The 57671-nt window shown below is 69.2% G+C and carries 50 protein-coding genes and 1 pseudogene (1 of these 51 running past the window's edge); 35 read left to right on the top strand and 16 right to left on the bottom strand.

The genetic code is table 11. From position 1 onward, the window contains the following. Window positions 1–276: 276 nt before the first annotated feature. The 6 genes and pseudogenes from FM051_RS43805 to FM051_RS43825 all read left to right on the top strand — a co-directional run bounded on the left by FM051_RS43805 (window position 277) and on the right by FM051_RS43825 (window position 7346). Window positions 277–681 (top strand): hypothetical protein, encoded by a 405-nt coding sequence (locus FM051_RS43805; RefSeq protein ID WP_158853013.1) that lies wholly within the window; start codon window positions 277–279, stop codon window positions 679–681. Window positions 682–1004: 323 nt separating this feature from the next. Then, window positions 1005–1652: a TnsA-like heteromeric transposase endonuclease subunit gene (locus FM051_RS43810; RefSeq protein ID WP_202919358.1), complete on the top strand. Its 648-nt coding sequence runs from the start codon at window positions 1005–1007 to the stop codon at window positions 1650–1652. Then, window positions 1649–3826, top strand: coding sequence for a Mu transposase C-terminal domain-containing protein (locus FM051_RS43815; RefSeq protein ID WP_158853014.1), 2178 nt, complete (start codon window positions 1649–1651; stop codon window positions 3824–3826). Before FM051_RS43810 ends, FM051_RS43815 begins: the two co-directional genes overlap by 4 nt. Then, window positions 3823–4980, top strand: a complete 1158-nt coding sequence (locus FM051_RS43820) for a TniB family NTP-binding protein (RefSeq protein ID WP_202919359.1) — start codon at window positions 3823–3825, stop codon at window positions 4978–4980. Before FM051_RS43815 ends, FM051_RS43820 begins: the two co-directional genes overlap by 4 nt. Continuing rightward, window positions 4977–5417 (top strand): annotated as a pseudogene (locus FM051_RS54215) (TniQ family protein); the annotation flags it as partial. The gene FM051_RS43820 and the pseudogene FM051_RS54215, both read left to right, overlap by 4 nt. 186 nt (window positions 5418–5603) lie before the next feature. Next, window positions 5604–7346, top strand: a complete 1743-nt coding sequence (locus tag FM051_RS43825; RefSeq protein WP_238413095.1) for a hypothetical protein — start codon at window positions 5604–5606, stop codon at window positions 7344–7346. 188 nt (window positions 7347–7534) lie between these two features. Here the strand turns inward: FM051_RS43825 and FM051_RS43830 are convergent, their stop codons facing one another. Beyond that, entirely contained in the window at window positions 7535–7864 is a 330-nt protein-coding gene (locus tag FM051_RS43830; RefSeq protein WP_158853016.1) for a hypothetical protein, read from the bottom strand. 57 nt (window positions 7865–7921) lie between these two features. Between FM051_RS43830 and FM051_RS43835 the strand changes: the two genes are divergently transcribed. The 12 genes from FM051_RS43835 to FM051_RS43890 all read left to right on the top strand — a co-directional run bounded on the left by FM051_RS43835 (window position 7922) and on the right by FM051_RS43890 (window position 17724). Beyond that, on the top strand, window positions 7922–9013 hold the full coding sequence (locus FM051_RS43835; protein ID WP_158853017.1) for a nucleotide kinase domain-containing protein: 1092 nt from the start codon (window positions 7922–7924) through the stop codon (window positions 9011–9013). 145 nt (window positions 9014–9158) lie between these two features. Beyond that, a complete protein-coding gene (locus FM051_RS43840; protein WP_158853018.1) occupies window positions 9159–9725 on the top strand; it encodes a dTMP kinase in 567 nt (188 codons plus the stop codon). Window positions 9726–9810: 85 nt separating this feature from the next. Further along, on the top strand, window positions 9811–10260 hold the full coding sequence (locus FM051_RS43845; protein ID WP_158853019.1) for a hypothetical protein: 450 nt from the start codon (window positions 9811–9813) through the stop codon (window positions 10258–10260). Then, window positions 10257–11135, top strand: coding sequence for a hypothetical protein (locus FM051_RS43850; RefSeq protein ID WP_158853020.1), 879 nt, complete (start codon window positions 10257–10259; stop codon window positions 11133–11135). The genes FM051_RS43845 and FM051_RS43850 overlap by 4 nt, the downstream gene beginning before the upstream one ends. Beyond that, window positions 11132–11518, top strand: a complete 387-nt coding sequence (gene acpS, locus FM051_RS43855) for a holo-ACP synthase (protein WP_158853021.1) — start codon at window positions 11132–11134, stop codon at window positions 11516–11518. The genes FM051_RS43850 and acpS overlap by 4 nt, the downstream gene beginning before the upstream one ends. Then, complete coding sequence (locus FM051_RS43860; protein WP_158853022.1) at window positions 11505–11981, top strand: helix-turn-helix domain-containing protein; 477 nt, start codon at window positions 11505–11507, stop codon at window positions 11979–11981. The genes acpS and FM051_RS43860 overlap by 14 nt, the downstream gene beginning before the upstream one ends. After that, on the top strand, window positions 11981–13342 hold the full coding sequence (locus FM051_RS43865) for an ImmA/IrrE family metallo-endopeptidase (RefSeq protein ID WP_158853023.1): 1362 nt from the start codon (window positions 11981–11983) through the stop codon (window positions 13340–13342). Before FM051_RS43860 ends, FM051_RS43865 begins: the two co-directional genes overlap by 1 nt. Continuing rightward, on the top strand, window positions 13342–14106 hold the full coding sequence (locus tag FM051_RS53790) for a C1 family peptidase (protein WP_338019528.1): 765 nt from the start codon (window positions 13342–13344) through the stop codon (window positions 14104–14106). The genes FM051_RS43865 and FM051_RS53790 overlap by 1 nt, the downstream gene beginning before the upstream one ends. Window positions 14107–14120: 14 nt before the next feature. Next, complete coding sequence (locus tag FM051_RS43875; RefSeq protein WP_158853025.1) at window positions 14121–15014, top strand: nucleoside triphosphate pyrophosphohydrolase family protein; 894 nt, start codon at window positions 14121–14123, stop codon at window positions 15012–15014. 377 nt (window positions 15015–15391) lie between these two features. Then, on the top strand, window positions 15392–15949 hold the full coding sequence (locus FM051_RS43880) for a TetR/AcrR family transcriptional regulator (protein WP_158853026.1): 558 nt from the start codon (window positions 15392–15394) through the stop codon (window positions 15947–15949). 25 nt (window positions 15950–15974) lie between these two features. Beyond that, the gene (locus tag FM051_RS43885; protein ID WP_158853027.1) at window positions 15975–16859 is read left to right on the top strand and encodes an exonuclease domain-containing protein; all 885 of its coding nucleotides are present in this window, start codon (window positions 15975–15977) and stop codon (window positions 16857–16859) included. Window positions 16860–16926: 67 nt separating this feature from the next. Beyond that, window positions 16927–17724 (top strand): GGDEF domain-containing protein, encoded by a 798-nt coding sequence (locus tag FM051_RS43890; protein WP_158853028.1) that lies wholly within the window; start codon window positions 16927–16929, stop codon window positions 17722–17724. 83 nt (window positions 17725–17807) lie between these two features. On the opposite strand, the gene FM051_RS43895 is transcribed toward FM051_RS43890, so the two are convergent. The 3 genes from FM051_RS43895 to FM051_RS43905 form a co-directional block, all read right to left on the bottom strand. Continuing rightward, complete coding sequence (locus tag FM051_RS43895) at window positions 17808–21161, bottom strand: beta strand repeat-containing protein (RefSeq protein ID WP_158853029.1); 3354 nt, start codon at window positions 21159–21161, stop codon at window positions 17808–17810. Window positions 21162–21357: 196 nt separating this feature from the next. Continuing rightward, on the bottom strand, window positions 21358–22176 hold the full coding sequence (locus FM051_RS43900) for a hypothetical protein (RefSeq protein ID WP_158853030.1): 819 nt from the start codon (window positions 22174–22176) through the stop codon (window positions 21358–21360). A gap of 168 nt (window positions 22177–22344) precedes the next feature. Continuing rightward, window positions 22345–24540 (bottom strand): translocation/assembly module TamB domain-containing protein, encoded by a 2196-nt coding sequence (locus FM051_RS43905; protein ID WP_238413096.1) that lies wholly within the window; start codon window positions 24538–24540, stop codon window positions 22345–22347. A gap of 132 nt (window positions 24541–24672) precedes the next feature. Between FM051_RS43905 and FM051_RS43910 the strand changes: the two genes are divergently transcribed. After that, on the top strand, window positions 24673–25875 hold the full coding sequence (locus FM051_RS43910; RefSeq protein ID WP_420803662.1) for an AI-2E family transporter: 1203 nt from the start codon (window positions 24673–24675) through the stop codon (window positions 25873–25875). Window position 25876: 1 nt separating this feature from the next. Here the strand turns inward: FM051_RS43910 and FM051_RS43915 are convergent, their stop codons facing one another. Continuing rightward, window positions 25877–27073, bottom strand: coding sequence for a GGDEF domain-containing protein (locus tag FM051_RS43915; RefSeq protein WP_158853032.1), 1197 nt, complete (start codon window positions 27071–27073; stop codon window positions 25877–25879). Between the two features lie 266 nt (window positions 27074–27339). Here FM051_RS43915 and macS point away from each other — a divergent pair, with 266 nt between their 5' ends. The 5 genes from macS (at window position 27340) to FM051_RS43940 (ending at window position 31978) form a co-directional block, all read left to right on the top strand. Then, entirely contained in the window at window positions 27340–28446 is a 1107-nt protein-coding gene (macS, locus tag FM051_RS43920) for a MacS family sensor histidine kinase (RefSeq protein WP_162470802.1), read from the top strand. After that, a complete protein-coding gene (locus FM051_RS43925; RefSeq protein WP_158853034.1) occupies window positions 28443–29093 on the top strand; it encodes a response regulator in 651 nt (216 codons plus the stop codon). The genes macS and FM051_RS43925 overlap by 4 nt, the downstream gene beginning before the upstream one ends. A 3-nt stretch (window positions 29094–29096) precedes the next feature. Beyond that, the gene (locus FM051_RS43930) at window positions 29097–29666 is read left to right on the top strand and encodes a DUF1707 SHOCT-like domain-containing protein (protein WP_158853035.1); all 570 of its coding nucleotides are present in this window, start codon (window positions 29097–29099) and stop codon (window positions 29664–29666) included. 96 nt (window positions 29667–29762) lie between these two features. Then, window positions 29763–30797: an L-threonine 3-dehydrogenase gene (tdh, locus tag FM051_RS43935; protein WP_158853036.1), complete on the top strand. Its 1035-nt coding sequence runs from the start codon at window positions 29763–29765 to the stop codon at window positions 30795–30797. After that, window positions 30797–31978: a glycine C-acetyltransferase gene (locus FM051_RS43940; protein ID WP_158853037.1), complete on the top strand. Its 1182-nt coding sequence runs from the start codon at window positions 30797–30799 to the stop codon at window positions 31976–31978. The genes tdh and FM051_RS43940 overlap by 1 nt, the downstream gene beginning before the upstream one ends. A gap of 21 nt (window positions 31979–31999) precedes the next feature. On the opposite strand, the gene FM051_RS43945 is transcribed toward FM051_RS43940, so the two are convergent. Then, entirely contained in the window at window positions 32000–32179 is a 180-nt protein-coding gene (locus FM051_RS43945) for a hypothetical protein (protein WP_158853038.1), read from the bottom strand. A 40-nt stretch (window positions 32180–32219) separates the two neighbouring features. Beyond that, a complete protein-coding gene (locus tag FM051_RS43950; RefSeq protein WP_158853039.1) occupies window positions 32220–32381 on the bottom strand; it encodes a hypothetical protein in 162 nt (53 codons plus the stop codon). Window positions 32382–32498: 117 nt separating this feature from the next. Between FM051_RS43950 and FM051_RS43955 the strand changes: the two genes are divergently transcribed. Next, complete coding sequence (locus FM051_RS43955; RefSeq protein WP_158853040.1) at window positions 32499–33368, top strand: LysR family transcriptional regulator; 870 nt, start codon at window positions 32499–32501, stop codon at window positions 33366–33368. 148 nt (window positions 33369–33516) lie between these two features. Here FM051_RS43955 and ptsP read toward each other — a convergent pair whose 3' ends face one another. Together ptsP and FM051_RS43965 are read right to left on the bottom strand one after the other, a co-directional pair. Next, the gene (ptsP, locus tag FM051_RS43960; protein WP_158853041.1) at window positions 33517–35148 is read right to left on the bottom strand and encodes a phosphoenolpyruvate--protein phosphotransferase; all 1632 of its coding nucleotides are present in this window, start codon (window positions 35146–35148) and stop codon (window positions 33517–33519) included. A gap of 3 nt (window positions 35149–35151) precedes the next feature. Continuing rightward, window positions 35152–35868 (bottom strand): phosphotransferase, encoded by a 717-nt coding sequence (locus tag FM051_RS43965; RefSeq protein WP_158853042.1) that lies wholly within the window; start codon window positions 35866–35868, stop codon window positions 35152–35154. A gap of 791 nt (window positions 35869–36659) precedes the next feature. Between FM051_RS43965 and FM051_RS43970 the strand changes: the two genes are divergently transcribed. Together FM051_RS43970 and FM051_RS43975 are read left to right on the top strand one after the other, a co-directional pair. Continuing rightward, window positions 36660–38324 (top strand): DUF2339 domain-containing protein, encoded by a 1665-nt coding sequence (locus FM051_RS43970; RefSeq protein WP_238413097.1) that lies wholly within the window; start codon window positions 36660–36662, stop codon window positions 38322–38324. A 278-nt stretch (window positions 38325–38602) separates the two neighbouring features. Further along, on the top strand, window positions 38603–39616 hold the full coding sequence (locus FM051_RS43975) for a beta-propeller fold lactonase family protein (RefSeq protein ID WP_158853044.1): 1014 nt from the start codon (window positions 38603–38605) through the stop codon (window positions 39614–39616). Here the strand turns inward: FM051_RS43975 and FM051_RS43980 are convergent. Beyond that, window positions 39613–41535: an MMPL family transporter gene (locus FM051_RS43980; RefSeq protein WP_238413098.1), complete on the bottom strand. Its 1923-nt coding sequence runs from the start codon at window positions 41533–41535 to the stop codon at window positions 39613–39615. The two genes, FM051_RS43975 and FM051_RS43980, sit on opposite strands and share 4 nt — an antisense overlap. A 328-nt stretch (window positions 41536–41863) precedes the next feature. Here FM051_RS43980 and FM051_RS43985 point away from each other — a divergent pair, with 328 nt between their 5' ends. Next, window positions 41864–42607, top strand: coding sequence for a TetR/AcrR family transcriptional regulator (locus tag FM051_RS43985; protein WP_158853045.1), 744 nt, complete (start codon window positions 41864–41866; stop codon window positions 42605–42607). A gap of 169 nt (window positions 42608–42776) precedes the next feature. Beyond that, window positions 42777–43379: a hypothetical protein gene (locus tag FM051_RS43990; RefSeq protein WP_158853046.1), complete on the top strand. Its 603-nt coding sequence runs from the start codon at window positions 42777–42779 to the stop codon at window positions 43377–43379. 15 nt (window positions 43380–43394) lie between these two features. Here FM051_RS43990 and leuS read toward each other — a convergent pair whose 3' ends face one another. The 3 genes from leuS to FM051_RS53460 all read right to left on the bottom strand — a co-directional run bounded on the left by leuS (window position 43395) and on the right by FM051_RS53460 (window position 47518). Further along, window positions 43395–46208 carry a leucine--tRNA ligase gene (gene leuS / locus FM051_RS43995; protein WP_158853047.1) on the bottom strand — a complete coding sequence of 938 codons (2814 nt, stop codon included), beginning with the start codon at window positions 46206–46208 and terminating at the stop codon, window positions 43395–43397. A gap of 201 nt (window positions 46209–46409) precedes the next feature. After that, window positions 46410–47351 carry a hypothetical protein gene (locus tag FM051_RS44000; protein ID WP_158853048.1) on the bottom strand — a complete coding sequence of 314 codons (942 nt, stop codon included), beginning with the start codon at window positions 47349–47351 and terminating at the stop codon, window positions 46410–46412. A gap of 32 nt (window positions 47352–47383) precedes the next feature. Next, entirely contained in the window at window positions 47384–47518 is a 135-nt protein-coding gene (locus tag FM051_RS53460; RefSeq protein ID WP_274383882.1) for a hypothetical protein, read from the bottom strand. 287 nt (window positions 47519–47805) lie between these two features. On the opposite strand from FM051_RS53460, the gene FM051_RS44005 reads away from it, so the two are divergent. Beyond that, entirely contained in the window at window positions 47806–48213 is a 408-nt protein-coding gene (locus tag FM051_RS44005; RefSeq protein WP_238413099.1) for an SdpI family protein, read from the top strand. 150 nt (window positions 48214–48363) lie between these two features. Here the strand turns inward: FM051_RS44005 and FM051_RS44010 are convergent, their stop codons facing one another. Further along, a complete protein-coding gene (locus FM051_RS44010) occupies window positions 48364–48945 on the bottom strand; it encodes a YqgE/AlgH family protein (protein ID WP_158853050.1) in 582 nt (193 codons plus the stop codon). 239 nt (window positions 48946–49184) lie between these two features. Here FM051_RS44010 and FM051_RS44015 point away from each other — a divergent pair, with 239 nt between their 5' ends. Continuing rightward, on the top strand, window positions 49185–50495 hold the full coding sequence (locus FM051_RS44015) for an MFS transporter (protein ID WP_158853051.1): 1311 nt from the start codon (window positions 49185–49187) through the stop codon (window positions 50493–50495). Here FM051_RS44015 and FM051_RS44020 read toward each other — a convergent pair. Together FM051_RS44020 and FM051_RS44025 are read right to left on the bottom strand one after the other, a co-directional pair. Further along, on the bottom strand, window positions 50484–50741 hold the full coding sequence (locus tag FM051_RS44020; RefSeq protein ID WP_083752330.1) for a response regulator transcription factor: 258 nt from the start codon (window positions 50739–50741) through the stop codon (window positions 50484–50486). The two genes, FM051_RS44015 and FM051_RS44020, sit on opposite strands and share 12 nt — an antisense overlap. A 96-nt stretch (window positions 50742–50837) precedes the next feature. Continuing rightward, window positions 50838–52289 carry a CCA tRNA nucleotidyltransferase gene (locus FM051_RS44025; protein ID WP_158853052.1) on the bottom strand — a complete coding sequence of 484 codons (1452 nt, stop codon included), beginning with the start codon at window positions 52287–52289 and terminating at the stop codon, window positions 50838–50840. A gap of 393 nt (window positions 52290–52682) precedes the next feature. Here FM051_RS44025 and FM051_RS44030 point away from each other — a divergent pair, with 393 nt between their 5' ends. The 4 genes in view from FM051_RS44030 to FM051_RS44045 are tightly spaced (at most 52 nt apart) and all read left to right on the top strand, a layout consistent with a single transcriptional unit that may run on beyond the window. Beyond that, complete coding sequence (locus FM051_RS44030; RefSeq protein ID WP_158853053.1) at window positions 52683–53201, top strand: NUDIX hydrolase; 519 nt, start codon at window positions 52683–52685, stop codon at window positions 53199–53201. Then, entirely contained in the window at window positions 53198–55462 is a 2265-nt protein-coding gene (locus tag FM051_RS44035) for a DUF6049 family protein (RefSeq protein WP_158853054.1), read from the top strand. Before FM051_RS44030 ends, FM051_RS44035 begins: the two co-directional genes overlap by 4 nt. Continuing rightward, window positions 55459–57090 (top strand): murein biosynthesis integral membrane protein MurJ, encoded by a 1632-nt coding sequence (gene murJ / locus FM051_RS44040; protein WP_238413100.1) that lies wholly within the window; start codon window positions 55459–55461, stop codon window positions 57088–57090. The genes FM051_RS44035 and murJ overlap by 4 nt, the downstream gene beginning before the upstream one ends. Before the next feature lie 52 nt (window positions 57091–57142). Next, a protein-coding gene (locus FM051_RS44045; RefSeq protein ID WP_158853059.1) for a protein kinase family protein crosses the window boundary here: on the top strand, window positions 57143–57671 show its beginning. Its footprint extends 986 nt past the window's final position; 529 of the gene's 1515 nt are visible here — the first part of the coding sequence; its start codon is at window positions 57143–57145; its stop codon lies off the right edge, out of view.

The raw sequence follows: 57671 nt of genomic DNA on the forward strand, positions 1-57671 counted from the left end.
TCACATGTTCACTCCGCTTGACGTGCGAGCCTGGGTGATCACGGCCTCGTGACCGAGGTCCGGTCATGCACAGAGGAAACGACACGAGTTTGAGACTGATCATGGTGACATCGCTGTGAGACAACGGGGAAACCCCACGTCACACAAGATCGATATGTCATGCACGGTGAGACCCTACATTTTGTGTAGGGCCTCAAATTCGACTTCATTTTCTCAGGGCTGGCTTCATCTGTACTTCATAACTGAAGTGGCGATGAGACTCGAAGGAGCACCCTCATGCCTGTTCCAACCCCCTCTGGCCACATCTTCGACTCCACCAGCACCTTCACCACCGGCAAGGCAAACTCTCCTGGTGATGCCGACGCTCATCGGGAGCAGATGGCGAAGGGCGCCGATGTGGCAGCCCAGGAGGCAACAGCCTGGACGACGTTCGGCAACGAGCTCGCTGAGTTGGTCGGCAAGCTTCAGTCGGTCCTGGGCGACCTGGGCGGCCTCACCAACCTGCCCACAGTTGAGCTCGAATACTTCGGCATGGGCACCGAAGTACCTCGCCACGGCGTCAACGGCAAGGAAATGATCGGTCACCTCACAGCGCTGATGCGAGACTCTAGGGCCATCGGCGCCGCCTACGAGGCCGCATGCCTCCGACTCGCGGCCGCCGTGACGGACCACGCCGAATAGGCACGACGCCCACCACGGCGTCTGGCGCGACGTCATGATCGACGCTGCAGCCACGAGCCGAGCTCTGAGCTTGCCGTTCCGCTGTACGGGTGTATTTCTTGTGGGCTATCCAGGTGGTTGTCCTCGACACGCCGGAGTAGCTCGGTCCTCGGTGTAGGGCCGATGTAAGGGTGCCCCCGACTGATGGCCGCCCGTGGCCGTGTCGGTGGGGAGAAGCAGTGGCCGTAGATATCCCGACGTCGATGACGGTCAGCTTCCGGTGCGCGAACTCGGTGCCTGGCAAAGCGTCGGAGGGCACGCCGGACAGGACCGAGCCGTGGGCGTTGGCCGGTCTGGACTCGATGGTGTCGGCATCGCCGTGGCGGACCTTCCGCTGGCACCGGGGGCAGCGGCACTATTCGGGCAGCTTTTGGTCGGCGACCGAGCGCGATCTGGTGATCTACGAGTCCCGGCTAGAGCTGGCGCGGTTGCTATTCGCGGACTTCGACAGGTCCGTGCAGCGCATCCTGGCCCAGCCGTTCCTGCTGCGCGCCGAAGTCGCCGGTGCGCTGCGCAAACACGTCCCGGACTACCTGCTGTTGACCAGTACCGGGCCGCTGGTGGTGGATGTGAAGCCGCGGCAGCGCGCCATGAACCCGGACAACGTGTTCGTCTTCGGCTGGACACGGCAGGCGGTGGAGTCACGCGGCTGGCGGTATGAGGTGTGGAGCGAGCCACCGCATGCCGAGTTGGAGAACGTGCGATTCCTGGCCGGTTATCGCCGGGGCTGGTTGTTCGACGAGGAGCTTCTCGGGCAACTTCACGCGGCGAATCTCGACGGCGCCACGCTGGCAGCGGCGTGCCGTTCCCGTCCAGACCGGCCAGCACCCCAGGTGCGGGCAGCAGTGCTGCATCTGCTGTGGCGGCAGCACTTCACCGTCGACCTGACGCGCCCGCTGGCCGGTGCCCACGTGCTGAGGATGTCCACATGAACGCCGCTGCGAACTCTGGGGCGAACCGCGCAGCGGTGCGAGTGGGTGTCGGCACGCGGTTTCAGTACGACGGCGAGGTCATCGAGGTGGTAGAGCTGCTCGTCACCACGGCCAGCAACGAGGTCTTACTCAAGAACGCCACCGGCCAGCGGGTCATCCGCGTATCCATGCGGGAGTTGCTGACTTCAGACCGTGCTCAGATTATCCCAGCACGTCCCGGGCCCTCCGCTGATGACCCGCAGGAGCTGGCGAGCGTGCTGCTGGCCGAGCTGACCGATGCCGAGCGGCAGCAGTTGCGGGAACGGACAGCGCACGTACAGGAGGTCCTGACCGGTTACTGCTCGGGCACGGCCGAGCTCGCCGCTGAGGGAGAACCCCGCCCGGAGTTCGACCCCAGCCTTCCGCTGACGACGCGATACCAGTCCAAGGCAACCGAGCTGAACGTCACGATGCGCACCGTTCAACAGTGGGTGTCTGACTTTCACAACAACGGCGAAGCTGGTCTGATCCCGAAGAAGAGTCTCGCGAGAAACGGCCCTGCTGGCCGTGTTGACCAGCGGTGGATAGAGACCGCGTCGGAGGTGATGGTCGAGCACACCGAGGAGTCGAAGCCGTCCCGGACGATGGTGATCGACCGAACCAACGCCAGGGTCGAGGCGCGATTCGGGTCCGGCGTGGTGAAGCTGCCGAGTCGGGCGACGGCGTTTCGGGTGCTGGAGAAGTTGGAACGGAAGCATCCGACATTCCGGTTGAGCACGAAGCGGAATCGGGATATCGCCGAGCGCCCGGATGAGGTGTACGGGAAGCTACGGCCGGTCCGGCCAGGTGAGTACGTGCTGATGGACACCACTCGGTTAGACGTGTTCGCGTTGGACCCGGTCACGTTGCGGTGGATCAACTCGGAACTCACCGTCGCGATGGACTGGTACGACCGATGCATCGTCGGGCTACGCCTCACCCCAGTATCGACCAAGTCAGTGGACGCAGCATCGGTGCTTTACCAGGCATTCCGGCCGCGCCCTGCCGGTCGGGACTGGCCTGCGCATGCGGTCTGGCCCGAGCACGGTATTCCTCGATCGGTGCTGTTGGACGCCACCGCGATCGAGCGACCGGGGGTGGCCTCGCCGGCGTTGGTGCCAGAGACGATTGTGGTCGATCACGGCAAGATCTACTTGTCGGAGCACTTGACGAGTGTGTGTCGCCGGATGGGGATCTCGATCCAGCCGGCGCGGCTGCGCACCGGTCGGGACAAAGGTCCGGTGGAGCGATTCTTCCGCACCCTGCGCGAGGACTTGCTGCAGGCGCTGCCCGGTTACAAGGGGCCGGATGTCCACTCCCGGGGCCTGAGTCCCGAAGCGGACGCGTTCTTCTTCCTCGACGAGTTGGAAGCGATCATCCGCGAGTGGGTTGCGATGGTCTATCACCACAAACCGCATTCCAGCTTGATTGATCCGCACCTGCCGAAGCTACGCATGTCACCGGCCGTGATGTTCGAGCATGGTATTGCCCGAGCCGGCTACATCGAGGTCCCGCGCGACCCGGAGTTGGGCTACGAGTTCCTCCAGACCAAGTGGCGCACGATCCAGCACTACGGGGTGGAGATCGACGGGCGCCGCTACCAGGGCCGGGTGCTCAAGGACTACGAGAACGAGACCAGCCCTTACGCCGGGAAAGGCGATGGGCGGTGGCCAATCCAGGTCAACCCGGACGACATCACCCGCGTCTACTTTCGCGACCTGAACTCTCCGCGTAAGTGGCACACGCTGCCGTGGGAACACGCTCCGTCGCTGGAGATGCCGTTGAGCGAGGACGCGCTGGAGTTCGCACGCAAACTGGCCGCGGCCAAATACACCTATCCCGACGACAAGATCGCGGTCGCCGACTTGTTCGAGCGGTGGAACGTCGGCTTGGGGCAAACGCTGCCGGAGCGGCGGATGGCTTTGCGGCTGTCCCGCGAGCGGGCCGCGATCGATCTGCCCGAGGATGCACCCGAGCAAACCATGTCGGCATTGCCATCGGTGGCCCGTGTGCTGGCGGCTACTGCATCCTCGGGCGAAGGGCCGGTGGACGCGGCTGGCGAGCCGGTAGCGGATATGGGTGATGACGATGCCGATGACCTCGAAGCCTTGGACGCCGAGGACGACTTCTACGCCGATGCCCTGGAGGACGCGTGAGCCGCACGCTGCGCCGTGAACAGTCCTCGAAAGGCGCAGAGCAGCAGCCATCGGAGGGCAACGCCCGGCTCGACAACCTGACTCTGGCGCGCAAGGAAGGTTGGCGCAGCTTCGTCAAAGCCCCGACCCGCGCCCAGCCCGAGCCGTTGAGCACCGCGGATCTGCGGCGACTCGGTGAGGACGCGCTGGCCGACTACAACAGGCAGCGGCGGGTCTGGCATGCCAACCTGGGGCCGATCAAAACTCCCCAACTGGCCGAGTTGCACGAGGACTTGTGGGACATCGTCGACAGCAACGCCCAGGACGGGGACAAGGCCAAGGGTGCGATCGCGATCGACGCGTTTCCGGGGTTGGGCAAGACCACCTCGGTGCTGTCGTTCGCCAAGCAGTTCCACCTCCGAGAGATCGCCGAAGAGGGCGAGTTCACCGAGGAGGGACATGAGCGGTGGCCGGTCTGCCGGGTCGGGATGACCGGCAATACGGGCATGAAGGACTTCAACCGCGCCATGCTGGAGTACTTCGCTCACCCAGGACGGACCACTGGGACGACCGCCCAGTTCGCGCACCGCGCCTTGGACTGCATGCTGTCCTGTGCGGCCCGCGTCTTGATCGTGGACGAACTGCACTTCCTCCGATGGCGGGCGAAGTCCGGGGTGGAGATCAGCAACCACTTCAAGTACATCGCCAACGAGTTCCCGGTGACGCTAGTGTTCATTGGCGTCGGCCTGGCCGAACGCGGCCTGTTCTCCGAAGGAGACTCCTACACCAATGCGGTCCTGGCCCAGACCGGGCGCCGCACCACACGCCTGGACATGCGGCCTTTCACCATCGACGCCGACAAGGGGCGACGAGAATGGCGGCAGATGCTGTTGGCCATCGAGCAGCGCCTGGTGTTGGCGGAGAAGGTTCCCGGGATGCTCGCCGATGAACTGTCCGACTATCTGTTCGCCCGCAGCACCGGTCACATAGGGTCGCTGATGACGTTGATCAACCGCGGCTGCCAACGAGCTGTCCGGACCAGAACCGAATACCTCAGCCAAGACCTGCTGGACAAGGTGAAGAACGACGACGCCGCCGAAACTGCTCGGCGCGAGTTGGAGGCTGCGCTGGCCTCCCGCCGCATCACCACCCGGTCACAGCGCAAGTCCGGATGAGCCAGCCACGCACGCTGCCCATCCGCGTTGACCCGATCCCGGGCGAATCCCTGGATTCCTGGCTCGCTGCCCTCGCTTACCGACTCCACACTCCCGTCGGCGACCTACTTCCCGAACTCGGGTTACCCCGTCGAAGCCGTGGCCGCACCAGTAAGTCTGACGACATTCCACCTGATTGGACTGTGCTACTCCGACCGTCCGAGATCGATATCCTTGCCCAGGCCACCGGTGTTAGCCCCAGCACCATCCAGTCGCTGACCCTGAGTCGCTACGACGGCCACGCCCTAATCATCGATCACGCCACACGGCAGGTTCTCCGATGGCGGATTTGGGGGCGCAACACGGGTTCCCGTTACTGCCCCGACTGCCTCGCCGAAACCGGTGGACGCTGGCAGTTGTCCTGGCGGTTGGGATGGTCGTTTGCCTGCACTGTCCACCGACGTCTACTCGCCGACGTCTGCCCCCACTGCTCACGAGTGCCCTATCGCCGTCTGCTGACCAACCTGTTCGCACCGGACCGTTGTGTTCAGCCCTCCGGCACCGGAACGGTCGGCCGTTCCGCACGACGTTGTGGAACGCACTTAACCACCGCAATCACAAGCACATTCCCTGAAAATCATCCCGTGCTCCAAGCCCAAGACCTGGTTCTCGATGTCATCAACGAAGAAAAAGCCCAGTTCGGCATCTACGCCACCAATCCGTTGCCTGCATCGACAGCGCTGTCCGACTTACGCGCTCTCGCAGGCAGGATCCTCAGCCACGCTGAGCGAGGCGACTTGAACAGCATGCCGCGCGATCTACTGGCTGACTACGACCACGCCATGGCGCAACCCGCCGGCCACAACAAACCTGCACATGCCATCGCACGCCCAGGCGCAATGGCCCCAGCCCACGCCGCGATCACCGCACTCGGTGTCACTGCTGCTGTCACGGTTCTGAACTCGAACACGGTGCGCGACGCTGGAACAGCCATACGCTGGCTGATCGAAACGTCGCGTCAGCGCGGAAGCACAGTCACCCCGTCCAACATCGGATCTTGGGGGCGAGGATCGAGCACAACCCTGAAAGCCGTCCAACTCTCAGCTCTCGGCCCGTTCCTGAAGCCCAGTGACCAACTGCGTTACCGCACGGCCGCTGACACTCCCAGCCACCGACTTCCCGCCGATCGAGCCTTATCCAGGCACCACCGCATTCCAGCAAGGCTCTGGACAACCTGGGCACTACGGCTACAACCAGGCACATGGCCCAGCCTGCGCATCCTACGGCCAGCCCTGTCAGCAGCGTTGTTGCTCGCAGGAACCCGCCGCACTCTGTCCGACGCGACGGAGACCTTGGGCGCAATCATCGACTCACATGACGTCTCGCGTTCGCTCATGGCGTTGGAAGCCAGTCCTCACTGGTCCCACATTCTGATCGCCCTGACTCGGCTCGTCGATCACCTCGACGCAGGCGACATCCCGATCGACTATCACCGCCGACGCGAACTCAACTACGACGACCTCCTCCCCGCTGACCAGTGGATTATATTTTGCCGTCAAACTGGATTTCTGACCGGACAGCAACGCCGCCTACAGCTCGCCCGCTGCCTGCTTTTCGAAAAGATCAGCAATATGCCCGCAGAGAAGGCACCAGACTCGTTCAGGATCGACCGTTCCTTTAACCGAGAACAGCTCCATCAGTTCGCCGCACGCATCACGCCCGACCTCGCCGAGCACCTGAACGCAGCAGCTCAGGACTTCCTCGCACACCAGGGCATCGCGGGTGAACCAGTCGAGTGGCAGCCACCAGTGACGCTCCTCGACGACCTCCAGTTACCCGGAGATACCCCGACTGCGGTCGACATCAACACACTGCATCGCCTCGTTCGCGACGGTCGAACTTCACTCAGCGCCGCAGCGCAGCAGCTCGGAACTACTCTCGACGTTGTCCGGCACCTACTGGACCAACATCCGGCGCCCGCGCTGCCCCCTACCACCAGCGAACAAGCCCGAGCTACCGGGCAACTCAGGTTCGCCGCCCGCACCGCACTGCCCCGAGAACTTCTCACTCGCCTCTATTGCGATCAACAGCACACACTGCGCGAAATCGGCCGACGAATCGGTGTCAGCCGTAACATCGTTTCCGCCCTTCTTGACGAGTACGCCATCCCCCGCCGTCAACACAACGGTCCCCGCCCCACCATCATGATCAGCCGCGACTGGCTGTATGACCAATACATCAACCACCGACGCACCTTGCCCGACTTGGCCAGGGAAACCGGGATGAGCCCGTCGAACATGACGCGATGGGCCAAACGACACAACATCCCGCTCCGCTCACGCGGAGGCACCAGTCATAGCCGAGCGCAGCGACCAGACCCTACTTAGACACTCACGCTTCTACACAACGTAGATGTCAAGAGGCACGGCCGGTGTGATGTCTGAGGAACCGAGCTGTTCTCGATGAGCCCCGATCCCTCAGCACATCATGTTGTGCTCGCGGCCCTACGAATCCAGGCAAGAAAGACCACCGTGGCAGGAGTGTCGTGACTGCATTACCTGCCCGCAGTGTCAAGTTACATCTCGCCATCAGAGTCGTCAGCGAGGCGTCGACAGAGGTCCACCAATGCCTGCCATCTTCCGCCTGATCGCTGAACCTCGTGATACGCGGCGGCGCGAGGACGGTCTTGAGGCAGCCGTTGGAGAAGCTCTGCGTTCACAAGGCGCTTGGTCACAAGCTGCACGAGGCTGTCGTTCAACCGCGCCCGTGAGGCGATCATGCGCACGGTGACCCGCGAACCCGCTCCAGCGGTCTCCTCCGCGATCGCAGTCACCACTTCAGCGACGTACCGATTACCGAAGATCGCGTAGGAGCGATCCCGGAGCGCCTCCTTACCCCTGGCCACGTGCGGTAGTGTACCGTGTTACATGAGTCATGTGACACGGTACATGGGAGAAGGCTGATGAGTTCGTTGGCGGTGGCAAGCGGACAGATCGAACTCGACCTCGCACCGCTGTCGAAACCGGCCACTCCGCCTGGCAGCCGGACCGCCCCACCACCAGCTCCAATCCGAGTAGCTGGCCGGACGCTGAACCCGACGCCAGTGTTCGACACCTACTGGTGGTTCGCAGCCGAACGGCAGGCCGTGTACGAGGCGCGAGTCGCAGGCCAGCCACGTCCGTGGACCGACGATCCGGTGATAACGCGACACCGGTTCACCAACTGCTTCCGAGCCGCAGACCGCGTCAGTCAGTTCCTGATCCGCGAAGTCTCCTACCGCGGATCACAGCAACCGGACGAGGTCGTCTTCCGAACCCTGCTGTTCAAGCTGTTCAACCGGATCTCGACCTGGCACCTGTTGACCGATGCGATGGGAGAAATCTCCTGGACGCACTTCGATCTCGATGCCTACGATCAGGTGCTCACGGCAGCGTTCAGCCGCGGTGTCAAGTTGTACTCGGCCGCTTATGTGGTACCGCCACCTCGGCTGGGCGCACAGCGCAAACACACCAATCACTTGCGGCTGATCGAGATGATGATGACCACCGGCCTCGCTGAGCGGGTGACGACCGCCGGTTCGCTGAAGTCAGTGTTCGAAGCGCTGCTTGCCTACCCAGCGATGGGAGACTTCCTCGCCTACCAGTTCGCCATCGACCTGAACTACTCCACGGTGCTTAATTGCGACGAGATGGAGTTCGTCGTTCCAGGTCCAGGCGCTCGCGACGGCATCCGAAAGTGCTTCGGACCGGCAGCAGACGGCATCGAAGCCGAAGTGATTAGCTACATGGCCGCGAGCCAACATGAGCACTTCGCCCGACTCGGCCTGCGGTTCGACGGCTTGCGCGGTCGACCGCTCCAGCTGATCGACTGCCAGAACCTGTTCTGCGAGGTCGACAAGTATGCCCGCGTAGCCCACCCTGATATCACCGGACACAGCGGACGCACCCGAATCAAACAACGGTTCACCCCTATCGCCGAACCAGTGCTCGCTTGGTTCCCGCCCCGATGGGGCATCAACGTTGACCAACCAGTTCGAGAGTCCGGGAACGTATAGCCACAGTACGACCACTCCAAACTAGAGCGCGGCAAGCGAACGCCGGTCAGGCCACCGCACAGATTCACTAGCCATCTCACCAGGACCGTGGGAAGGTGGCAGCATGCCACCGTCCGGACGGCTTCGGTTGACCCCTGGTGCTCTGGTGGTCCTCGAGGGCCTGGACCGCAGCGGCAAATCAACTCAGGTCCAACGGCTACAGGAACTTCCCTGGGACGAGCCACGACCGGTCTTCAGCCACATGCCATCAGGGCTGACCACCCTTACGCGCGAGATCTACCGGTTGACCGAGAACGAGCCGATCTCCTCGGCGCTGGCACGTCAGCTACTTCATCTGGCCTGCCATGCCGAGAACGTAACCGCCCTCCAGGAGGCGCGACACACCAGCGGACTGATACTGGACCGCTGGTGGTGGTCGACCGTGGCATACGGGTGGTACGGCGCCGACTTGGCCGCCCACGGCGTGGACGAGTCCGCGTTCTTCACACTGATCAACTCAGTGTGGGCGAGGCTCTCGGCTGACCTGGTGTTCCTTTTCATGACTCCATTCGAGCGCGACGCACTCAATCGTGACGCGGTGCGGCGAGGCTACGCCGAGCTCGCTTCGCGCCACGCGAAGATCACGATCAACGTTCCCGCCGATGCTCCTCGCGCGACCACCGACTTCCTCGCCAGTCAACTCGCCGCACGTGGGCTGCTCGTCAAACACTGACTGAAGCACTGGCTACAGGCGTCCAGTGACCCCAGGGGCCACGATGACACTTGACAGGCATGTCGGATTATCCGACACTCACGTCATGGATGAGAACATAGCCGGGTCGGGAGGACCACCCCTGTTCTTCCCATCGCTGCCCGCGCAAGCCGAGCGGACGGCGCCACCCACAAACGAACAGGCATCCGATCACGGCTCGCAGGAGCCAGGACGTGGTCCATCCGCGATCACCCTCGACCCGGCGGCGATCCAGGCCATGACTGAGGCCGAACTTCGACACGAGGTGCTGGGGATGCTGGCGCATCTGAAGAGGCAGTCGCTGGCCGAGGTTGCGGCTGGTCCGGCGCACACGGACGGCACGCTGGCCATTAAGAGCATGACCGCCGTGTGGATCTTGTCCACGGTGGGCAAAGCGTTTGGCCGCAAGCTCGTCCGACTCTCCGACGTCGCCGCTGACGCGCTGCGCAGCGTGGGAGGCGTGGCGACCCTGATCAAGCAATCCTTGTCCGAGCAACCGGCGATCGGGGCGGCATGAGCGACTACGTCGAACCCGCGGATGACCTGAGCCACGCCTGGTTGCGCACCCTGGACCTCGTGCACGACCACGGGGGACGCCGCACAAACGTCATGACCACTGTGCGCGATCCGCTGGCTTCTGAGGACCCAATCATCCGGGCAGCCATTGATAGTGTTCTGGCGCCCGGTAAACGCGCCGGCGTGACCATCCAGGAGGTGGACACTGTCGCCGGCACAATCTTTCCGCAGGATCTATATATCTCACCCGACTTCGCTTGGTCTCCAGACCTTGACCCTGATCGCGAAGCCGAGCTCGACACCGCCGCTAACGACCTCTACGGTGCCTACTCAGACATGCTCCCGCTGCTGTGCACAGCGTCCGGAAACCAACGTGGTACATATTTCGGCCGCATGATCAGTTGGCCGGGCAAGAAGCCCGGTGGACTAAATCAACTGGCTCTTCGGGTTCAGTACCTGCGCGCCGCGCACCGAGCGGGCTACTCAAGTCACAACACGTCCGATATCACCATTGGCGGCCAGGCCGAGACCGCTAGCATGGTGGAAGGCGATCTCGGCGTCCAAATCTATGCCTCCACTGATCGCCGACTGCGTGGCTTCCCCTGTCTGGTTCACATAGACCTCACTCTGCTCGATGGCGAGCTGAGCATGCTAGCGGTCTACCGCCACCAATACTTGGTCACCAAAGCCTACGGAAACCTCCTTGGCCTTGCTCGGCTGCTCGCGTTCTTGGCGCAGCAGACCGGGTTCGCAATCGGGGAGCTGGCTGTGCAGGCAACCCTGGCTGACACCGAGACGGCCACCTACGGGGGCAGGCGCGGCATCGATGAGCTGATCGAGCTCGCCCAGCAGTCCGCCCCAGTGGACGCCCCGTGATCCTGCAGACCGGAGTGGACATGGTGGACGTAACTGAGCTCGCTCGGATGGTCGAGCTCAGCGGCGACGCCTTCCTCGAGAGTTCGTGGACCTCCACCGAGCGGCTGTACTGCGCGGGCCGCACAGATCGGCTCGCTTCCCGCTGGGCGGCCAAAGAGGCCACGATGAAGGCACTAGGCCAGGGTGTCGGACAGATCAGCCCTCTCGAGATCGAGATCGCGGCCGTAGAGGGTGAGAGACCGGTACTGGTCCTGCGCGGCAACGCCGCTGCTCGCGCGCACCAACTCGGACTCGACACCTGGTCGGTATCTCTGACCCACGAGGATCGGTGGGCACTCGCATTCGTCGTTGGAGTAGGAAGTACGGACGATGAACACCGATAATCCAGACACCCCGAGCCGCGACCAGGACTCCCCCCGAGCCAAGGCACAGCGGCCTGACCTGTCGTCGGAACGGCAGGTTGTCGGGCACAGATTGCGCACAGCCCGAGAGACGCTAGGGCTCACCCAAGACGACGTCGCCGGTGCTCTCGGCATACCGCGGACGAGCGTAATCGCGATGGAATCCGGCCGCCGCAACGTCACCGCGCTGGAGCTGCGGCGGTTGGCGCGCCTGTATCGCCGCAACGTGCAGTGGTTGCTAGGCGAAGAAGAGGAAACCGCTGCGGTCGACCACGCACTATACCGCGCGACCAACGCGCTATCGGAGGATGATAAGGAGCAGGTGTTGCGCTTCGCCCAGTTCCTCGCGTCCGCCGGGCCTCCGCCTGGTTCAGTTGGCCTCCGCACGGCACCTCCCGCGTTTGGGTCACCACCACAGCGCAGCGCCGACCCGCAGGATCAGTGATGACTACCTCGCCGTTCATCGCCCGCCGTCGCCGTGCCCTGCAGGCGGCCGCCGACCTTCTCGACGAACTCGATGTCGATCAAGAGCAGCCCGTGGACGTATTCGAGGCCATCGGACGCCTGGGCATGTGGCTGGTCTTTCAACCACTCACGTCGCTACTCGGTGCCGCGATCCAGCAGGGCCCAGGTGGTGTCCTGATCACCACCGAACGGGAGCCGACGATCCAGCGGTACACCGCAGCCCACGAGATTGGCCACTGGCGATTGGACCACAACCCAACCGCATTCGACACCGAAACTGACATCCTCAGTCCGGGTGCGGACGAACGTGAACGTTTGGCCCAGTGGTTCGCCTCGTACTTTCTAATGCCCCCGCCGCTGGTCCACAGCATGGTCGCCCGGCACCGTTCGACAGGCGAGGCCATCTCACCGGCCAAGGCTTACCTCATCGCACGAGACATGTGCGTCAGCTACGAAGCAGCTCTACGGCAGATGGCCAACCTCGACATCATCAGCGATCGTGACCGCGACGACCTGCTCACGGTTCCGCGCCTCACCGCGATGCAGGCAGCAGCCCACGGACACCGCCCCGAAGATGGGCGCGCCAATGTGTGGGTGCTGGACGAGCGATCCCTCGGACATCCTTCTGAGCACATCGACATTGTGGTCAACGACGAAATCGTCATAGCGCTCCCGGAAAACCGGACCACCGGCTACCAGTGGCTGGACGAAGCCGCCAATGTCGAACGAGGCAACCTGCAAGCACGCGCCGCGCCTCCACCGTTCGCAGCGCCATCCTTGCCAGCCCGAATTCCCGTACAAGCTCCACACACAGAACCACCGCACCAGACAACGGCGGACATCAACGCTGCGCTCGCCCTACTACCACGGGCCACCCGGCCCCTCGACGCCAGCACCTCTCCACCCTCATCACGCACCGCGTCGACAACCGTTGAGCAGTCCACCGAGGTGCTGTCGATGGTGGCCGACGAATATCGGCCCGGATGGGCGCGGGTTCAAGGACGAGACCCAGGAGTGCTCCGGCAGCACATCGCTGGCCGGCCGGGCAACGCCAGCGCCCTCTTCGCGCCTGCAGCTCTGCCCCCAGATCTGACCAAGCCTGGCGTGGGTGCTACCGGACAGCGACTGCTCGCGCTTCAGGCTCGCGCTGAGGGCCGATTCACCACTGTGCTGTATTACGCCCCGATCCACGATCCGCACGCCGCCCCCGCTGCAGCCTTCACCATCAGCGCGTACGTGTCTCCGCCGCCGGAGATTCTGCACCGCAGAGCCCTCCTCAACATCAACCTCGACGTTGATGAGGACGACACCGCCACACCGACCATCGAAAACGACCAGTGATGCCGAAATCGACCACGCCGTCACAGTCCGCAAGGTCGAGCCGACGCGCCGCACGCCGGGCAGCCGCCCTCGCTCGCGCCGACGTGGATCTGCGCGGCTTGTTGGACCCGCAGCTCATCTCGCAGGGCCCACGCCCGCTCTGCGTACCATTCACACTGGCGCTCGGCAACGAGGCATCACGAACGATCGCCGGGTCGACACCACAGTCGCTCGCACCAGAGCCGATCTGGCGATATTGCACCCAACGCGGGCAAACCGGGGCGGGAGGGATGCTGATCGACGACGCCGCCGTCGCGCTCGCCGACGAAGGCCAACCGCCGCTGCAGGTATGGCCCTATAATGCATCACTCGGGATAGGCACTGAAAATCCGCCCAATGGGATCGGCAGTCCGCCGTGGCACACCGCAGCCGTGCATGAACTCCACCTCGCCCACGACGGCATCGAGGACGAACTCGAGGACTACCTGGCGGCCGCAGTTCCCATTGTGCTGATCGTCGAGGTCACCCCGGAGTTCGCATATCCCGATGGCAATGGCTACGTGCGCTTGCCTAACCTTCGGACAGCCGCCGGTGACTACCACGCCGTTTTCTGCGTCGGCGCAGCCACCGACCCAACCCGTGGACGACATCTGCTCATCCGCAATAGTTGGGGGTCGTTCTGGGGCAGTGGCGGCTACTGCTGGCTGCCCACCGAGTACCTCATCGCCTTTACTCCTTACGCGGCCATCGTGCTACCTAGCGCCTCCCCACCCGCAACCACATAGCCGGAGGACGTCTCATGGATCTCGCGGAGTTCGAGCACGCAGTAGCCGACACCGACATCCTCGACCCGGATGACTTGGTGCTGCCCATGCTCGGCCTCGCCGGCGAAATCGGCGGCTTGGTTGCGCAGTACAAAAAGATCCAACGTGACCACACTGGCTATCGCGCCTTCTCCGACGAGGTCCGCGAAGAGCTTGGGGACCTATTCTGGTACGCGACTGCGCTGGCCCGCAGATGCGGCCTAAGTCTGGAAGAGATCCTCGTCGACAATGTCCGTAAGACCCGCGAACGTTTCCTGCGGCCGACGACCCCTCCGCCGCATCCGCTGTTCGACGACGACGCTCACCCCGGCGAGCAACTACCCCGTAGCCTGGACATCACCTTCAACGAAACGGTGGCGCACGATCGAGGGGCCAAAGCCGTGCCGGTGGTATCGATCTTCCGAGGTACTGAAGCTGTCGGTGACCCACTGGACGACAACAGCGGAGAGAACGATGACTACCGCTATCACGATGCCTTCCACTTGGCCCACATGGCGATCCTGGGCTGGTCTCCGGTGATGCGCAGCCTTCTACGGGTGAAGCGCGGCACTGACCGTGACACCGACCGTATCCAAGACGGTGGCAGGGCAATCGCCATCGAAGAAGGCCTGAGCGCTTATGTATTTGCTGCGGCCCGTGATCACAGCTACTTCCGCACGAGCACTAGCGTCCCCTCCGAGATCATCAAGGCATGCCGAGCGATGACCGCTCATCTTGAAGTGTCTCGACGCACCGCCCAGGACTGGGAGTACGCAATCCTCGCTGGTTATCGCGCGTTCGTGGAACTCACAGAGAACCGCGGAGGGACCGTACACGCCGACCTGAATCGCCGGATCTTGACCTACACCTCCACACCTAATAGCCAGTGATCAGGACCGTCGAGTGCCGGACGCCGATGAAGATATGCAGCGATCATGAGATTGATCTTCATAGCATCCGTGTGAGACGACCGGAGAAAGCCCAGGTCAACCAAGATCGACATGTCGTGTGCGGCGAGACCCTACATTTTGCCGGGTCTCAGGATCGATCTCGCTGAGCTCGGTCGGTCGGTCGGTCCACATGCTCCGCTCAGCAGGGATGCTCGGCACCGAACTTGAGACTGATCTTGGTGACGTCCCCGTGGACAACAAGTGAACCCGCGGTTGCTGAAGATCAACACGGCCAAGTCGCGCACGAGAGCGGTTTGGTGGGGTATGTCCGGTTGTGATGCGTTCCCGCGCCCCGGAAGTGCGCATACGATCAAGGGATGCCACCCGATGCGGCGCGGCGCAGCGACCGTTCGAGGCGGGCGATCCTCGTGGCCGCGTTGGAGTTGGTCGAGGCGCTCGGCTACTCGAGGTTGACCGTCGAGGCGGTGGCGGCTCGGGCCGGGGTGGGCAAGCAGACGATCTACCGGTGGTGGCCGTCCAAGGGGCCGTTGTTGTTCGACGCGTTCGTGGAGCTCGGGCCGGCCGAGCGGGATGTGCTGCACACGGGTGATCTGGCGGTCGATCTCAAGCGCGAGTTGCGGATCGCGGTCGAGGAGTTGCCCGAGCGGCGGTTCGACCAGGTGTGCCGGTTGTTGGTGCACGAGGAGCGCACGGATCTGGTGACGTTGCTGCTCATGCCGCGGCGGATGGCGTTGGAAGAGCGGTTGCGGGTCGCACAGGCGTTGGGGGAAGTGCGGGCCGATGTCGACGTGTCGGCGGCGGCGGAGTTGTTGCTCAGCCCGGTCTACGAGCGGTGGTTGTTGCGGACCGCTCCGTTGACCGGGGACTTCGCCGACGCGGTGGTGGATCTCGTGCTCCGCGCGTTGAGGGCGTGACCTTGATCGGTAGGGTTCGTCGATCATGGGGTACGCCGTGGTCGACGTGGAGACGACCGGGTTCGCCGCGCGTGGTTCGGATCGGATCGTCGAAGTGGCCGTGGTCCGGTTGGACTCCGCGGGACGGGTGACCGACGAGTGGTGCACCCTGCTCAACCCCGGACGTGACCTCGGGCCGCAGCACGTGCACCGGATCCGCGCGGCCGACGTGTGGCACGCGCCGACGTTCGCGCAGGCCGCGGGCGCGTTGGCCTCCCGGCTGGCCGGACGGGTGGTCGTCGCGCACAACCTGTCGTTCGACGCCCGGTTCCTGACCGCCGAGTTCGCCCGCATGGGGGTGGACCTGCCGGTGACCGGCCTCTGCACGATGCGGCTGGCCGACCGGTACCTGCCGCACCGGGTCGGGCGGTCGTTGCGGGCCTGCTGCGAGGCGGCCGGGGTGGTGCTCGAATCGGCGCACTCCGCGTTGTACGACGCCCGCGCCACTGCCCGGTTGTTCGCCCACTACCTGGGCTTCGGCGCACCTGAGGCCGAGGCCGTGCCGCACGTGTCGCTGGACGGCGAAGTGGTCGAGGTGCGGCGTGGGGCGGCTGCGGAGGTGTCGCGGCGGCCGGAACCGGTGACGTTGGTGCGCGGCGACCGGGTCGTCTTCACCGGTCAGATGCACTCGCCGCGTGACGTGTGGATCGACCGGGCGGCCTCGTTCGGGCTGGTCAGCCAGGGGTACGTGACCAAGGCGACCCGCGTGCTCGTGGCCGCCGACCCGTTCACCCTGTCGACCAAGGCGCAACGGGCGCGGGCGTACCGGGTGCCGATCGTGTCCGAGGATGACTTCGCCGGGATGCTCGACCGGTTGGGCGTTACACCGGTGGCCAAAGATCACCGGACCGGGTGGCGTCGGGCCTATTGAAAAGCCCGCTACCCACGGGGAGGCTCTTCACGGACAGGCCCTGCGCTCGGCGGAAGGCACGAGTCCTATGAGTACCGTGCAGATAACGGCTTCCCGTGCGGTGTGGGACGAGTTCGTCTCGGAACTGCCGGTCGGGGTGCTGCTCCAGGACGAGAACGGTGTGGTGCTCGCGGCGAACCCGCTGGCGTCGTCGCTGCTCGGTGACGCCCCCGCCGGCGACGACCCCGCCCGTGACGACTCGGGGGCGCCGCTGCCCAGCCGCGCCGAACTGGCCGCGCAGGTGCTGCGCACCGGATGTCCGCTGACGATCCCGATGGTCCTGCCGCACGCCCAGGTCTGGGCCGAGTACCACCCGATCGTGATGCGGGGGCAGGTGTTGGTGCTGCTGAGACCGGTGCAGTCGGACGTGCCGCACAGCGCCGGCCTGCTCGACGCGCTGACCGGGCTGCCGGGCCGGGCGCTGCTGCTCGACCGGCTGGACCAGGCGCTGATCCGGGCGCGGACGCAGGGCACGTTGGCGTCGCTGGTGCTGGCGGACGTGCACCGGATGGCCTCGGTGAACGCGATGTACGGCTTTGAGCGCGGTGACGAGCTGCTGACCGTGCTCGCCCGGCGACTGCGGCACGGCTTACGGGCGGACTACACGGTGGCGCGGTACGGCGGCGACTCGTTCGCCGTGGTCGCGGAGCACCCGAACGGCAACGGTGAGGCGTTGGCGGAACTGGTGCGCGAGCTGGCCGGGCAGGCGGTGCGGCTCGGTGGCGAGCGCGTCCGGCCCGGGGTGCGGGTGTGCTGGGTGACCAGTGACGGTGAGGTGCCGCTGCACTCGGTGATCGCGAACGTGGAGGAACGCCTCCGTCGGTGAAACCCCCGAACACTGAAACCCCGAACACAGGGCTGGGCCCCTGGCGTGGAGTGCCAGGGGCCCAGTCGCGGGAGGGGGGTGGATCAGACGATGCGCGGCATCACGGTGGTGTCCTCGAGGGACCCGAACACGCTGCGGGCGTCCAGACCGGCCAGGGCGGGAGCCTCGACGTGGTCGAGGACCTCCGCCGGGCGGGCGGAATCCTGCACCGGGCTGACGTCCAGGCCGCTCACGCCCACCGGGGCCATCACGGGCGCGGCCGTGCGGGGCTGCGCCACGCCGGGCACCGGCACCACGAACGGCAGCGGAGCCGGAGCCGCGACCGGCAGCGTCGACAGGCTGCGACCCTGGCTGACACCGAGCGGCGAGCCGTTCAGCGGCAGGTTCTGCAGGTCCGGCGTGGTGCCGAGGTCGCCGACCAGCGGCAGGGTGCCGCCGAACGAACGCTCGTCAGCCGTGTCGGGCCGCACCGTGCTGGAGAGGCTGGACACGCCGGGCAGCTTGCGGGCGACGGCCCGCGTCGCGCCGGTCACCGGCGGCAGCCCGTGGCGGACCTGCTTGACCTGCTTGAGCGCGTCGATCGTGGGTAGCTGGTCGGTGAGGTGCGGCAGCGCCGACCGGTCGACCAGCTCCGACGCGTCGGGCAGCGCGGGCGTCTCGGGCAGCGCCGGCAGCAGCTGGGTCGGCTGGTCGGCCTCGGGCAACTGCGACCCGGCCAGCACGGGGTTGCCGAACTGCGTCTTCCGGGCCTTCGTCACCAGGTCGCGGACCGGCGGACCGACCTTCTGCAGGCCGTTGCCCGTCACGCCGTGGATCGGCAGGCCGCGCAGCTCGTCGAGTCCGAGCGTGCTCAGCAGCCGCTTGTACTCGGGCAGGTAGCGCAGCACGTCCAGGTTGGGCAGCTCGGTGGCACGCATCAGGCTGTCGACCACGGCCGGGAGCTGGATGCCCCGGACCGGGTCCTCGGCCTTGTCCTCGCCGGTCCGCAACCGGTTGTCGTCCGTGCTGTTCGTGGTCGCGGTGCCGAGCACGTCCAGCGGCACACCGACCAGGCGGGCGAACGCCTCGGCGGGCACATCGACGTCGTGCGCGGTGGCCGAGCCGTAGCCGGAGGTCGTGGTCTTGCCACCGGACTTGCTGTCCGACCTGCTGCCGGTCGCGCTGTCCGCGAGGCCGGCGGCGGTGACGGCGTCACCCTGCGCCGACGGCGCGACGGCCGTGGGCGCGGTGAACAGGTTGCCGGACCACGCGCTGTCGTCGGCCGACGTCAGGTGCTCGCCACCGGCGATGATGGCGGTCTTGTTGTCCGTCTGGGACTCGCCGTTGCCGGCGGCCGTGACCGCGTCGCCGAACACCTGCAGCGGCACCGACTGCTGGGCGCCGATGCCGTTGCCGGAGAACGAGCCGTCGTTGCCGGAGGTCTGGACGTCGCCGCCGGAGTGGGAACCGAACTCGTTTCGGCTCTTCGACTCGGCGTTGCCGCCCGCGCCGATCGCGCTGCCGAACACCTGCGGCGAGGACGCCTCGGGCAGCGAGAGCACGTTGCCCGAGAGCGAACCCTCGTCGCCGGTGGTGGTGGCCGAGCCGCCCGAGCGGGAGTCCAGCCTGCTGTTCGTTTCGGACGAGCCGTTGCCGACGCCGACGATCGAGTCGCCGAACACCTGCGCCGGGTTCGAAGTGGGCGCGTGCACGATGTTGCCCGACACGGACCCGTGCTTGCCGTTGGCCTTCGGCGGGTTGCCCAGGTCGATCTTGGTGTCGCTGTCGGTCTTGGACGACGGGTTGGCGACCGCGCCGCCCGAGTTGCCGAACACCTGGCCGCCGAGGGCGGTCGGGGCCGTCACGACGTTGCTGGACACGGTGCCGTTGTCGTCGACGCTGTTCGCGACGTCACCGGAGCGGATGGTCTTGTCCTCGGTGGCCCGGCCGGACGAGGTGCCCGCCGCGCCGGCCCCGTTGCCGAACGCCTCGGCGGGCAGGCCGACCGGGACCTGGCCGATGTTGCCGGAGCCGACGGCGTCGTTGCCCGTGGTGCCGTTGTAGCCACCGGCGTCCGCGGTGACGTCGTTCACGCACTCGCCCTGGGCGATACCGCCCGCGGTCGCGCCGGTGCCGCACAGGTCGGCCGCGCCCGCCGGGGGCAGGTTGGCCGAGTTGGCCGACAGCACCGAGCGGTCGCCGTTGGTGAACGTGTCGCCGCCCGCGGTCGCGGTGGCGTCGTTCGAGTGCGCGGCCGAGGTGGTGCCCACGCCGGACAGCGCGTTGCCCGCGCCGGAGACCGGCAGTGCCACCGGCGCGTCGGTGAAGTTGCCGGACAGCACGGCGTCGTGGCCGGAGGTCGCGCTGTTGCCACCGGCTTCGGCGTCGTTGGCGGTGGTGCCGGCCATGCGCGCGTTGCCGCCGCCCGCCAGGGCGTTGTCGTCCGCGGACACTGGGCCGGCGAGCGCGGGCTGGAACACGTTGCCCGCGAGGGTGCCGTTGTTGCCGGACGTGGCGGCCCACATCGGGGTGCCCCACCGGTCGGGGTGGGTGTCGCCCGCGTTGGCGGACGCCTCGTTCTCGGTGACCGCGTCCGCGTTGCCCGCGGCGGCGACGCCGTTGCCGCTCACCGCGGCGATCGGGGCCAACGGCGCGCCGAGGACGTTGCCGCCCCCGGTGCTGCGGCTGCCGTCGGTGCGCAGCGAGCCGGACGCGTCGGCGTCGTTCGAGGCGGAGGCCGTGCTGCGCGCGTTGCCGCCCGCGGCGAGGGCGTTGTTTGTCGCCTGGACCGGCACGGCGCCCTGCACGGCGGCGATGTTGCCGGACAGCGAGCCGTCCTCGCCGGAGGTCTTGACGTCCCCGCCCGCGGTGGCGCGCTGGTCGGCGGAGCCGCGGGTCTCGGCGTTGGCCAGGGCGGCGATCGCGTTGCCGCTGACCTGGGAGGAGATGGCGGCGGCGCCGTGCGCCACGTTGCCGGACAGCGGGCCGTACGAGCCGTCGGTCTTGACGTCGCCGGTGCTGTCGACGGTCTGCGAGCAGTGTTCTTCGCTGTAGGCGTCGCCGCCCGCCGCGATGGCGTTGCCGCAGATGCTGAGCGGCATGACGACGTCGGCGTCGGCGGTGTTGCCGCGGGTGACGCCGCCGGCGTCCGTCGCGGTCAACGAGGCCTGCGCGCCGCGGACGTACGGGTTGGCCGAATCCGCGTAGCGGTCGGCGGGCGTGCCGGAGAGGTCAGGCGTGCCGACCTCGTGGTGGATCGACGGCAGGTTGCCGTTGCCGATCGGGGTGCCCAGGTTGTTGTGGTCGACGTCGACCGGAATGCGCACCTTCGCGTCGAGCGGGTTCGGCGGTGCGTCGGGGTTGACGTTCTCCTGGGCTGAAGCGATGCCCGTACCGAGCATCAGCAAACCACCCGTGACAAGTGCGGTCTGGAGACCGCGCTTGGCCCAGGTTTGCATGGGTTCTCCTTCTTTCGGTGTCCCTTGCGGGAGGTGAAGGGTGGTCGGACGCGGCTTGAGCGCGTGGAGAGGCGACCACCCGGATCAGGGGGGTTGGGAAGCGCGGCGTCTCGACCGGGTGGGAGCGCACGCGAACGGCGCCACGGTCGATTACCGGGTCGGCTCTGTCAGAGCCGCCGCGGACCGCGCGCTGTGGTCAGTCGGGCGTGATGCCGGGCTGCTTGCCCGGCATCACGACGTTCCGCTCGGTGGCGGGGAACAGAGCCCGGGCCACCGCGGAGTCGATGCGGTCGGCGGAGACACCCGAGAACGGGCCGCTGCCGCCGCCGGAGGAACCGGAACCGTCGCCACCGCAGGAGCAGTGGACCGGCGCGCCGAGCGGCGCGAACGGCATCGACGGCAGTCCGGACGGGTCGCCCGGCAGGGACGGCCCGGTGGTGTCGCCCGACAGCTCGGCGATCGGCTGCTGGGACGCTTCCAGCCACGTGCGGCTGAACGTGCCGAACCACCCTTGCACCACCGGGGTGCCGGCGGAAACCGGCACGGCGGTGGCGGCCGGGGTGGTCTCGGTGACGCGCTGCGCCACGGTGCCGCCGACCACGATGTCGGCCGGCGCCGGTTCGGGCAGCCGTGGCTGCAACCAGTCGCCCACGTGCTCGACGGTGCCGCGGATGTCCCCCGCGACCCGGCCGAGGTCGGGCGGGCTGGGCTCGCGCACCTGCGGGGTGCGCAGCGTGCTGTCGAGTTCCTGCACGGCCTCGCCGACCGGGGTCAGACCGACCGGGGTCAGCGTGGCCGGGGTCAGCGTGGCATCGAGCGGGCTGTGCGACGCCTGCTGCGCGACCTCGGTGACCGCGTCGCGGTCGATCGGGGCCTGCGCGGACGCCGGAGCCGTGGACAGCGCCCAGGCCGCGGCGGAGCCGGCCAGCGTGCCGCCGACGACCAGCAGGGCGCGGGAGAGCAGCCGCCGAACGCGGCTCGCCCCCGTTCCCACTCGCTGGTCAACGGCCGACATCGCTGGTACCTCCACCGAAAGCACTGGGATTCGCCGGTGACGTGATCGGAGTGATCAACCCGACGACGTGAGAGTGCCAGGAGGCGAGGCGGGCGCGCACTCCTTCGACGCCCTGTTCGCCGGATCGTGTGACGAACACTCCGTGTTTCCGGGTGTGACGGTGGGTGATCAGACCCGCTTGAGGACCCGTGCCGCGCCGGCGGCGGCCGTGGACGCCAGGATCCAGCCGACCGCGATCAACGTGCTGGAGATCCACTGCGAGGCGCCGCTGAACCGCCACTTGCCGTCCTGGCCCAGATCCACGATCGGGATCAGCAGGTCCATCGACAGCAGCCACGCGTTCCACGACGGCGACTCGTCGTCGTTGAGCTTCGGCATCTCGTGGCCCAGGAACCACCCCGACCCGAACAGCCAGAACGCGGTCAGCCAGGCGATCGCGAGCCACGGCCGGTAGCCGTAGCCGACCGTCCAGCGCTGCAGGAACCCCCACACCCGGCCCGCGACGCCGAGTTCGGAGTAGCGCCGGTGCTGCTTCTCCAGCTGCACGAACTGCGCCAACTCCTCCTCGCCGCCGTCCCGGTACACCGCGGCCAGCTGCTCGTACGGTCCGGGCGCGAAGTCCGGCTGCACCTCGCGCAGCCAGCGCAGCCGGGTGCGCACGTCGACGTGCGGCGTGGACGAGATCGAGCGGAACGTGAAGTCCTCCACGTCCACGCCGCCGGTCGCGGCCCACAGCCCCGGCCCGTCCGTCACGGTCGCCGCGGTCACCCGCGTGAGCACGACCCGGCCGATCGGGATGCGGTCCTCGGACAGCCGCAGCACGAGTTGGCTCACCGTGAGCCCGTAGGCGTTCAGCGCGATGTCGCTGCCGGGACCGCCCAGCCGGGCGCCGGCGAACGTGGCCATCTTGCCGACCTCGGCCAGCCGGATCCGCACGCCGCCCGCGGCGGAGAAGCCGTGGCTGCACAGGAAGTCCTTGCCGATGGTGGCCACCCGGGCGTCCAGCGACGGCTTCACCGTGCCGTCCGGGCGGCGGCGCGGCGCGAGCAGGGACGCGCCGGAGCAGTCGAGGGTGGAGCCGATCTCGGCGTTCTGCAGCCGCAGCGAACCCTGGGCGCGCAGGTCGCGGAGGAACAGCGTGCCGCCGATCCGCAGCCGGTCGGCGAACAGGACGTCGATGCCGGGGCCGTGCAGTTGGACGCCGGAGAGAGATGCGCTTCCTCTTACATGCGCGTCTACGAGGCGTACCTGTCCGTAGGCCTTGAGAGCGGTGTCGTGTTCGCCGTCGCCGTGGAAGCCGCCGTTGACCGCGCCGCGCGCTTCGAGGTCGCCCCCGACCTGGATGCCGTCCGCGTGCAGGGCCACCGGGATGCGGTGGACGACCTCGCCGGTGTGGTCCGCGAGCTCCTCCACCACGTCACGGCGGCCGATCTCCGCGCCGGACAGCCGCAGGTAGCCGCCGATGTGGGCGTTGGGCAGGCGGACCGTGCCGGACGAGGTGAACCCGTCGTCCAGCTCCACGTTGCCGTCCACCCGGATGCGGTCGGCGACGAGGGCGGCGGCCTCGTCGGCGGTGCCGCGCGGGATCACCAGGACCGGGCGGTCGACCACGCTGGCGTGCAGGCGGGCGCCGGAGAACACGACGCTGCCGCCTACGCGCGCGCCGTCCAGCAGGATGCGGCCCTCGGCGGTGAACCGGCCGCCTTCGGCGTCGCAGAACAGGTTGCCCGCGATGGTGACGCCGGTGGCGTCGAGGGCGTTCTGGCCGGCGTTGAGCAGGCGGGCGCCGCCGAGGTGCACGTTGCCGCCGACGTTCGCGCCGCGCAGCCGCACTTCACCGCCCGCCCGCAGGGCGATGGCCTGGAGCGAACCCGAGAGGCGGATGCGGGCGGCGAGCAGGGCGTGGTCGCCGCCCTCGCTCCGCAGCACCGCGCCGGCCAGCCGGAACGTGCCGTCGACCGAGGCGTCGGTCAGGTCGACCACGCCGTCGCTGGTGAAACCGGCCTCCAGCACCAGGTCGCTGCCGACGCGCAGGTTGCGGCCCCACAGCCCGGGGACCTTGCAGCCGCGCAACCGCAGGCCGACCAGACGGGCCATGCGGAGGTCCGGCGGCCGTTCGAAGGTGCAGTCGAGGAAGTCGATCACGGGGTCGACCTGGGCGCCTTCGACGGCGAACAGGCCGACGACGTTCGCGCCGACGAGCCGCAGTGCGGCGTTGCGCGGGCCGTCGGTGAGGAGGAGGGAAGACAGGAGTTCGCCGCGGACCGTGCGTTCGCGCTTGGGTGTCCTCGGGTCGAACCGCAGCGGACGTCCGGCGGCGAACGCGGCGCGCACGGCGTCCTCGACGGTCTGCTCGGCGGTCACGTGCCGATCCGATCACCCGCGGCGCGCGTTCCGCCAGGGTTTGGCCCAATCCGGAAACGTGGGGTTCGACATGCCCGAACGGGGAACTCGCGGTGTCCGATTGGCCTACTCGCGGAGGCGGTGCGGACTACCGTGATCGGCGTGACGGGGACGGAGTCGAAGATCAGCGACAGGGTGCCGAAGCTGCTGCGCGTGACGGCGGCGTTGAGCTGGCGGTTCGTGGCGGTGGTCGCCGCGCTCTACGTGGTGTTCCAGGTGGTCGGGTTCCTGGCCACGATCGTCATCCCGGCCGGGGTGGCGCTGCTGCTGGCAGCACTGCTGTCGCCCGCGGTGTCGCAGCTGACGCGGGCGGGCATGCCGCGCGGGCTGTCCACGGGAGTGGTGCTGGTCGGGGGCATCGCGGTCGTCGGCGGTGTGCTCACGTTCGTCATCACCGAGTTCTCCAAGGGCCTGCCGCAGTTGCAGGAGCAGATCAGCGCGAGCCTCGACACGATCCGCGGCTGGCTCAAGGACGGTCCGCTGCACCTGAGCGACGTGCAGCTCCAGCAGTACCTCGACCGCGTGGTGGAGACGGTCAAGGAGAACCAGTCCGAGATCACGTCCGGCGCGCTCACCACGGCGGCCACCGTCGGCGAGCTGCTGACCGGACTGCTCCTCGCGCTGTTCACGCTCATCTTCTTCCTGCACGACGGCGACGGGATCTGGCGGTTCATGATCCGGGTCGTGCCACAGGACGTGCGCGGGCGGGCCGATGTCGCCGGGCGGCGCGGGTTCGCCTCGCTCGTGTCGTACGTGCGGGCGACCGCGCTGGTGGCCGTGGTGGACGCGGTCGGCGTCGGCATCGGCCTGTGGATCGTGGACGTGCCGCTGGTCGTGCCGCTGTCGGCGCTGGTGTTCCTCGGCGCGTTCATCCCGATCATCGGCGCGGTGATCACCGGTGCGGTGGCGGTGTTGGTGGCGCTGGTGGCCAACGGGCCGTTGGAGGCGCTGATCATCCTGGCCGTGCTCATCGGCGTGATGCAGTTGGAGAGCCACGTGCTGCAGCCGCTGCTGCTGGGGCGCGCGGTGAAGCTGCACCCGTTGGCCGTGGTGCTGGCGATCACCACCGGGTTGGTCGTGAGCGGTATCGCGGGCGCGCTGCTGTCGGTGCCGCTGCTGGCGGTGTTGAACTCGGGGATCAGGTCGTTGCTGTCGGAATCGGACAAGGCCGTCGAGCCGGGGGAGGTCGACGTGCACGAGCCGCAGGAGAGCGGGCCGGTGGACACCGGTGGCGAGCGGGTCGAGGGCATCGACGACACCGGGGACCCGACGGCGGAGCACAGCGGGAAGAAGTGAGTCAGGCCATCTCGACCAGGTTGCGGCCGTAGCCCTTGGCGGCGAGCAGGGCGGAGTCGGCGGCCACCAGCAGGTCGGGCAGTTCGTAGCCGAACCGCTGGGTGGTGGCCACACCGATGCTCACGGTCAGGCCGGTGAGCAGGTGTTCCCGGCCGTCGGTGCCGACCGTGGGCACGGCCAGGTCGGCCACGGCGTGCCGCACGCGTTGCGCCACCGAACGCGCGATGGCGGGTTCGGCGTCGGGCAGGAGCACGACGAACTCCTCACCGCCGAAGCGGCCGACCAGGTCACCGCTCCGCACGGTGCTGGTGAGCAGCAGGGCGACCGCGCTCAGCGCCGAATCGCCCGCCAGGTGGCCGACCTCGTCGTTGACCCGCTTGAAGTGGTCGAGGTCGAGCAGCATCACGGCCATCGGCCGGTTGCGGACCCGTGCCTTCGACAGCTCGTAGCGCGCCCGGCCGTCCCAGTGCACGGCGTTGGCCAGGCCGGTCTTCGCGTCGCGTTGCGCGGAACGGCGCCACTGCGGCAACTGCGCGGCACGTTCCAGCAGGGCCAGCGCCGGGCCGGCCATCAGCGCGTGCACCGGGGTGGCGACGGCGGCGAAACCCATGAGGCCGCCGATGCTCACCGCGACGACGCCCAGCACGGCGTCGATCGGCTCGCCGACGACCTCCTCGCCCGGCGCACGCGGGTTGCGCAGCTTCAGGCCCAGCGCGATCAGGCCGGCGCGGACCACCAGCAGCACCGTCGCGCCGAGCACCATGATCCCCAGGTCCGTGCTCGGGTCGGACCAACCGATGGCGTAACGGGTGCCGAACACCGCCAGCGCCGTCGCGGAGAGGGTGAACACCCAGCGGTGCGACTCGGGGCGTTTGCCCAGCACACCGTGCAGCGCGGGGCCGAAGAGCAGCAGGACGAGCAGGTTGCACGGCAGCGCGACCAGGCCCGCGGTGAGGTAGCAGAGGTGGGCGGCCCACGGGTTGCGCTCGGAATCGCCGACCCGGTGGCTGTAGATCGAACTGCCGATGATCACCGCGCCGGCGGTGCCCGCGATTGCCGCGAACCGGCCGATCTCACCGGGTGTGGGCTGCGGCGATGACGCGATCGCGTAGGCGACGACGGCCAGCGCGGCGAGGTCGACGAACAGCCAGTAGGCCAGCGCGAAGCGCCTCAGCGTCCACAGTGGCCAGTGGCGCACGCTCAGCCCTCCCTCGCCACAGCAGCCTACGGACGCGACCTCAACCCCGAGAGATCGGACCCCGGAGAATCGGACCCGGTAGAGGTCGGACTCCGACCGATCGGCTCAGCGAGATCACGCACGGTGACTCCCGTCAGCTTTCCACACATGTCGATGTCGGAACAGACGGCCACCTGGGGGTTAGGTACGCCACCCCGACACGGCAAGATTGGGCGCGAAGGGAGCACACCGTGCACACACAGCCATCCGGCCAGGGGCCATCGGTGATGGAGGACCCGGTCGCGCACCTCTGGCGGGGAACGGTCGCGCTACGCATAGTGACGTTCTTGTTCGCCGTGGGCAACGTCGTGGTGCACTACCGCTGGTACGAACGCCCGTGGCTGGGCTGGACGACGCTCGCGGTGATGGCGCTGTGGTCGGCGTTCACCGTCCACGCCTACAGCCGGGAGAGCGGGCGGCGGCCGTGGGTCGTGGTCGCGGACCTGCTGGTGACGTGCGGGCTGATGTCCCTCTCGCCGCTGATCATGACGGACAGCCAGTTCCTGTTCAACGTCCCGCTGATCACCACGATCTGGGCGGCCTGCCCGCCGGTGGCGGCGGGCGCGCTCGGCGGGCGGTTCGCGGGCGCGGCGTCCGGGTTCGCGGTCGGGTTGAGCACCTACCTCAACCGCGGTGTGGCCAGCGTCGACCTGGCGCGGGACGTGGTCCTGCTGGCCGGCGCGGGTTTCGTGGTCGGCATGGCGTCGTCCACGGCGCGCCGTTCGGCGGTGCGGCTGGCGCAGGCGTTGCGGACCGAGGCGGCCACGGCGGAACGCGAGCGGCTGGCGCGGTCCATCCACGACGGTGTGCTGCAAGTCCTGGCGCGGGTGCGCAAACGCGGCGCCGAACTCGGCGGTGAGGCGGCGGAACTCGCGGAGTTGGCCGGTGAGCAGGAGGTCGCGTTGCGGTCCCTGGTGGCCGCCGCGCCGACCGAGTCCACTTTGGATGGTGACGCGGACCTGCGGCCGGCGCTGCAACTCCTGGCCACGTCACGGGTCCAGGTGTCCACACCGGCCACGCAGGTGATGCTGCCCGCCGCGAAGGCGTTCGAGCTGACCGCCGTGGTGCGCGAGGCGCTGTCCAACGTGGACAAGCACGCGGGACCGGACGCGAGGGCGTGGGTGCTGCTCGAAGACCTCGGCGAGGAGGTCGTGCTCAGCGTCCGCGACGACGGCCCCGGCATCCCGGAGGGGCGGCTGGCCTCGGCCGAGGCGGAGGGCCGGATGGGTGTCGCCCAGTCCATCCGGGGCCGGGTGGAGGCGCTGCGTGGGACCCTTGAGCTGCAAACGGGGCCGGGGGAGGGCACCGAGTGGGAGGTGCGGGTTTTCAGATGAGCGTGTCCGTGATGGTGGTGGACGACCACCCGTTGTGGCGTGACGGTGTCGCGCGTGACCTGTCCGAACGCGGCTTCGAGGTGGTCGCGACCGCCGGTGACGCCGCGTCGGCGGTGCGGATCGCCCGCGCGGTGCGGCCGGACGTGGTGCTGATGGACCTCAACCTCGGCGAGACGACGGGGGTCGAGGCGACCACGATGATCACCGGGTCGCTGTCCGGAACCCGGGTGCTGGTGCTGTCCGCGAGCGGCGAGCACAGCGACGTGCTGGAGGCGGTGAAGGCGGGCGCGTCCGGTTACCTGGTGAAGTCGGCGTCGGCCGAGGAGCTGGTGGAGGCGGTGAACCGGACCGCCGCCGGCGACGCGGTGTTCACCGCGGGCCTGGCGGGGCTGGTGCTCGGCGAGTACCGGCGGATGGCCGCCACGCCGGACGAGGACAAGCCGCAGCTCACCGACCGGGAGACCGAGGTGCTGCGGCTGGTGGCCAAGGGGCTGACCGCGCGGCAGATCGCGAACCGGCTCGTCATCTCGCACCGCACGGTGGAGAACCACGTGCAGTCCACCCTGCGCAAGCTCCAGTTGCACAACCGCGTCGAGCTGGCGCGGTACGCGATCGAGCACGGGCTCGACGTCGAGCCGGAGGGCTGAGCCATGACCGACCCGAGAGACTTCCGGGTGTCCGACGCCGAGCGGGAGCACGTCGTCGGGCTCTTGCAGAAGGCGATCGGCCGCGGGCTGATCACCTTGGACGAGTTCACCGAGCGCACCGACACGGCCCTGGCCGCACGCACGCGCGGCGAGCTCAACGCCGTGCTGCTGGACCTGCCGGGCATGGTGCACAACGAGCAGGTCCTGCCCGTGCCGCAGGAGCGGCAGGAGCTGAAGGCGACCATGTCGACGGTCAACCGCAAGGGCAACTGGACCGTGCCGCGACAACTCGTGGTCCGCAACCGGATGGGCTCCGCGGACCTCGACTTCCGCGAGGCGTCCATCCCGCACGCCGTGGTGGACATCGAGCTGGACGTGACGGCCGGGTCGGTGAAGCTGGTCCTGCCCGACGGCGCGACGGTGAACGCCGAGGGCGTCGAGCTGGCCGCGAGCAACCTGAAGGACAAGGTGGGCACGGGCGTGAACGGGCGTCCGCACTTCGTCGTGCACGGCGCGGTGCGGGCCGGGTCGGTGGAGATCAAGAAGAAAGCGCGCTGGTTCCGGCACGCGTGACGGCGATGGTCGCCTGACTCGTGTGAAGCTCAACTTACGAGTGAATTCAGAAAGTCCTGATGGACTGCACAAGGCGGACAGAGCACACTCGCCGGCATGAAGGCACTGGTCAAGGCGACCGCCGGGCCGGGACTGTCCCTGACCGACGTCCCGGACCCCACCCCCGGCCCCGGTGACGTCGTGGTCCGGGTGCTGCGCACCGGTATCTGCGGCACGGACCTGCACATCGACTCGTGGGACGACTGGGCCGCGCACAACATCCACGCGCCGCTCGTGCTCGGCCACGAGTTCGTCGGCGAGGTCGTGGAGACCGGCGCCTCGGTGACCGGGGTGAAGGTCGGCGACCTGGTCAGCGGCGAAGGCCACCTGGTGTGCGGCACGTGCCGCAACTGCAAGGCCGGCCGCCGCCACCTGTGCGCCAACACGCGCGGCCTGGGCGTGCACGACGACGGCGCGTTCGCGCAGTACGTGGTGCTGCCCGAGGAGAACGCCTGGGTGCACCGCGCCCCGGTCGACCTGGACGTGGCGGCGATCTTCGACCCCTTCGGCAACGCCGTGCACACCGCGCTGTCGTTCCCGGTCATCGGCGAGGACGTGCTGATCACCGGCGCGGGCCCGATCGGGATCATGGCGGCGGCCGTGGCCAAGCACGCCGGCGCGCGCAACGTCGTCATCACCGACGTGAGCGAGCACCGGCTGGACCTGGCCCGGAAGGTCGGCGTCGACCTCGCGTTGAACGTCTCCGAGCGCACGATCTCCGAGGCGCAGTCGGAACTGGGCATGTCCGAGGGCTTCGACGTCGGCATGGAGATGTCCGGCAAGCCGATCGCGTTGCAGGAGATGATCGGCAACATGGCCCACGGCGGCCGGATCGCGATGCTCGGGCTGCCCGCCGAGGAGTTCGCGGTCGACTGGAGCAGCGTCGTGCTGAAGATGCTGCAGATCAAGGGCATCTACGGCCGCGAGATGTTCGAGACCTGGTACTCGATGTCGGTCCTGCTGCAACGCGGCCTCGACCTGACCCCGGTGATCACGCACCGGTTCGACTACACGGCGTTCGACGAGGCGTTCGCGACGGCTCGCGAGGGCAAGTGCGGCAAGGTCATCCTCGACTGGACGGGAGCTCACTGATGTACGGCGCGATGCGCGAGGACCTGCGGGCCGGTCTGGACGAGATCCGCGCGGCCGGGCTCTACAAGGCGGAACGGGTGATCGGCACGCCGCAGAACGCCGCCGTCCGGGTGGGTTCCGGCGACGAGGTGCTGAACTTCTGCGCCAACAACTACCTGGGCCTGGCCGACCACCCGCGGTTGGTGGAGGCGGCCCACCAGGCGTTGGACCGGTGGGGTTTCGGCATGGCGTCCGTGCGGTTCATCTGCGGGACGCAGGAGCCGCACAAGGAGCTGGAGAAGCGGCTCTCGGAGTTCCTGGGCACCGACGACACGGTCCTGTACAGCTCGTGCTTCGACGCCAACGGCGGTCTGTTCGAGACGTTGCTGGGAGCCGACGACGCGATCATCTCCGACGAGCTGAACCACGCGTCGATCATCGACGGCGTGCGGCTGTCGAAGGCCCGGCGGTACCGGTACAAGAACCGGGACATGGACGACCTGGAGCGGCAGCTCAAGGACGCCGCCGACGCCCGTTACCGGCTGATCGCGACCGACGGCGTGTTCTCCATGGACGGCTACCTGGCGCCGTTGGACGAGATCTGCGACCTGGCGGACCGGTACGACGCGCTGGTGATGGTGGACGACTCGCACGCGGTGGGCTTCACCGGGCCGAACGGGCGCGGCACGCCGGAGCTGTTCGGGGTTCAGGACCGGGTGGACATCGTCACCGGCACGCTCGGCAAGGCGCTGGGCGGCGCGAGTGGCGGGTACACGTCCGGGCGGGCGGAGATCGTGGAGATGCTGCGGCAGCGGTCGCGGCCGTACCTGTTCTCCAACTCGCTGGCGCCGTCGATCACGGCCGCCGCGATCGCCGCGCTGGACCTGCTCAGCTCGTCCGGCGAGTTGTTGACGCGGCTGCGCGAGAACACCGCGCTGTTCCGGTCTCGGATGACGGAGGCCGGGTTCGACCTGCTGCCCGGTGAGCACCCGATCATCCCGGTGATGATCGGTGACGCGGCGGTCGCGTCGCGGATGGCCGATCTGCTGCTGGAGCAGGGCATCTACGTGATCGGCTTCTCGTACCCCGTCGTGCCGCACGGCAAGGCCCGGATCCGGACCCAGATGTCGGCGGCGCACTCGACCGAGGACGTGAACCGGGCGGTGGACGCTTTCGTGGCGGCCAGGGCGCGGATGCGCTAGTCGTTTGCGCTAGTCCTTTGGCTAGTCCTTGGTGGGCGCGCCGTAGCAGGCCAGGGCGATGGCGGTCATCACGATCACCGAGGTGATGGCCGTCCGGCTGGGCGCGAACCCACCGGCGACGAGGCTCGGCAGCATGAAGCCGAACACCAGCATCACCGCGGTCGCCCCGGCCAGGATGGTGCGCGCGTTGTCGTAGCGCATGGGGCCGGGATACCCCGGCGGCGGTGCCCGGACACCACGCTCAACCTCGTATGCCCCAGATGCCGAGGAACACGAGCAGGATCGCGGACACGAGGATCGAGAGCAGCACGACGGTGCCGTTCACCTCGAACCCGCCGGCTCGGGCGCTGGGCACGACGATGCCGAACACGACCAGGACGAGCAGGCCGAGTCCCGAGATCACCAGGCTTGGCGTGCGGTTGGAGCGCATGCCCCTTGGTACCGCACCGTGGCCGGGCATGCAGGACGTGTGCCCGTGATCCCCGTGCGGGATCGGGCGACGCCGGGTGAGGATTGGCTCGTGATCGACCCACGACGACTTCGGGTGCTGCGCGCGCTCGCCGACCACGGCACCGTGACGGCGGCGGCGCAGGCGCTGCACCTCACGCCGTCCGCGGTGTCGCAGCAGTTGGCCGCCCTGGAGTCCGAGGTGGGGCATTCGCTGTTGCGGCGACGGGGGCGGCGGGTGTCGTTGACGGCCGCCGGTGAGCTGCTGGTCGGGCACGCCAACGCGGTGGCGGCGGAGCTGGAACGGGCCCAGGCGACGTTGGCCGCGTTCACGTCGGGCACCACCGGACGGGTCGAGGTGGGCAGTTTCGCGTCGGCGATCAGCCAGGTCGTAGCGCCTGCGTTGGCGGCGTTGCGGATGTCCGCGCCGGGCGTGGCGTTGCGGGTGCGGGACGTGGAGGGGCACGCCAGCGTGCCGCTGCTGCTGGACGGCGAGATCGACCTGGCGATCACCGAGGAGTACCGGCTGCGGACGGACGACCGGCGGCTGACCCGGTTCCCGCTCTACACCGAGCCGTTCGACGTGGTGCTGCCGGCGGAGCACCGGTTGGCGGGGCAGGTCGACGTGGACCTGGCGGACCTCGCGGACGACGACTGGGTGGTGACGCTGCCCGGCAACCCGGTGCGGGACGTGGTGCAGCTGGCCTGCGAGCACGCCGGTTTCTTGCCGCGGATCACGCACACGTCCGACGACTTCCGGGCCATCGACGCGTTGGTGCGGGCCGGCGCGGGGGTGGCGTTGGTGCCGCGCAACGCGGTGTTGGGTGTGCCGGTGCGGGGGACGGCTCCGCTGCGCCGGGTGGTTGCGGCGGTGCGGCGGGGCAGCGAGGAGCACCCGTTGATCAGGTTGGTGCGCGATGCTCTGGCGGTGGCGGCGGGTTGAGCGGGGGCCGCGTGAGTCGGGTTAAGCGGGGCGGCTTGAGTTCAGGGAAGCGGGCCGCGCGTAATCCGGCCGGTGGCGGTTCGGTGGTGGTGCGGTTCCTCTGGAGACGTGTGGAGGCGTGCTGGTGCGGTCCGGCGTGTGGAAACGTCTAGTGAGGGGCGCGGGCGGCTAGTTTTGCTGAGGCTGGGTCGGCGGCGGCCAAGGCGCCTCGGGCGGCCAGTTGGCAGAGGTCGAAGCTTGTTGATGCCAGTTTCGCGCCGACGCCGGCCAGTGCCGTGTGGTTCATCGACAGGCTTGTCACGCCCAAGCCGGTCAGCACGCACGCCAGCAACGGGTCGGCGGCGGCTTCCCCGCAGACACCCACTGGCTTGCCCAGGGCGGTGCCCGCGTCGCCGACCAGCTTGATCAGTCGGAGCAGGGCGGGTTGCCATGGGTCGTTGAGCGCTGCCACCGCGCCGACCTGGCGGTCCGCGGCGAAGACGTACTGCGCCAGGTCGTTGGTGCCGATGGACACGAAGTCGACCACCGCCAGGATCTCGCGGGCGACCAGGGCCGCCGCCGGGACCTCGATCATCACGCCCGCGCGACGCAGGCCCGCCGCACGCGCCCGTTCCACGAACCACGCGGCCTCGGCGGCGGTGGCGACCATCGGGGCCATCACGGACACCTCGGCCTCGGTGTCGGCGGCGGCCAGGGCGATCGCTTCGAGTTGGCGTTCCAGCACGTCAGGGCGGTCGAAGGCGACGCGCAGGCCGCGCACGCCCAGCGCCGGGTTCGGTTCGGGTTCGGGGGACAGGAACGCCAGGGGCTTGTCCGCGCCGGCGTCCAGGGTCCGCACCACGACGGGCTTGCCCGCGAACGGCGCCAGCACCGCCGCGTACGCCTCGCGCTGGGCGTCGACGGACGGCTCGGAAGACGCCGACAGGAAGCAGAACTCGGTCCGGAACAGGCCGACGCCCTCCGCGCCGGCCGCCGCGGCGGAGACCGCGTCGGCGGGTGAGCCGACGTTGCCGAGCACCTTCACCCGGTAGCCGTCGCGCAGCACGCCGACGCCGTTCCACGACGCGCGACCGGCCACGTGCGCCGCGCGCACCGTGCCGTCGGACGCCTGCACCACGCCGGTGTCACCGTCCACGAGCAGCGCCGACACCTCCAGGTCCAGCACGCCCCGGCACGCGACCACGGCCGGGATGCCGAGCGACCGGGCCAGGATCGCGGTGTGCGAGGTGGGGCCGCCTTCCTCGGTGACCAGCGCCAGCACCTTGCTCGGGTCGAGACCGGCGGTGTCGGCGGGCGCGAGGTCGCGCGCCACCAGAACCGACGGCGAGGACAGCTCGGGCACGCCGGGCGCGGGCACGCCGAGCAGTTCGGCGACCAGCCGGTCCCGCACGTCACGCACGTCGCGGGCGCGTTCGGCCATGTACCCGCCGGCGGCTTCCAGGGCGGCGATGAACCCGGCGGCGGCCTGGTGCACGGCCCGTGCGGCGGGCAGCGAGTCGGACATCACCAGCTTCTCGGCCTGCGACAACAACGCGGGGTCGGCCGCCATCGCGGCGGTCGTCTCCAGCACGTCCTTGGCATCCCCGGTGACGGCGGCGGCACGCTCGTGCAGCCGGGCCACGACCACGTCCGCGGCGGGCCTGATCCGCGCGGCCTCGGCCGCCGGGTCCGCGGGTGCGGGCACCGCCGGTGGTTCTCCCAGGGGCTCCGCCACCCGGACCACCGGACCGGAAGCCCGACCCGAACTCACCCCGACACCGCTCAGCCGCACGCTCGACATGGTCTAGACCATACCTTCCAGGTCGCCGGTACGTAAGCACAAGCCAACGCCAGTCCAGCCGAACCCGCTACCCCACCCGGCCTGCGGCCAGTCCACGAACACCACGTCGGACGAGGTCAGCAGCACGTTGTCGGCCCGCAGGTCACCGTGCACCAACGACCTGCCGGCGGCGGCCGCGGCCCACTCCGACTCCCAGGCGGCCAACTCGTCCAACCGCTCCAGCGCCCACGGGTCGATCCCCGGCAACGGCTCGGCGGCCAGCGACCGCCACCCCGAGAACGCACCGGGATCGGCCCCGATGGACCGGAACCCGTCCGGCGCCTCGATCGACCCCAGCTCGACCACGGCCGCGTGCACGCGTTCCCACTCGTGCGCGACCCAGGGCAACGCGGGCCCGCGACCGGCGATCTCCTCGAAGACCAGGGCCACCCAGTCGCCGTCGTCGTAGGACCACAGCAGTCGAGGACCAGGTACGACGGCGGAGACCTCGGCCTCACGCCGGTGCATGGTCGGGCTGTGCGGGTTGGCGGACGTCCCCACGGCCTTGGCGAACACCCGCCGCCCGTCTGCCAGTTCCAGCTTGGACGCCAGCCCAGGCGAGAACCCGCCCGGACAGCTCACCTCCCGGACGACCGCCGACCCGAGCCCGTCCTCGATCGCCGTTCGGACCTGGGCGGGTACGTGGGCCCAGGTCAACCGGTTGCCGCCGATTCCTTCCACGCCACGATGGTCCCGGCTTCGGCGGCCGGGTTCACCTGGTTTCCGGACCTGCTCCAGCGTCGGGTACGAGGGCTGCGCGCCGGCCGATGTCACCGGCACCAGTCCTGTCCACAACGGACACCTCGGGCGCACCCACCTCGACCACACCGGACGGCGTGACCACGGCGGACCGGGGTCCCAGGTCAGGGCATCCACATCGGACACGCCGAGGTCCGAGTTCGCACCGGGCGCGACGACGATCGAGTTCCCCCGTCCGCGCCCACGGCGCCGATGAGCGCGACCGTGTCACCGCCGAGCACCGTCTCACCGCCCGCGGGGCGGCGTTGGCCCCACCGAGCACGAGAACCGTCACGGGGAGGCTCTGACAGGTCCCGCCGTGACCAGTTCGATACCCGGCCTGAGTAGAGGTACGGATTCCGGATACGCCGTGATCGGGCGATTCTGGTCACATGACCGGGACTGGGCAGGACCCCCTGATAAGGCTGGCAGACGAACTCGGCCACCTGGGCCGCCGCCTGGAGGCGGTAGGACAGGAACTGCACCGGGTGGGCAGCGCACAGGCCCTGGCGACCCCGCCCCCGACCGCTGCACAGACTGCCCAGGGCACTGAAGCCGCTCGGCCGGCCGCCCCAGCCCAACCCGGCATCACCGCCTCCGCGTACGCCGCAACCCAAACAAGCGGCCCAACCGCGCAAGCCACAGGTCAGCCGGCCGCCCCAACGGCGCACGCCGCAGGCCCAACCACAACCGCGCCCACTGGTCCCATCGCAGGTCAGGCAGCTGGCCCGACCGTGCACGCCGCAGGTCAGCCAGCCGGCCCGACGGCGCATGCCACCGCGTACACCCCGCCGCAGGGCAGCCCGGCCTGGGGCGCGCCCACCCCCTACTGGACGCCCGCGCCTCCGCCGCCGCCCCGCCCTTCCCTCTTCGACCGACTCAGCAAGGACGGCGCGGGCAGCAAGCTCCTCGCCTGGGTCGGCGGCGCGGTCACCCTGCTCGGTGTCGTCCTGCTCCTCGTCCTGGCCGTCCAACGCGGCTACCTCGGCCCGCTGCCACGCGTCCTCGGCGGCGCCGCGCTGGGTGGGGTGCTGGTCGGCCTCGGGCTGTGGCTGCACCGCACCCCCGCCGGCCGCACCGGCGCGTTCGCCCTCGCCGCCACCGGTATCGCCGTGCTCTACCTGGACGTCATCGCGGCCACCTCGATCTACGAGTACCTGCCCGCCGGCGGCGGTCTCACCGCCGGGCTGCTCATCGCGGGCGGCGGGTTGCTCCTGGCGCTGCGGTGGGATTCGGACGTCCTCGCCATCGGCGTGGTCGCCGCCTGCGCCGTGTGCGCCCCGGTCCTCACCCAAGGTTTCACGCCGCTGCTCGTCGCGTTCCTGCTGGTCCTGAAGATCGCGGCCGGTCCGGTCCACCTCAAGCGCGACTGGCCGTGGCTCGCGGTCACCGCGGGCGTTCCCCCGCTGCTCGCCGCGGTCCTCGTCATCGGGCGCACCGACGACCCGTACACGCTGGCCGGGATCGCCCTGCTGGCCGCCGTGATCGGTGTGGCCGCCGCGGTCCTCACGATCAGGGTCCGGCCGGGCGACGTGACCGCGCTCGCCCTCGCCGTCGGTTCACCGATGCCCGCCCTGCTCACCACCGCAGTCCTGGAGCGCTACCTCGGCGCGGCGGTCGCCGGTGCGATCGCGGTGATGATGCTGGCGCTGTGGGCGGCCGGGCGGGTCGCGTTGCCGAAGAACTTCAGCGCGGCGGTCGGCGCGGTCGGTGTCTTCGCGTTGTTCCAGGCGACCGCGATCGCCCTGGACGGCAGCACGCGTGCGGCGGTGGTTCTGGCCGAAGCCCTGTTGTTGGCGTTCCTGGCGAAGGTCCTCGCCTCACGCGGTCCGCTGCTCGGGTCCGCTGTGTTCGGTGGCATCGGTTTCCTGCTCGCCGTCGCGGACGCGGTGCCGCCACGACTGCTGCTGGACGAACCGTGGCGCGTGGACACCACCGGGTTCCTGGTGTCCGGCATGCTGACCGCGCTGGTCCTCGGCGTGCTGATGGCCGTGCTGCCGTGGGTCGCGACCAGCCTGCGCGTCCTCGGCAGGCACCCGTTCCCGTGGATCGCCGCCGGTGTAATCCTGCTGTACGCGGCGGCCGGGGTGGTGTTGTGCGGCGCGCTGCTGATATCGCAGAACGTAACCGGGTTCCTCTTTGGTCACTCGATCGTGACGGTGTCGTGGACGGTCGCCGCACTGGTGCTGCTGGTGCGCGGGATCGACCGGAAGTCCCTGCGCGTAGCCGGATTGGTGCTGGTAGGGGCCGCGGTGACGAAGTTGCTGCTGTTCGACATGGCCAGGCTGGACGGCGTCCCGCGGGTGCTCGCGTTCATCGGCGCGGGTCTCGTCCTCCTGACGGCGGGCACTCGTTACGCCAAGCTGGTGGCAACTCGACGAATTTCGGCTGATTCGTAGCTCTCGGGATCCAAAACGGCCCGGACTGCGTCAATCTGGTGGTAGTTCTACGTCGTCGGGGTACGACCACCGGTGCTCCGCACCGGCAGGGGTCCGGCGTCGGTCGTTTCGCCCCCCGAGCGACCGGCGCCGGGCACACAGCCCCGCTGCCGCCCGTCCCGCCGTCGCGGGCGGCAGCCGGCCACCACATCCGGAAGATCACCCGGTCCGGCACGAATAGCGCCCGTCCGTAGGACGAAGCTGGAACCCGACCGGGCAGCGGTGTTCCCATCCCAGCCATGTGGGGACGACGACGCACCGCAGCCCTCGGCACCGCCGCACTGCTCGCCGCCGCCACACTCTCCGCCGCGGGCCAACCGCGATCGCACGTGATCACCGCCGCCGGCACCACCGTGCCCAAGGCGTACGTGATCGCGCACAACGGCGGCGTGCAGGTCCTCGACACGTCCGACGGCACCGTCCTGACCAGCGTGAACACGGGCGCGTGGACCACGGGCGCCGCGGTCGGGCCGGACGGCCGCCGGCTGTACGTGGTCAACGGCTGGGCGGGCGTGATCACAGCGGTCGACCCGGCGGCGGGCAAGGTCGTCGGCCGCATCGACGCGGGCGCGCAGCTCGCCCAGGCCGTGCTGCGGCCGGACGGCGAACGCCTCTACGTCACCGCGACCGGCGCGGTGGCGGTGGTGGACCCGAAGAGGTTCCGGCTGGTCGCGGCGATCAGGTTGGGCGGTCAGCCGCAGGGCATCGCGGTCAGCCCCGACGGACGTCGCCTGTACGTGGCCAACTCCCAGGACGGCACGGTGAGCGTGATCGACACCCACACCGCGAGCCGGACGACCGCGGTCGACGTCGGCGGCCTGCCGCAGCACGTCGCGATCAGCCCGGACGGCGACGCGGTCTACGTCAGCTCGCTCGACCTGCGCGAAGGCACCGGCACGGTCTCCGTGATCGACACCCGCACCGACCGACTGCGCTGGTCGACGCCGGTCGGCAAGGGCGCGGGCAGCATCGCCGTCACGCCCGACGGGCGGCGCGTCTACGTCGCCCTCGACCACGGGGTCGCCGTCCTCGACACCACCACCCGCGCCACCAAGACCCTGCGGTTCACCGCCAAGACCCTGGCCATCGCGCCCGGCGACCGCCGCGTGTTCCTGGCCACCGGCAACACCACGACCGTGCTGGACAGCGCGGACGACGAGGTGCTGACCACGTTCCAGTTGAGCGGCCTGAACGTCGATGGCCGCGGCTTCGCAGCCACGGCCATCGCGTTCGAACCACCGGACGAGCCCTAGGCGCGTTGCGGCACCTTCGTCTGGTTGCCGTCCCCGCCGGCGGTCTCGTCATCCGCCGGCGCCTCGTCGTGGATCGCCATCCGCTCCTGGATCCGCCGCAACGGTCCCGGCGCCCACCACACGGCGTCGCCGAGCACCTTCAGCACGGCGGGCACGAGCAGCATCCGCACCACGGTGGCGTCCAGCGCGAGCGCCAGGATCATGCCGACACCGACGAACCGCATCATCGTGATCTGCGAGAACGCGAACGCGCCGGTCACCACGATCAGCAACAGCGCCGCCGCCGTGATCACCCGGCCGGTCTTCGCCAGCCCGGCGGTCACCGCCTCCTCGGTCGACGCGCCGCGACCGCGCGCCTCGACCATCCGGGACAGCAGGAACACCTCGTAGTCGGTGGACAGCCCGAACACCACGGCCGCCATCAGCACCACGATCCCGGGCTCCAGCGGCGCGGGCGTGACGCCGAGCAGCGACGCGCCGTGCCCGTCCTGGAACACCCACACCAGCACGCCGAACGTGGCGGACAGGCTCAGGGCGCTCATCAGCACGGCCTTGATCGGCAGCAGCACCGACCCGAACGCCAGGAACATCAGCACGAACGTCGCGCCGACCAGCAGCACGATCATCAGCGGCAGCTTGTCGCCGATCGCGTCGAGGCTGTCGGACACCATCGCCGTGCTGCCGCCGACGAGCACCTCGTCACCGGGTCCGTCCAACGCCCGAACGTCCCGCAGCGCCTGCTTCGACTCGTCGCTCAACGCGTCCTGGTCCAGCCCGGCGTTGACCAGCCAGACACCGTTGGCGGGCTCCGCCGCGATCTGCGCGTCGCCGACGCCGGGCACCGCGCTCACCTCACCGATGAACGCCTGCACGTCGGCCTGCGCCGGGTCGCCGGTCACCACGATCTTGAAACCGGAGTTGGACAGCGCGGCGAAATCGGAGTTGACCGTCTCGGCCGCGACGCGCGCGGGGTTGCCCTCCGGCAGCACCTTCTCGGTGACCTCGCCGAACTTCACGCCCAGGAACGGCGAGCCGAGCGCGAGCAGCACCAGCACGATCGGCAGCGCGAACAGCACCGGCCGCTTCATCACCCGGCCGGCCAGCCGGCGCCAACCGTCCTCGGACGGCGCCTTCTTCTTGCGCCACGGCATGGCGAGCTTGTCCACGCGGTGGCCGAGGATGGCCATCAACGCGGGGAGCAGGGTCAACGACACGACCGCCGCGATCGCCACCGCCGACATGCCGCCGTAGCTCAGCGACTTCAGGAAGCCCTGCGGGAACAGCAGCAGCCCGGCGAGCGCGATCACCAGCATGGTCGCCGAGAACAGCACGGTGCGGCCCGCCGACATGACCGTCCGGCGCACGGCGTCCGGCGTGTTGCGGCCCGCGGCCAGTTCCTCGCGGAACCGGCCGACCATGAACAGGCCGTAGTCGATCGCCATGCCGAGCCCGAGCAGGCTGGCCACGTTCACCGCGAACGAGTTCACGTCCGCGACCAGCGAGACGGCGTGCAACACGCCCAGCGAACCCATGATCGCCAGGCCGCCGACCAGCACCGGCAACGACGCCGCGACCAGGCCGCCGAAGATGACGATCAACAGGATGAGCACGATCGGCAGCGAGACGGCCTCGGCCTTGGTGAGGTCGGAGGCGGACATGTCGCTGATCGCCTTCTGGGTCGGCACCAGGCCGCCGACCTGCGCGTCCAGCCCGTCGACCGGCAGTTGGTCGGCGATCTGCTCGTACTGCTTGATCTGCGTGTTCGAGTCGCCCGAGCGCAGCGTGATCACCACGAGGGACTTGCCGCTCTCCGGCGACGGGAACGGCGGCATCGCCTTCAGCACGGCGTCGGCCGGCAGACCGGACACCTGCTCGGTGATCTTCTGGAGCTGGGCGGGATCGGTGGTGTTGTAGACCACGAGGACGTCACCGCCCTGGCGGCCGAACGCGTCCTGCGCGACCTCGTTGGCCCGCGCGGCCTCACTGGTCGGTGCTTCGTAGCCGCCCTAGCTGAGGCGGTCGAACACGCCGAGCCCCCAGATGCCACCGACCACCGCCAGCGCCACCGTCGCGATCAACACCACCCACCTGCGGCGGTACGCCAACGATCCCCACTTCGCGAACACGCGTCCTCCCAGGCTGATGGGTTACCGTTGCGTGAATGGCGTCAACTTCGTAAACACCGTTCACTGAACGTCCCGAAAGTTATACCCGGTGAACACCGTTTACAACCTGATTGGGTGACATATGACCGAGGCCACTCGTCGAGAACGACTACGCGCTGAGACCGAGCGTGACATCCGGCGACAGGCCCGCGCCCTGCTCGTGGAGCACGGCCGGGACGCCGTGACTCTGCGTGCGATCGCGCGTGAACTCGGCATCACCGCCCCCGCGCTCTACCGGTACTACGACTCGCGCGAGGACCTGCTCCGCAGGCTCGCCGAAGACATCTGCACCGACCTGGCCGCCAGGCTGAACGCCGACCTCGAGAGCATCACCGAGGACGACGTCAGCGCGCAGGTCTTCGCGGTGTGCCGGGGCTTCCGGCGCTGGGCGCTGGCGCACCCGCAGGAGTTCGCGCTGGTGTTCGCGTCCACGGAGGACACCCTGGGTCGGGGCGGCCCGGACGACCACAACCAGGTCGGTGACCAGTTCGGCCGGATCTTCCTGGAGGTCGCGGGCAGGTTGATCGCCGGCCACCCGCTGCCCGACGAAGTGAGCGCCGACGTGCCGGAGGACCTGCACGCGGACCTCGCGGCGTTCCAGAAGGTCTTGCTCGCCACCGTCAACGACCACGGGGTCGGGGTGGACGAACAGGTCCTGTCCCTCGGCGCGGTCTACCACATCACGCAGTCGTGGGTGCGCATCTACGGCCACGTGGCCCTGGAGGTGTTCGGTCGTTTCCCGTTCGCCCTGGCCAACCCGGAACCGCTGTTCGATTCCATGTTGGCGGAGATCATGGGCGGGATGGGTCTCTCTCAGCAACCGTGAAGTGCGACTTCCGGGCAGACCTGATGGGCCGTTCGAGGGCTTTTCGGGTGCACACCGCAACTACCCCCGCGAGATCGGGGTTGCATGAGTCGTCCGCACGATGAGGACGTCTCGGGGCGGGGGGATGGTGGCACGCAGGACAGGCGGTTCCGACAAGGGGTCCGGGGGCGTGGCGTTGGTCGCCGCGGTGCTGGTCGTCCTCGCGGGCGCGGGCGGTGCGGGTGGCGCGGCGCTGAACTCGGGGGCGAGCGGTGGCGGCGGCGCGGCCCCGGCGGAGAGCATCAGCGTCCGCAAGTGGGACGCCAAGCGCGCGGCACGCGGTGGTGACGCCGAACGCGCGATGAGCCACCTGGGTGTCGCGATCACCAAGCAGGCGGTCAAGCAGGAGCTCGACTGCCTCGAGAACTCGTTCGGCCGAGTGCGGGACTTCTTCGCCCAGACGCCGTGCACGTCCCTCGACCGGTTGCTGTTGGCCGTCGGGGACAGAGCCGGCAACGCGGCCGTGGTGTCCGTGGTGTGGGTGACGTTCCCGGGACGCAACCAGGCGCGGCAGTTCGACCGGCTGATCGACGTCGACGGCTCGGGCGACGTGAAACCGCTGAGCGGCACCGTCGTCGGCGTGGCGGACGTCCCGTTCACCGCTCAGCACTACTGGTCGGAGACCCAGGACACCACGATCACCATCGCGGAATCCGAACGGGCAACCGGGCACGTCGAGCCGGACCTGCTCGACGCGATGACCGAAGTGGCCGCCCAGTTGCCCCGTCCGTAAACCCCTCGAAATCCCCTACAGCACCACGTTGACCAGCCGGCCGGGCACCACGATCACCTTGCGCGGCTCGCCGCCGTTCAGCAGCTCGGCCACCTTCTCGTCGGCCAGCGCCGCCGCCTTGACCTCGTCCGCCGACGCCGACGCCGACACCACCACGCGCGCCTTCACCTTGCCGTTGACCTGGATCGGGTACTGCACGGTGTCCTCGACCAGGTACTTCTCGTCCGCCTTCGGGAACGGGCCGTGGGCCAGGGACTCGGTGCGCCCCAGCTTCGACCACAGCTCCTCGGCGACGTGCGGGCTCAACGGCGCCAGCATCAGCACCATCGGCTCGGCCAGCACGCGCGGCGCGCCACCGGGGAAGTGCTTGGTGACGTGGTTGTTCAGCTCGATCAGCTTCGCGCCCGCCGTGTTGTAGCGCAGGTTCGCGTAGTCGTCGTGCACGCCCGCGATCGTCTTGTGCAGCAGCCGCAGGGCTTCCTCGTCCGGGTCCTCATCGGTGACCCGCAGCTCGCCCGTGGTCTCGTCGACCAGGTTCCGCCACAGCCGCTGCAGGAACCGCTGCGCGCCGACGACGTCCTTCGTCGCCCACGGCCGCGAGACGTCCATCGGGCCCATCGACATCTCGTACAGCCGGAACGTGTCCGCGCCGTACTTCTCGCACATGTCGTCCGGCGTGACGACGTTCTTCAGGCTCTTGCCCATCTTGCCGTACTCGCGGCGCACCTCTTCACCCGCGAAGAAGTACTTGCCGTCGCGCTCCTCGACCTCCTCGGCCGGCACGTACACGCCGCGCGCGTCGCGGAACGCGTACGCCTCGATGTAGCCCTGGTTGAACAGCCGCCGGTACGGCTCGTCGCCGGACACGTGCCCCAGGTCGAACAGCACCTTCTGCCAGAACCGCGCGTACAGCAGGTGCAGGACCGCGTGTTCGACACCGCCGATGTACAGGTCCACGCCACCCGGGTCGGACGGACCGTGCTCGGTCGTGCGCGGGCCCAGCCAGTACCGCTCGTTCTCCGGGTTGACGAACCGCTCGGACTCCGTCGGGTCGACGTACCGCAGCTGGTACCAGCACGAACCCGCCCAGTTGGGCATCGTGTTGGTCTCGCGCCGGTACTTGCGCGGCCCGTCGCCCAGGTCCAGCTCGACGGTGACCCAGTCGTCCGCGCGCGACAGCGGGGGCGACGGCTCGGAGTTCGCGTCGTCCGGCTCGAACGTCCGCGGCGAGTAGTCGTCCACATCGGGCAGCTCGATCGGCAGCATCGACTCCGGCACCGCGATCGGCGCGCCGTCCTCGTCGTAGACGATCGGGAACGGCTCGCCCCAGTACCGCTGCCGCGAGAACAGCCAGTCGCGCAGCTTGAACTGCACGGTGCCCTCGCCCCGGCCCTGCTCCTCCAGCCAGGCGATGATCTTCTTCTTCGCCTCGGCGACGTCCAGACCGTCCAAACTGAGCCCGTTTTTTTGGCTCGAGTTGACAGCCGGGCCGACGCCGGTGAACGCCTCGCCCTCGAAGTCCGCCGGCGGCTGCACGGTCCGGATGATCGGCAGGTCGAACGCCTTGGCGAAGTCCCAGTCGCGCTGGTCCTGGCCGGGCACCGCCATGATCGCGCCCGTGCCGTAGCCCATCAGCACGTAGTCGGCCACGTACACCGGGATCCGCGAGCCGTTCACCGGGTTCGTGGCGTACGCGCCGGTGAAGACGCCCGTCTTCTCCTTGTTCTCCTGCCGGTCCAGGTCGGTCTTGCGGGACACCTCGCGCCGGTACGCCGCGACCGCCTCGGCCTGCTCGGTGGACGTGATCACGTCCACCAGCGGGTGCTCGGGCGCCAGCACCATGTACGTCGCGCCGAACAGCGTGTCCGGCCGGGTGGTGAACACCTCGATGTCGACCGTCTCCGGCGAGGCGCCCGCGCCCTCGACCGCGAACCTGACCCGCGCGCCGTGCGAGCGCCCGATCCAGTTGCGCTGCATGGCCTTGACCTTCTCCGGCCAGTCCAGCCGCTCCAGGTCGTCGATCAGCCGGTCGGAGTACGCGGTGATCCGCATCATCCACTGGCGCAGCGAACGCCGGAACACCGGGAAGTTGCCGCGCTCGCTGCGGCCGTCCGCGGTGACCTCCTCGTTCGCCAGCACGGTGCCCAGACCGGGGCACCAGTTCACCGGCGCCTCGGACAGGTACGCCAGGCGGTACTCGCCCAGCAGCCGCTGCCGCTCCACCCCGGTCATCTCGGCCCACGGCTTGTCCGGCGTGGAGCGCTCACCCGAGGCGAACTCCGCCTCCAGCTCCGCGATCGGCCGGGCCTTGCCCGCCGCCGTGTCGTACCAGGAGTTGAAGATCTGCAGGAAGATCCACTGGGTCCACTTGTAGTAGCCCGGGTCGATGGTGGAGATGCGCCGGCGCTCGTCGTGGCCCAGGCCCAGCCGGCGGATCTGCCGCAGGTAGGTCTGGATGTTGTCCTCGGTGGTCTTGCGCGGGTGCTGGCCGGTCTGCACCGCGTACTGCTCGGCGGGCAGGCCGAACGCGTCGAAGCCCATCGTGTGCAGCACGTTGCGGCCGTTCATCCGGTGGTACCGGGCGAAGACGTCCGTGCCGATGAAGCCCAACGGGTGACCGACGTGCAGGCCTGCGCCCGACGGGTACGGGAACATGTCCTGCACGAACAGCTTGTCCGCGGGCACGTCACCCTTGAGCGGCCCGACCGGGTTCGGCGCGTGGAAGGTCCCCTGCTCCTCCCAGTGCTGCTGCCAGCGCCGCTCGATCTCGCCCGCCAGCTCGGCGGTGTAGCGGTAGGCGGGCGTCGCGTCCGCCGCGTCGGTGCTCATCGGGATGTCCCTCTCCATCGGTACCTGCCCCTGACATGACGAAACCCCCCAGCCCGGAAGGGCATGAGGGGTTGCCGCGCGGACCTGGCTACGAGGTCTGCGCGGCTAGCTAAGGAGCAGGCGGGCCTTGCTCATGGCGTCCACGGTATCAGCACTGTCCAGCGGGGCAGGTGGCGGCGGGTGCCGCCACCTGCCCCGACGTCACTCCCCGCCTTCCATCTTCGCCCAGCTCTCCTCGGCGGCGATGCCCGCGCCGACCTTGCCGACCACTCCACCGGCCGTGCTGCAGAAGGGCGCCCCCGGACCGCAGACCCCACCCGCGACGGCGCCGGCGGCTGCTCCTGCCGCCTCGCTCGTGGCGACGAAGCCCTGCTTGAGCGCGGCCTTGTGCGGCGGCATCCCGTTCGCGACGTCAGCGAGGCCGTTGGCGACGTAGCCCACCGGACCGAGCCAGCGCGTGGTCGCCTTCATCGCCGGGTTCGTGACGTACCAGTGCACGAACGCGCTGGGCGTGGGCTTCTTCATCTGCGCCAGCTTCGTCCGGGCGGGCTCGCTCACCGCCGGGTTGCGGCTGCGGGTGCCGTCCTTGGTCCCGTACCACTGCCCCTGCTTCTGGTCTTTGATGTCGACACCGCTCTTGACCACGACGTTCACCTTGCTGCCGGTGTCGATGGTCTTGGCGCCGACGTCGTGGGGGTTCACCTTCTTCTGCTGGTCCTTGGCCTCGCAGGCGCGGATCGTGCCGCCGCACTTGGCGAGCGCCTCATCACGGTTCTTCGGCCCGCCGGTGTTGTGCCCCCGGTAGTACTGGTCTTCCTTGTCGGTGCGGTCCCGCTTGCCGGTGGTCTTCACCGGCTGCCCCGTCTTGGTCTTGCCGTAGTGCTGGTCCTCCTTGTCCACCCGCTCCTTCTTCACCGGCTGCTTCACCGGCTGCTTGGCCGGCTGACCCGTCTTCGTCTTGCCGTAATGCTGATCCTCCTTGTCCACCCGCTCCTTCTTCACCGGTGCGGCGAGCGCGAATGCCGGGACCACGGCGTTCAGGGCGCCGAAGGCGACGGCGGCGGCCACGACACCGGCCAGCAGGCGGACGGTCCCGCGGCGCAGTGCGCTGCGAGGAGCCTCGTCGGACATGTCGGAGTTCACTGTTTCCTCATTTCTCGTGCTGGGTGTGCTGGTCAGGAGAGCTGGACCCGGCGGGCCGGGAGCGTGGTGACGTCGGCGTACGGGGCGTCCAGAAACGTGCCGATCTCGTAGCCGGAGTCAGGGAAGTTCGGGGTCAGGACCTGCTCGACGGGTGCCGCGCCCCGCACGCGAGGCCCGTGGCAAGCCCGGCGACGCCCACCTGATCGGGTGGCGTGGTTCGGGCGTCACACGGGTGGTTCGGCGCTTCGGTGACATGGGTCGCGTCCTCGGACTCGGTGGCGATCGGGACCGAGGAGGACTGAACCCGTCCGATGATCAAGGCGACAAGGGAAACGGGTGTACGGGACTGTCCCGGACGTTCGACCTGGGAAAACGGCATCACCGGCATGGTGCGGAGCACATCTGGCCGGGGCTGGCTCCGGCCGGCCGGCGAGGCGCGCTTACCCTCGTCCGTGTGAACATCGTGCTGCCTGTGGTACTGGGTCTGATCGGCGTCGCCTTCGGGGCGGTCGGCTTCCTGGGTATGCGGGGCGGACTGCACCGCAACCGATTCTTCGGCGTGCGGACGAAGGCCACGCTGCGTGATGACGAGACGTTCGCGCTGGCCAACAAGATCGCCGGGGTGCCGAACCTGGCGGCGGGGGCGATCGCGCTGGTCGCGGCCGCCGCGGCGGCGTTGAACCCGGCGGTGGCCCTGGTCATCGGGCTGGTCGGGTTGGTCGGCAGCGTGGTGGTCGCGAGTGCGGGCGGCGTGCTGGGCCACCGGGCCGCCGAGGCCATGCCCGCGCCGGTCGCGGCGGGCTGCGGCGGCTGCGCGTGCTCCGGTTCCGGCGGGGCCTGCGGAGTGCTCACCCGCGCCTGACCGGGCGTCCCCCGCGAAGGGGGACCCCTTGTCTTAACTCAACCACGAACGACCGACACAGCGGGCTGACCAGGCGTGAACCTGTGGACAAGCCCGTGGCCTGTGGACAACTGGTTTCGGCGGTGCCTGAGTGGACGGCTCGCGGGGGGTTCAGTTGCGGCGGATGTCCGTCGGGAAGGTGGCCAACAGCGCCGTCGGCATGCCCTGACGGCGCAGCACCCGGCCCCAGAGGTCGACGTTCGCGGGCGTGAGCACGTCGTCGGGCAGGCCCTTCACCACGATCCAGTCGCCGCGCGAGATCTCGTTGTCCAACTGGCCCTCGCCCCAGCCCGAGTAGCCCGCGAACACGCGCATGCCGCGCACCTTCTCCACCAGGGCGTCCGGGTCCGCGTCCAGGTCGACCAACGCCACCGGACCGTGTACGCCGACCACACCCTCGAGTGACGCCAGGTCCTCGCCGGTGCGCAACGCGGCCAGGCACAGCGCCGTCTTCTGCTCCACCGGCCCGCCGATGTAGACGGCCTGCGGCCGGGTCACGTGCGGCCCCCACGCCGGCAGCACGTCGTGCACGGCGACCTCGCTGGGCCGGTTCAACACCACCCCGAGGGTGCCCTCGCCCCGGTGATCGATGATGTAGACCACCGTCCGGCGGAAGTTGGAGTCGGTCAAGCTCGGTGCCGCGACCAGCAGGGAACCCGGTTCGACATCGGCATCAGGGCGCACAGGAAGCATGATCCCAGACGACGTGCATCACATCCTGATCGGAACATCCGGGCTACGGTGTTCGTTGTAGTGAACGTCAGGCGCCATCGAGTCCCCCGGGCCCACTAAACCGCCTGCGCGGAATACCGTTCGGCTGGAGCCGCGTAGTGCAACCCGCCGAGAGGCGACCGGGCGCCTGGCACCAGGGAGGCCGGACCCATCGGGTCCGGCCTTCGTGGTTCCCGCACCCGGAGGCATAGGCTCGACAGGTGACCACTGCCGGGACCACCGCGGCAAAGCACCACCTCGGTGTCCGGAAGCTCCTCCGCGTGGCGGACTTCCGCAGGTTGCTGGCCTCCCGGCTGGCGGCCCAGTGGGGTGACGGCCTGTTCCAGGCCGGTCTCGCGGGCGCGGTCCTGTTCAACCCGGAGCGCCACGCCGACCCGCTCGCCGTCGCGGCCGGGTTCGCCGTGCTGCTGCTCCCGTACTCCGTGGTCGGGCCGTTCGCGGGCGCCCTGCTGGACCGGTGGGACCGCCGCCGGGTGCTGGTGGTGGCGAACCTCACGCGCGCGGTCTTCATCCTGCTCACCGCGGCGGCCGTCGGTCTCGGGCTGGAAGGCGTGCCGCTGTACGCGTCGGCGCTGTTCGTCACGGGCGTGAGCCGGTTCGTCGGCTCGGGTCTGTCCGCCTCGCTGCCGCACGTGGTCGAGGGCGACCACCTGGTGGAGGCGAACGCGTTCGTCACCACGCTCGGCGCGTTGACGGCCGTGCTCGGCGCGGGTTGCGCGGTGGGGTTGCGGGCGGTGCTCGGATCGGGTGACGGCGGCTCGGCGTGGACGACGACGTTCGCCGTCCTCGGGTCGCTGGGAGCCGCGTTCCTGGCCTCCCGCTTCGCGCGTGGCATCCTCGGGCCGGACGAGGTGGACGAGCCGAGCCGGACGATCACCGCCGTCGCCATGGGCCTCCTGGACGGCGCGCGGGCCGCGTGGCGTGCGCCCAGCGTGGCCGCCGCGCTGTTGGCCCTGCTCGCGCACCGGGCCGGGTTCGGGGTGTCGCTGCTGATCACGCTGCTGCTGATGCGCAACACGTTCACCGACTACGGGCCGCTCAAGGCGGGCCTGGCGGGGCTCGGTGAGGTGGCGGTCGCGGGTGGTGCGGGCATCCTGGTCGCGGGCCTGGTGACCGACCGGGTGGTGGACGTGCTCGGCCGGCGCGGCACGGTGTGCGGCGCGCTGCTGCTCGCCGCGGCCACCCAACTCGGCCTCGGCCTGCCCATGCTGCTGCCGACCATCCTGGTCGCGTCGTTCCTGCTCACGTTCGCGGGCCAGGTGGTGAAGCTGTGCGTGGACGCGGCCGTACAGGGCGATATCGGCGACGAGGTCCGCGGCCGGGTGTTCGCCCTGTACGACACGCTGTTCAACGTCACGCAGGTGATCGCCGTCACCGGCGCGGCGGCCGTCGTCCCCTTGAGCGGCCGGTCGCCCGGCTTGGTGATCGCCGCGACGGTGGCGTACCTGCTCGGTCTGCTCGGCTACTTGTTGCTGGCCAAGCGCACGGCATCAACCACCTCACCGCGGTAGCGGCAGTCGGATGATTCCCGTTTCGTGGGCGTAGACCACCGCGGCCATCCGGTCGCGCAGGTTCAGCGCCCGCAGGATCTCGGACACCACCGCACCCACCTGGTGCTGGCTCAGCGCCAGCACCCGCGCTATCTCGTGGTCCGCGAGCCCCCTGGCCAGGCAACGCAGCACAGCGCGTTGCCGGTCGGTCAACTCGTCCAACCCTTGTGCCCGGGTGCCCCCCTCGGACAATCCCCAAGCGTTCATACGACACCACCCCCAGTGCGCGTCTGACGCACACAGTCATGGTGTCGCAACGGGCTGTCACTGGCCAAGCAAAAGTCCGAGATTGGTCACTTGGTGTTAGTCGCCAGGGGGCTGGACACCCTCCGCGCGGGCCCACTCGAGCAGCTCCGCGACCGCCTCGTCGTGGTCCAGCGGGCCCCTGTCCAGGCGCAGTTCCTTGAGGAACTTCCACGCCTTGCCGACCATCGGCCCCGGTGGCAGGCCGAGCAGCCGCATGATCTCGTTGCCGTCGAGATCGGGTCGGACCCGCTTCAGGTCCTCCTCGGCGGCGATCCGCTCGATGCGGCGCTCCAGGTCGTCGTACGTGCGCTGGAGCGCGTTGGCCTTGCGCTTGTTGCGGGTGGTGCTGTCGGCGCGGACCAGCTTGTGCAGGCGCGACAGCAGGTGATCCGCGTCGGTGACGTACCGGCGCACCGCCGAGTCGGTCCACTCGCCGCTGCCGTAGCCGTGGAAGCGCAGGTGGAGGTACACGAGCTGGGCGACGTCCTCGATGATCTCCTTGGAGTACTTGAGGGCGCGCAAACGCTTGCGGACCATCTTCGCGCCGACCACCTCGTGGTGGTGGAACGAGACGCCGCCGCCTTCCTCGAACCGCCGGGTGTCCGGCTTGCCGATGTCGTGCAGCAGCGCGGCCAGCCGCAGGACCAGGTCGGGTTCGGGCCCGTCCTCCAGGTCGATGGCCTGCTCGAGGACGACCAGCGAGTGGTGGAACACGTCCTTGTGCTGGTGGTGCTCGTCGATCTCCAGCTTCATCGCGGGCAGTTCGGGCAGCACCACGTCGGCGAGCTTCGCGTCCACCATGAGCTCGATGCCCGCGCGCGGGTGGGCGCCGGTGAGCAGCTTGGACAGCTCGACCTGCACGCGTTCGGCGGTGATGCGGGTCAGCTCGCCCGCCATGGCGGCCATCGCTTCGCGGACGCGCGGCGCGACGGTGAAGCCGAGCTGGGACACGAACCGGGCCGCGCGCAGCATCCGCAGCGGGTCGTCGGAGAACGACTCCTGCGGGGTCGCGGGGGTGTCGAGGACCTTGGCCAGGAGGGCTTCGCGGCCGCCGGTCGGGTCGATGAGCTGCCGGTTGACCACGTCGTACGCCATCGCGTTGACGGTGAAGTCGCGGCGGACCAGGTCACCCTCGATCGAGTCGCCGAAGGTCACTTCGGGGTTGCGGGTGACGCCGTCGTAGCTGTCCGCGCGGAACGTGGTGATCTCGACGGTGTGCTGGTGCTTGGTCGCGCCGACGGTGCCGAAGGCGATGCCGACGTCCCAGATCGCGTCCGCCCAGCCCTTGAGCAGGGCCACGATCTGCGGCGGCCGGGCGTCGGTGGTGAAGTCGAGGTCGCCGGACAGCCTGCCGATCATGGCGTCCCGCACGCTGCCGCCCACCAGGTAGAGGCGATGACCGGCCGCGGCGAAGCGGGCTGCCAGGTCTTCGGCGACGGGGAGGGCGCTCAGCAGTTCCACCACGGCATTGTCCTGCCCAGTGGCGGTGGAGGTGATGGGTCCGGACACGAAGAGCCAGCCTACTGGTCTCGCGGGTGCGGCCCGAACGAGTTGTCCACAGGTGCGGCGCTTGTCCACAGGTGCGGTGCTGGTAGTCGTGGCCTGTCGGTCGTTGGTGGTTGGGTTAAAACAAGGGGTCCCCCTTCGCGGGGGACGCCTGGTCGGCCTTCGCCGGGGACCGGGGAGAGAGTTGGTCGGCCTTCGCGGGTATGCCTAGTGGCGTTCGCGTGTCGGCGCGTGTCCGTGGCTTGGTGGCTTGATGGCCGTCGGCGCGGCGGGTGTGACGTTGTAGGGGTGCTCTAGCCGTGGTTGGGCATTGGTTGGTGTGACGTTATGTGTCGACCACGTGCCGCTACAGGGCTGTCACGTCCAGTGATCACGGCTCGCCACTACCATCAGGGCATGCCCCAGTCGTCCGGTCGCTCCGGCGGTCCCAAGCCGAGGCGCCGGAACCGGCGCCGCGGTCGGCGGCTGAAGACCGTCGACGAGACGTCGGCGGGCGGACTGGTGCTGGACTTCGAGCAGCACGTCGCCGCGATCATCGGGCGGCTGGACCGACGCGGCCGGTTGTTGTGGTCGCTGCCCAAGGGGCACATCGAGGCTGGTGAGACCGCGGAACAGACCGCGGTGCGCGAGGTCGCCGAGGAGACCGGTATTCATAGCAGGGTGTTGCGGCCCCTCGGCTCGATCGACTACTGGTTCGTCGCCGAGGACCGACGGGTGCACAAGACCGTCCACCACTTCCTCCTGGAAGCGCTGGGCGGCGAGCTTTCCGACGAAGACGTGGAGGTCACCGAGGTGGCGTGGGTGCCCCTTGGCGAACTGGACGAACGGCTCGCCTACGCGGACGAGCGTCGACTGGTGCGCCGAGCCGCCGAACTGCTCTCCGAGTACCAGACGGACGGAGCGGAGTCGGCGTGAAACGGCTGCTGGCCGCACTAGCGGCGGCGGGGATCCTCATCGTGACGACGGGTTCCGCGGCACCCGCGGCGCCCGCCGACGGTGGGCGGCTGCCCGTCCGACCGGCGCCCGCGACCCAGGTGTGGGCGACCAGGGCGTTGTCCAGCCAACCCGGCCAGCAGTCGGAGGTCTGGCTGCGCCTGGACGTCGAGGAGATGACCCCCCGGGTGATCACCGCGGACGGACCGGACTCGATCACCATCTCCGGCAAGGTGGTCAACGTCGGCGACCGGGTGATCGAGGACATCGAGCTGCGCCTGGAGCGCGGTGACCCCCTGACCAACGAGGACGACGTCCGCAAGGCGCTGCGCGAGCCGACCGACGCGGAGGTGGTCCAGCCGAACTTCACCCCGGTCACCGACCGCCTGGAGCGCAACGAGTCGAAGCCGTTCCGGCTCACCGTCCCGCTGCGCGGCACCGACCCGACGTCCCTGCGGATCACCGAGCCGGGCATCTACCCGATCCTGGCCAACATCAACGGCGTCCCCGACTTCGGCGGACGCGCCCGGCTGGCCGCGCTGAGCACCCTGCTGCCGGTGCTCGCGATGCCCGGCGGCCAGGGGCCGACCCCACCCGCGAACCCCGCCAAGATCACCCTGTTGTGGCCGCTGGCCGACCGGCCGCGCATCGTCACGACCAGCCCGACCGTGCTCACCGACGACGAGCTGGCGAACTCGCTGGCCATGGGCGGCCGGTTGTGGGGCCTGCTGCAGGCCTACGGCGTGGCCCTGAACGGCCCGCTGGCGTCCGGTGTGTGCCTGGCCGTCGACCCCGACCTGCTGCGCACGGTCGCCGCGATGAGCGAGGGCTACGAAGTGCGCGGGCAGGGCGTGGGCAAGGGCGAAGGCGAGGCCGAGCTGTGGCTGGCCCAGCTGCGCCTGCTCGTCGCCGGGCGGTGCGTGATCGCGTTGCCCGACGCGGACGCCGACCTCGTCGCGCTGTCCCGGGCCAAGCTCACCGGGTTGGGCGAGCTCGCCATCGACGGCGCCGAGGTGGTCCGCGAGATCCTCCAGGTGCAGCCGACCCAGGGCCTGACCTGGCCCGAGGACGGTGTGCTCGACCAGCAGGCACTGTCCGACGTGACCGGGCAGGGCATCACGTCGTTCGTGCTCGACCAGTCGGCCGTCGCCGGCACGCCCGGCACGGGACCGGTCCGGCTCGACGTGGCCGAGCGCGGGCCGGTGACGGCGGTGCGCATCGACGGCATGGTGTCCGACGCGCTGCGCGGCGCGGCGGCGGCACGGCCGGTCGCGGGCGTGACCACGCCGAGCGAGACCCGCCCGGTGTCGGTGCAGAACGCGCTGGCCGCGCTCACCTTCCGGGCCGGGTTCCAGAACACCGGCCAGAACGTGGTGATCGCGCCGCCACGCCGGTGGAACGCGCCGACCGGCGAGGTCGACACGCTGCTCCAGACGACGAAGTCGCTGGTCGCCGGTGGTTTCGCGACGCCGATGGGCCTCGGTTCGCTGCTCGCGACGCCGCCGCAGCAGACGGCGGCGTTGAGCTACCCGGTCGAGGCGGGCGCACGTGAGGTGCCGCCCGCGGTGACCGCGTCGGTGGCCGAGTCGTGGCGGCAGCTCCAGCAGCTGTCCGAGTCGATGAGCCAGGAGGACGCCCTGTCCGCCAACCCCGGCGACCTGGTCGCGCCGCTGCGGCTGGACCTGCTGCGCGCGGTGTCCGGGGCGTGGCGCAGCGACGAGGACGGGGCGCGTGCCGCGCTGGCGATCGGCCGTGAGCGGCTCGACGGGTTGCAGGGCCAGGTCACGGTGACCGAGCCCAACAGCCCGATCCTGCTCGGCTCCGGCGACAGCCCGATCCCGCTGTCGATCAAGAACCGGCTGGACGTCCGGATCACGGTGCGGATCGTGATCGAGGACACGCCCGGCATCGTGGCCAAGGAGCTGCCGGACCAGGTGCTGCCCGCGCGCGGCGACCGGCTGGTGCGGGTTCCGGTCGAGGTGCTGCGCTCCGGGCGGTTCCCGGTGCACATCCGGCTGGTCACGCCGAGCGGTGTTGAACTGGGCGAACGGGCCCGGCTCGAGGTGTCGTCCTCGGTGTACGGGACGATCACCGTCGTCATCACCTGCCTGGCCGGCGCCGCGTTGGTGCTGCTGTCCGCCCGCCGCATCTACCGGCGGGTGCGCGCCGCGCGAGCAGCCGCCGCCCAGGTGCCGAACGACGCCAGCGGCGTCACGCCGCCGGAGAGGTCGAGCACGAGTTGAGCGGAACAACCATGGTGACCGAGGAGCAGCCGCAAGGTCCGTCGCTGGCACGGGCCGGCGGTTCGATGGCGATCGCCACGATCGTCAGCCGCGCCTCCGGGCTGCTGTCCAAACTGCTGCTGATCACCATCCTCGGCGTGGGCGCGCTGAACGACTCCTACCAGGTCGCCACCACGCTCCCGACGATGATCAACGAGCTGCTGCTCGGCGGCGTGCTGACCAGCGTGGCCATCCCGCTGCTGGTGCGCGCCGAGAAGGAGGACGGCGACGGCGGCGAGGCCTACGCGCAGTGGATGATCACCATGTCCGCGGTGTTGCTGGGCGTCGGCACGGTCATCGCGGTCGCCTGCGCGCCGCTGCTGACGGGGTTGTTCATCGACTCGCCCAACGCCAAGCCGGAACTGGTCACCGCGTTCGCGTACCTGGTGCTGCCGGGCATCGTGTTCTACGGGATGTCCGCGCTGATCGGCGCGATCCTCAACACCCGGCACGTGTTCGGCCTGCCCACGTGGGCGCCGGTGCTGAACAACCTCGTGGTGATCGTGACCCTCGGCGTGTACTGGCTGATGCCGGGGGAGATCTCGATCGACCCGGTGCGGATGGGCGAGCCGAAGCTGCTGGTGCTCGGCCTGGGCACGATGCTGGGCGTGGCGTTGCAGGCGTCCGTGCTGGTGCCGGCGCTGCGGCGGACCGGGTTCAAGTTCCGCTGGCGGTGGGGTTGGGACCGGCGGCTGTCGGAGTTCGGCGGGCTGGCGTTCTGGGTGCTGCTCTACGTGGGGCTCGGTTTCGTCAGCATGATGGTGCTGACGAAGGTCGCGACGCACGACGACGGCGCGATCACGGCCTACAACATGCAGTGGCTGATCGCCCAGGTGCCCTACGGGGTGCTCGGCGTGTCGCTGCTCACCGCGTTGATGCCGAAGATGAGCCGCGCGGCGGCGGCGCACGACAACGACGCGCTGGTCGGCGACCTGTCGTTCGGCAACCGGATGTCGTCGATCCTGCTGATGCCGTTCAGCGCGCTGATGACGGTCTCCGGCGTGTCGATCGGCCTCGCGCTGTTCTCGTTCGGCAACTCCGGCATCGAGGACGGCGAGACGATCGGCACGGCGCTCGCGCTGTCCGCGTTCGGGCTGGTGCCGTACGCGATCACGCTGCTCCAGCTGCGGGTGTTCTACGCGTTGAAGGACGCCCGGACGCCGACGCTCATCCAGGGGATCATCGTGGCGGTGCGGATCGCACTGCTGTACGGGTTCCTGGCGTTCTCGCCGCCGGACAAGCTGGCCGTCGGCGTGTCGATCGCGATGTCGCTGAGCTTCGTGGTCGGTGCGCTGGTCGGTCAGCTGTGGCTGCGGATCCGGCTCGGCCGGCTGCGCACCGGTTACACGGCGTGGACGATCTGCCTCACGGTCGTGGCGTCCGCGATCGCGTTCGGGGTGGCCACCGGGTTGGCGTGGCTCGCCGTCCGCGTACTGGGAATCGAGTCCCGCGTGGCGGGCGCCTGGGTGGAAGTGGTGATCCAGACGATCGTCGGGCTGCCGCTGAGTTTCCTGCTGCTGGCCCTGTTCCGAGTACCCGAGGTGAAGCCTGCGGTCGCCAAGATCAGTCGTTTGGTGGGTCGCCGGTGACACCTGCGGTACGACCCGTTCACGTACCCTCGGCCCTGTGAGCAGCGGTCCGATGCAGAACACCTCGCTGGTGCCCGGCGGGGTGATCGGCGACGGCCGGTACCGGCTGCTGGTGCTGTCCGGTGTGGACCGCCGGTGCGACGCGCACCTGTGGCGGGCGCGGGACGGGCAGCTGAACCGGGACGTGGCGTTGACCGTCCTGGTGGGCAACCCGGCCGACCACGCCGCGGCGGCGCGGGCCAAGCGGACGGCGGAACGCGCGATGCACGCCTCCAGCTTCACCCACCCCGGCGTGGCCCGGGTGATCGACGTGTTGACACCCGGTACCGGGATCAAGCTCGACGAGGGCATCCTCGCGGTGATCGTGGCCGAGTGGACCCAGGGCACCGATCTGATGGACCTGATCATCGAAGGTCCGCTGCCGGCCGGTGCGGCGACGCGGCTGCTGGAGCCGTTGGGCGCGGCGATCGAGGGCGCGCACCACGCCGGTCTCGTGCTGGGCGCCGACCACCCGCAGCGCATCCGCGTGACGTCGGACGGCAGGCTGCGGCTGGCGTTCCCCGGTCCCCGGCCGGACGCGA

Source organism: Saccharothrix deserti (assembly GCF_009769385.1).
In the GTDB taxonomy this organism is placed as follows: Bacteria; Actinomycetota; Actinomycetes; order Mycobacteriales; family Pseudonocardiaceae; genus Actinosynnema; species Actinosynnema deserti.

What these genes read in the sequence shown, in the direction of transcription:
- FM051_RS43875 (WP_158853025.1), top strand. Translation starts at nt 14,121, where the DNA reads ATGGATCTCGCGGAGTTCGAGCACGCAGTAGCCGACACCGACATCCTC.
- FM051_RS43815 (WP_158853014.1), top strand. Translation starts at nt 1,649, where the DNA reads ATGAACGCCGCTGCGAACTCTGGGGCGAACCGCGCAGCGGTGCGAGTG.
- FM051_RS44020 (WP_083752330.1), bottom strand. Translation starts at nt 50,741, where the DNA reads ATGAACGCTTGGGGATTGTCCGAGGGGGGCACCCGGGCACAAGGGTTG.
- tdh (WP_158853036.1), top strand. Translation starts at nt 29,763, where the DNA reads ATGAAGGCACTGGTCAAGGCGACCGCCGGGCCGGGACTGTCCCTGACC.
- FM051_RS44030 (WP_158853053.1), top strand. Translation starts at nt 52,683, where the DNA reads ATGCCCCAGTCGTCCGGTCGCTCCGGCGGTCCCAAGCCGAGGCGCCGG.
- leuS (WP_158853047.1), bottom strand. Translation starts at nt 46,208, where the DNA reads ATGAGCACCGACGCGGCGGACGCGACGCCCGCCTACCGCTACACCGCC.
- FM051_RS43880 (WP_158853026.1), top strand. Translation starts at nt 15,392, where the DNA reads ATGCCACCCGATGCGGCGCGGCGCAGCGACCGTTCGAGGCGGGCGATC.
- FM051_RS43885 (WP_158853027.1), top strand. Translation starts at nt 15,975, where the DNA reads ATGGGGTACGCCGTGGTCGACGTGGAGACGACCGGGTTCGCCGCGCGT.
- FM051_RS43805 (WP_158853013.1), top strand. Translation starts at nt 277, where the DNA reads ATGCCTGTTCCAACCCCCTCTGGCCACATCTTCGACTCCACCAGCACC.
- FM051_RS43975 (WP_158853044.1), top strand. Translation starts at nt 38,603, where the DNA reads ATGTGGGGACGACGACGCACCGCAGCCCTCGGCACCGCCGCACTGCTC.
- FM051_RS43850 (WP_158853020.1), top strand. Translation starts at nt 10,257, where the DNA reads ATGAGCGACTACGTCGAACCCGCGGATGACCTGAGCCACGCCTGGTTG.
- FM051_RS43845 (WP_158853019.1), top strand. Translation starts at nt 9,811, where the DNA reads ATGGATGAGAACATAGCCGGGTCGGGAGGACCACCCCTGTTCTTCCCA.
- FM051_RS43945 (WP_158853038.1), bottom strand. Translation starts at nt 32,179, where the DNA reads ATGCGCTACGACAACGCGCGCACCATCCTGGCCGGGGCGACCGCGGTG.
- FM051_RS43940 (WP_158853037.1), top strand. Translation starts at nt 30,797, where the DNA reads ATGTACGGCGCGATGCGCGAGGACCTGCGGGCCGGTCTGGACGAGATC.
- FM051_RS43985 (WP_158853045.1), top strand. Translation starts at nt 41,864, where the DNA reads ATGACCGAGGCCACTCGTCGAGAACGACTACGCGCTGAGACCGAGCGT.
- FM051_RS43900 (WP_158853030.1), bottom strand. Translation starts at nt 22,176, where the DNA reads ATGTCGGCCGTTGACCAGCGAGTGGGAACGGGGGCGAGCCGCGTTCGG.
- FM051_RS43865 (WP_158853023.1), top strand. Translation starts at nt 11,981, where the DNA reads ATGACTACCTCGCCGTTCATCGCCCGCCGTCGCCGTGCCCTGCAGGCG.
- FM051_RS43835 (WP_158853017.1), top strand. Translation starts at nt 7,922, where the DNA reads ATGAGTTCGTTGGCGGTGGCAAGCGGACAGATCGAACTCGACCTCGCA.
- FM051_RS43895 (WP_158853029.1), bottom strand. Translation starts at nt 21,161, where the DNA reads ATGCAAACCTGGGCCAAGCGCGGTCTCCAGACCGCACTTGTCACGGGT.
- FM051_RS43860 (WP_158853022.1), top strand. Translation starts at nt 11,505, where the DNA reads ATGAACACCGATAATCCAGACACCCCGAGCCGCGACCAGGACTCCCCC.
- FM051_RS43925 (WP_158853034.1), top strand. Translation starts at nt 28,443, where the DNA reads ATGAGCGTGTCCGTGATGGTGGTGGACGACCACCCGTTGTGGCGTGAC.
- FM051_RS43890 (WP_158853028.1), top strand. Translation starts at nt 16,927, where the DNA reads ATGAGTACCGTGCAGATAACGGCTTCCCGTGCGGTGTGGGACGAGTTC.
- macS (WP_162470802.1), top strand. Translation starts at nt 27,340, where the DNA reads ATGGAGGACCCGGTCGCGCACCTCTGGCGGGGAACGGTCGCGCTACGC.
- FM051_RS44010 (WP_158853050.1), bottom strand. Translation starts at nt 48,945, where the DNA reads ATGCTTCCTGTGCGCCCTGATGCCGATGTCGAACCGGGTTCCCTGCTG.
- FM051_RS53790 (WP_338019528.1), top strand. Translation starts at nt 13,342, where the DNA reads ATGCCGAAATCGACCACGCCGTCACAGTCCGCAAGGTCGAGCCGACGC.
- ptsP (WP_158853041.1), bottom strand. Translation starts at nt 35,148, where the DNA reads ATGTCGAGCGTGCGGCTGAGCGGTGTCGGGGTGAGTTCGGGTCGGGCT.
- FM051_RS43930 (WP_158853035.1), top strand. Translation starts at nt 29,097, where the DNA reads ATGACCGACCCGAGAGACTTCCGGGTGTCCGACGCCGAGCGGGAGCAC.